Origin of the sequence: Pseudomonas sp. PGPPP4 (genome assembly GCF_002256045.1) — a bacterium.
Taxonomy (GTDB): domain Bacteria; phylum Pseudomonadota; class Gammaproteobacteria; order Pseudomonadales; family Pseudomonadaceae; genus Chryseomonas; species Chryseomonas oryzihabitans.
Genome location: NZ_NKID01000005.1, coordinates 55,867 through 110,230, shown reverse-complemented (window position 1 = coordinate 110,230; position 54,364 = coordinate 55,867). Strand labels below are relative to the sequence as shown.

The following is a 54,364-nucleotide window of genomic DNA, read 5'->3' as shown; positions in this document are numbered from 1 at the left end:
GCGAACAGCTGGGCAGTGGCGTTCTGCGCCTGGCCCTCCTGTAGCAGCATGTCCAGCTTGGACAGGCACAGATAGCGCCCCCGCCCCTTGGCCAGGGCGAAGCTGAAGGACAGGCCGCTGTTGCGCAGGATGTCCGGCAGATCCTTGTGCACGATCTGCTCCTGCAGCGCCACCGTCGCCGTGGCGATCACCAGGCGCTTGCCGGCCGCCTTGGCCGCGGGAATGGCGGCCAGGGCATAGGCCACGGTCTTGCCGGTCCCGGTGCCCGCCTCCACCGCCACCACGGCGGGCTCGCCTTCGCGATGCCCCTCCTCGTCCTGGGCGATGGCACCCAGGCCCTTGGCGGTCTCCGCGATCATCAGTCGCTGGCCATAGCGTGGCTTGAGCGACTTGGCTTCGAGGAAACGCGTGTAGGCGCCCTGGATCTGGGTCTTGAGTTCGGTGCTGAGCATGCCTGGTTCCGGGCGATGGCAAAGCAGCGCCACGTCCGGCGGACGAGCGCTGTATGCATCTACAGTAATGGATCTTGGGCGCTATGATAACGCGCCTGTCGTCAGGATGCGCCCGACGTTGAGGTCGCAGGCCGCTCAGGCCACCGGCAGCTGCGGCGGCAGCCGATGAAAGGCGCCAAAGATCAGCAGGCTCAGGCGGTCGAGCCAGGGATGGCGACGCAGGCGCAGGGCACGACGACTGGCGAAGACTTCACCCAGATGCAGGAGCAGCAGGGCCAGGGCCACCAGGGCGAGCAATTGGGGGAAAGGACGAGCGAGAGGCAGAGCGATGGCGGCGGCTGCGGCGAGCCAGAACAGCAGGAGAAGAACTTTGCCGGTAAGGGACAGGGTTTTCATGGATTCCAGCAGGAGGACGAGATGGATCGGACCATAACGCCTGGAGCCGGAAAAAGTAAAGGCGGCGGACCAGGGTCCGCCGCCGATGCATCACTCGCGGTCGATCTGGATTTCGACGCGGCGGTTGGTGGCGCGACCTTCAGCGGTCTCGTTGGTGGCGATCGGCTGACGCTCGCCCATGCCCTTCACGGAGACGATGCTGGCTGCCGGCACACCGGCCTGGATCAGGTAGTTGCTGACCGACTTGGCGCGACGCTCGGACAGACGCTGGTTGTAGGCGTCGGTACCCTTGCTGTCGGTGTGGCCGGTGATAGACAGACGGGTGCTGGCGGCTTCGCCACGCAGACGACCGGCGATGCCGTCCAGCTGAGCCCGGTCTTGAGCATCGATGGCGGCGGAGTCGAAGGCGAAGTGCAGATCACGGGCGGTGATCACTTCCTGCTTCGGCAGCGGGGCCGGTGCGGGAGCCGGTGCGGGCGCCGGAGCCGGGGCCGGAGCGGGCTCCATGCGGGCGACCTGTTCGTTGCCCTTGCCATGCACCCAGCAATAGGCGCCGGCGGTGGTACCTATGCCCAGGGCCGCCATGCCGGCGACGTTACCGCTCTGGGTAGCGCCGGCCGCACCGCCGACCAGCGCGCCGACCGCAGCGCAGACCGGCCAATCGGATTTCTGTACGCCGCCCGCACAACCAGCCAGCACGGTGCTTGCCAGGATGAGGGGTAAAGCTGTCCTTGCGATGCTCTTGCTCATGAAGGGGTCTCCTATAGACCAGGTACCGCGAGTTGTGCTCGTCTTTCGTTTTATGGCGCTGTCAGACTAATGGTGGCGTACACATCTTGACAACGCTGGTTGCTTAGTCAATCGCGATTTGATTAGGGTTCCCTTAATGGCAAACATATTCTCGTCCCGTACCCCGCAACAGGCTCTGGCAAGCCTGCTCGAGCATCATCAGCCCAGGCGTCTGCTCTGTGTGGCACGCGAACCGCTGCCAGCGCTCGCGGCCTATACCGAGGCCCATCCGCACTGCCAGCTGGTGCAAGCCTCGGTGCCTTTGAGCGACCCCAGCCTACTGGCCGAACGCTACGATCTGGTGATCGTCGCCGACTGCCTGGAACATCTGCCGCTGCGCCAGGGGCGCGAATTGCTCGGCGGCCTACGCAACCTCAATACCTCGCGCCTGGCGGTGCTGGTGGACCTGGCCGCCAGCGAATGGCAGCTGACGGATTTCTATGCCCTGGCCCTGCAGGCCAGCGAGCGCTTCGCCCGCGACGGTCAGGTGGTCACCCTGTTCAGCTATGATCTGCACGACTACAAGCAGGTCCCGGACTGGCTCAATGCCAAGTTCTGGGCCAACCCGCAGAATTTCGGCAAGTACTGGTGGTGAGATGCAACCCATGGCCCCCTGCCCCTGTGGCTCGGATCGTCCGCTCAGCGACTGTTGCGGCGTCTTTCATGCCGGCACCCCGGCGCCCGATGCCGAGCGCCTGATGCGTTCGCGCTACAGCGCCTATGTGCTGGGCTTGATCGACTATCTGGTGGCCACCACGGTGCCTGCGCAGCAGGGGCAGCTGGACAGGGAAGCCCTGACGGCCTGGAGTCTGGGCAGTCGCTGGCAGGGGTTGCAGGTGCTGGAGCATCGCCCCGAGCCAGGCGATCCTGACCATGCAAGGGTCAGCTTCGTGGCGCGCTGGGAGGATGGCCGCGGCGCCCATCGCCATGAAGAGCGCTCGGGCTTCGTCCAGCGCGAGGGGCGCTGGTACTTTCTCGATCCGACCGTACGCCCGCTGCCGGGTCGCAACGACGCCTGCCTGTGCGGCAGCGGCGCCAAGTTCAAGAAGTGCTGCGCCGGCTTCCTGTAACGCCGGCCGTGCTCACTCCCTGACCAGCGTCAGGTGATCGGTATCCGGGACCGCCACGGGTAGCGGCTCGGAGGCCGGGCCCAGGTCGCTGCCCACCGGCGCCAGACTCAGGTGCGACAGATCGACCCGCGGCGGCGCCACCGGTGCGGCCTCGTCCTGGAGATCGGCGCCCACCGGTGCCAGGCCGAAATCCGGTGCCTGGACATCGACGAAGGCCGCCATCACGGCATCGCGCGGCGCGACCGACAGGGATCCGCGCTCCGCGGACGGTGGCGTGGCGGTCGCCGTGGTGGCCGGGGTCGGTTCCCGCGGCTCGACGGGTGCGGCAGCCGGCTCGACCGTCTCGGCCATGGGCGCCACCTCGACCCGTGCCCCGGCCTGGGCCAGGGTGGCGCGATAGCGCTCGGCGGTGGCGGCGTCGAGGCGATTCTTGATGATCATGCGACGACCGGAAAAGAGCACGGCGATGCGCTGTTCATCCGCCTGAAACAGACGCATCAGATTCTGTCGGGTCTGCTGCGCATCGGCGCCAGCGACCAGCTCGCCCTGGAAGGCGATTTCATAGAGCACGGCGGACATGACGACCTCCTCGGTCACGGCAAGAGCTGCAGGATGCAACGTCGCGCCGGAGGGGTCCAGTCCGCATGGTCGCCTGGCCCAGGCGTTTTTTTGTTAGCCTGTGCCGAAGCGGCCCCGACTTGTGCAGCAATCGGTGCTTGTTAAACTGCGCAGAAAACGGGAGTGCCGCATGCTTCGCCAGGCCTTGTTCATCACCCTGCTCGGCGTTTTGCTGAGCAGCCTTGGCGGTTGTACCTACATCGGGCGCAACTATGAGGAGCCCCAGGTCGAACTGACCGGCGTGGAGCTGATCCGCGCCCGGCTGTGGAGCCAGGACTTCGTGCTGCACTTCCGCGTTCAGAATCCCAACGACAGCGCCTTGCCCGTGCGCAGCCTGGCCTATACCGTCTACCTGAACGATCTGCTGCTGTCCCAGGGGACCGCCAACCTGCATTCGTCGGTGCCGGCCAACGGTCAGCGCAGCTTCTCGGTGCCGGTGCAGACCAATCTGTGGCGCTACGTGAAGGACGTCGGTCGCATGCTGGAAGACCCCAACCAGCCGATCAACTATCGGCTGCGCGGTCGGGTGAAGACCGGCTGGCTGTTCGGGCGCAGCGTCCATTTTTCTCGCCAGGGGCAGTTCGTGCCTGGCGCCTACATCCCGGAGTTATGAGATGAACCAACATGTCCACGGTCCCGATTGCAATCACGACCATGACCACGATCACGGCCATGCCCACCATGTGCACGGCCCGCACTGCAACCATGGCCCGGCCCAGGAGCCGGTGCGCAATCCGCTGAAGGAAGTGGGTCGCAACGATCCCTGCCCATGCGGCAGCGAGAAGAAATTCAAGAAGTGCCACGGCGCCTGATCGCGCTTTGAGCGACGGGTGAGGCCCTGCCCTCACCCGCTCCGCGACCCTGGCGCGTTACCAGGGCTGTCCGCCGCGCTGCGACTCCAGCCGCCGAATGAATTCCTCCAGCACCAGGGCGTAGAGATCGTCCTTGAGCACCAGATCCTCCACCCCGCAATCGATGTTGGGGTTGTCGTTGACCTCGATCACCGCCAGCTTGTCGCCCGCCTGCTTCAGATCCACGCCATAGAGACCATCGCCGATCAGGTTGGCGGTGCGTACCGCCAGCTCGACCACCGCATGGGGCGCGTCCTGCACCGCCAGGGTGCGGAAATCGCCACTGACCTCGGTGGCGCTGGCGCTGTGGTCGTAGATCTGCCAGTGCCCCTTGGACATGAAGTACTGGCAGGCAAAGATCGGCTCCTGGTTGAGCACGCCGATGCGCCAGTCGTATTCGGTGTAGAAGAACTCCTGGGCCAAGAGCAGCACCGAACGCTCGAACAACTCGGCGCTGGCCTTGCGCAGTTGCGCGGCATCCTCGACCTTGATGACGCCACGGGAAAAGGAGCCATCGGGAATCTTCAGCACCAGCGGAAAGCCCAGGCGCTCGCCGAGGCCTTCGAGCTGGCCGGGATTGTCCTTGTAGAGGATCTCGGTCGCCGGCATGTCCAGCTTGTGGGCGCGCAGCAGGTCGGCCAGATAGACCTTGTTGGTGCATCTCAGGATCGAGCGTGGATCGTCCATCACCACTAGCCCCTCGCTTTCGGCCTTCTTGGCGAAACGATAGGTGTGGTGGTCGATGGCGGTGGTCTCGCGGATGAACAGGGCATCGAATTCGCCCAGCCGCGCGTAATCCTTCTTTTCGATCAGCTCCACGTCCAGCCCCAGGTGCTTGCCGACGCGCACGAAGTTCTTCAGTGCCCTGGCATCGGACGGCGGAAAGGCTTCCTTGGGGTCGTGCAGGATGGCCAGGTCGAAGCGGTACTTCTCGCGGCGCCCCGGCTTGAGCCAGACGCGGCGACTGAAGCCGTCGAGGGCGTTGGCGAAGAGGTCTTCCTGCTGCTCGTGCAGCTTGTGGATGCTGCCCAGCTTGAGGCCGCCGATGTGCCAGCCGGCGCGGTCGCGGCGGAATTCCACCAGCAGCAGCGGACAGGGAAAGGCTTCGAACACCTGACGCGCCAGGTCCTGCAGGGGTGCGATGTCGGTGTTGCCGAAGTAGAGCGTGAGGGTGAAGCCATCGGCGCTGCCATAGGGATGACCGGCCAGCGCCTTGGTCAGCAGCTTGTCCAGGTCCTCCAGCGCCAGGCCGTAGAGGGACTTGCGCGCCAGTTCGCTGATGGTGCGCACCGAGGGGATGACCTTGTGCCCGCGGGCTTCGGCGAGCAGCGAGCAGTAGTAGCCGTGGCCGAGGTACTTCTGGCTGCGGCACAGGTTGATCACCTGCACGCGCTTGCCATTGTCCTGTTCGTTGGATTGCTCCAGGTATTCCTGGGCGGTGATGACGTCTTCGCTGGGATAGTAGGACGACCAGTCTTCCTTGCGTTCCACGACGATATACAGCTTGCTCACTGGACCTCCTGGTTGCGGGGCGTGGTCCCGGCGGAAACCCGGATGCCGCCGGACCACTCCAACTGTTGTAACGCGGGTGCTATTAACCGTTGCTTAACCATGCCAGGCTGCCCGCTCTGCTCCAGGAGAATCCTTCGCGATGAGTTTCATGCTCAGGCCCGCCGGGCTGGACGATCTGGCGGCGCTGGTCGATCTGGAAGCCCGCTGCTTCAGCTATGACCGCCTTTCCCGGCGCAATTTCCACTACATGCTCACCCGTGCGAACGCGGTCCTGATCCTGGCGGAAAATGACCGCCAGGTGGCGGGCTACGCCCTGGTGCTGTTCCACCAGAACACCTCGCTGGCGCGGCTCTATTCCATCGCCGTCGATCCCAAGGCCCGCGGCCATCGCCTGGGCCAGCGCCTGCTGGACGCCGCCGAAGCCGAGGCGGTGGAGCGCGATTGCGCCTACCTGCGCCTGGAGGTCCGGCCGGACAACGCCGCCGCCATCGCCCTTTACGAGCGCAACGGCTATCTGCCCTTCGCCACGGTGGAGGACTACTACGAAGACCATAGCCAGGCGCTGCGCTTCGAGAAGCGTATCCGCCAGCCGCGCGAAGGCCAGGCCCGCCCGGTGCCCTTCTATCGCCAGACCACCGATTTCACCTGCGGTCCGGCCAGCCTGCTGATGGCCATGGGCGCCCTGCAGCCCGGTCGTCCGCTGGAACGGCGCGAGGAACTGCGGCTGTGGCGCGAGGCCACCACCATCTACATGACCGCGGGCCATGGCGGCTGCGGCCCCCACGGCCTGGCCCTGGCCGCGCTGCGCAGGGGCTTCAAGGTCACGTTGCAGGTCAATACCCGGGGGCCCCTGTTTCTCGACGGCGTACGCAGCGAGGAAAAGAAGGAGGTGATGCGCCTGGTGCACGAGGACTTCAGCGCCGAGGTCAAGCAATCGCCCATCGAGCGCCTCTACCGGACGCGCCTGGACATTGCCCACTGGGTCAACCAGGGCGCCTTTCCGCTGGTGCTGATCAGCTCCTTCCGCCTGACCAAGGCCAAGGGGCCGCACTGGGTGCTGGTCACCGACTGCGACGAGGACTTCGTCTACCTGCACGATCCCGATGTCGATCACAGCCAGCATCGCCGCGAACTGGATTGCCAGCACATCCCCGTGTCCCACGCCGAGTTCGACAAGATGAGTCGCTTCGGCCGCGGCAAGCTGCGCGCGGCGGTGATCCTGCGCACCGGCTGAACCCGGGGTTGCGACGGACGTCGAACAGGGCCAGGATCAGGGCCAACAAGAACGACGGGGCGGTCCATGAGTCAGTCCTTGCGCAAGCGCAATCCCTCCTACGAATTGATGGAGGACCTCAGCGGTCACTCGGTGATCTACCGGGAGCATGGTTTTCCCTGCCCGCTGGTGCGCTGGCATTTCCACAAGGAATACGAGCTGCACCTGATCGTGGCCAGCTCGGGGACCGCCTTCATCGGCGACTACATCGGCAACTTCTATCCCGGCAGCCTGTTCCTCACCGGTCCGCACCTGCCGCACAACTGGATCAGCCGCGTCGCCGAGGGTGAGGTGGTGGCCAAGCGCGACATGCTGGTCAACTTCACCAACGAGACGGTGGACAATGCCACGGCGGTGTTTCCCGAACTCAGCGGCCTGGCGCCGCTACTGGAGCGCGCCCGTTACGGCATCGAATTCCAGGATCCGCAGCTGATCGCCCGCGCCGAGGCCTTGCTGCAGCAGATTTCGGAAAGCGGTGGCGCCACCCGCCTCGGCCATTTCCTGGTGCTGATGGAGGCACTGGCCACCTCGGAGCGCTATCAGCTGCTGTCCGGCAGCGTCGAGCCGGCCACGGCCAGCGAGCAGGCGGTGGATCGCACCAACCGGGCGCTGAATTTCATCTTCGATCACTACCAGCGTGACTTCACCCAGGAGGAAGTGGCCGAGCACCTGGGCATGACGCCGACCTATTTCTCGCGCTTCTTCCGCCAGGCCACCGGTCGCACCTTCGTCGAATTCGTCAACAGCCTGCGCATCAGCAAGGCCTGCGAGATGCTCTCCCACAGCAGCATGCCGGTCACCGACATCTGCTTCGAGGCCGGCTTCAACAACATCTCCAACTTCAATCGACGCTTCCACCAACTCAAGGGCATGACCCCACGTCAGTACCGCACCCTGACGGTACAGCGGCTGACCGAGCAGAACGCCTGAACGACCTGTCGCGTCTCGGTCCTGCGGCGTCGAGCAGGTCTGTGATCAGCAGCCGCCCTTGAGCCCTGCTGTCGTGTGAATGCGAGACAGGGTTTATCGCCAGCTTGCGAGCCATTGAACAGACCGGACGCAAAGTTCGGTTATGATCGAACTACCACCCCTTGCCGACTGAGGCCAGTGCCACCATGACCGAATCCTATACCCCCCCACGCGTCTGGACCCCCACCACCTCCGGCGGCAACTTCGCCAGCATCAACCGTCCCATCGCCGGACCGACCCACGACAAGGAACTGCCGGTCGGCGAGCATCCCTTCCAGCTGTATTCCCTGGGCACGCCCAACGGCATGAAGGTGACCATCCTGCTGGAAGAGCTGCTGGCGGCTGGTCATGCCGACGCCGAATACGACGCCTGGCTGATCCGCATCAGCGAAGGCGAGCAATTTTCCAGCGGCTTCGTCGAGATCAACCCCAACTCCAAGATCCCGGCCCTGGTGGATCGCCGCGGCGCCGAGCCGCTGCGCGTCTTCGAGTCCGGTGCCATCCTGCTCTATCTCGCCGACAGCTTTGGCGCCTTCATCCCGAAGGATCACGCTGGTCGCACCGAGACGCTGAACTGGCTGTTCTGGCAGATGGGCTCGGCGCCCTTCCTGGGTGGCGGCTTCGGGCATTTCTATGCCTATGCGCCGGAAAAGCTCGAATACCCCATCAACCGCTATGCCATGGAAGCCAAGCGCCAACTCGATGTGCTCGATCGCCTGCTGGCCGAGCGCAGCTATGTGGCCGGCGAGGAGTACGGCATCGCCGACATCGCCATCTGGAGCTGGTACGGCAACCTGGTGCTGGGGCAGTTGTACAACGCCGCGGAATTCCTCTCCGTGCAGGACTACAGCCACGTGCAGCGCTGGGCCCAGGCCATCGCCGCCCGGCCGGCGGTGCAGCGCGGTCGGCGTGTCAATCGCACCTGGGGTGAGCCGGGCGAGCAACTGGCCGAGCGGCATTCGGCCAGCGATTTCACCTGATCCGGCAGAGCGGACGGCGGCGGCATGTCTCCGCCGCCGCTAGCGACTCCAGTCCGCGGTCGCGGAGCCGAGTCGTGTCGCGGGGCGTTGCCACTGCAACTCGACCTCGCCGATCCTCAGCGGCGCCCGCAAGCGCAGCGCCGGACCCCAGGCGGTCGGCTCTTGCGTCTCGCTATAGTCGCCCTCCTCCGGCCCTCCATACGCCGGACCACCACTCGCGCCCGGTCGCTCGGTCAGTAGTACGGCGGTACGGGCAAGGGACAGTCGCGCCGTCATAGCTCGCCGCTCCCGCTGACGCAGCGCCAGCCCGCGAAGGGCGGCGGCCGCCATGAGGTAGCCGGTAGCGTGGTCGAGCGCCTGCACCGGCAAGGGCACCGGCTGCTCACCGCCCTGCCAGTCGCGCCCGGCCGCGGCGATACCGCAGGACATCTGCACCAGGCTGTCGTAGCCCCGACGGAGCGCCCAGGGACCGCTCCAGCCATAGGCGCAGAGCGAAATATCGATCAGCCCGGAATTCAGCGCGCGACGTGCAGCGACGCCGTAGCCCAGTCGCTCCAGCGCATCGGCGCGATAGCCGTGGACCAGGATGTCTGCCGAGGTCAGCAGCGCCTCGAATCGCTGGCGATCGGCGGGGCGCCTGAGGTCCAGTCGCGCGCAGCGCTTGCCCAGGGTCACCTCGGGTGCCTGGGCCGGTTCGTCCCAGTCGGGCGGATCGATCCGCAGCACCTCGGCGCCCAGCCCGGCCAGCAGGCGGGTGGCAATCGGCCCGGCGAGGATGCGGGTCAGGTCGAGGACGCGGATGCCCTGCAACGGACGCTGTGGATCGGGCCGCCAATTGCTGGCGATATCCGCGACTGTCCATTCCTGGGCGATCAGCGGTTCGGCGCCAACGGCCTGCCCCTGGGGATGCGCCTGCCACTCCGCCTGGGTGCGCAGCTTCGCCGCGCAGCCGCCCGCCGCGACGATGGCCGTCTCCAGGTCTTCGCCCAAGCCGCCCGCCATGGCCTGCGCCACGGCGTCATGGGTATTGCCACAGCCCAGCACGGCCAGGGCGCGCTCCCGATGATGGGGCGCATTGGCGTGCAACCGTAGCCAGCCGTCGCGGGTACGGTAGTCGCCGGTAACCGCATCCCAGACGGCGGGCAATTCCCAGCCCAGGGGACACAGGGACGTCTTGAACCAGGCCGCGGCCAGGTGCCGGTCCACCTGCACCGGCAATCCGGGTGCCCCTTCGGCCAGCAGGTCGGCGGCGGCCAGGCCGGCGACCCCGATCGCCGCCGTGGCGAGGTCGCTGACCGGAAAGCAGGAGGCCAGGCTGTCGTTGCCCCGGACCTGCAGGGTTGCCGCCTGGGCGGCAGGCAGATCCAGAGCGGTGACGAGTTCGCCGAGCAGGGATTGAAAGACGGCAGGCGCATGGGACGGGTGGGTCAAGGCAAGGTCCTCCGCGGCAGCAGGCAGAGCTCTCACAGTAGCCCTGCTTGCGCGAACAGGACACCGGCGTTCGTCCGTCTACCGTCCAGCCCGACACGGGGACAAATCGCCCTCTGCCTGGGTCTCCCCTTCATCAGCCCACCTACGCTATCGGGAGACCCCATGACCGAACGACAGCTCCTCATCGCCGGCGCCAGCGGCATCATCGGCCAGGCCGTGCTGGAAGCCTTCGCCAACGCCGGCTGGTCCATCACCACCGTCGGCCGCTCGCGACAGGCACCTAGTCGCTTTCCGCACCTGACCGCCGACCTGCTGGACCCGGCCAGCCTGGCCGCGGCCAAGGCCGATCTCGCCGGTGTGACCCATCTCTTCTACAGCGCCCTCAAGCCCAACCCTGACCCTGGCGTCGAGGCGGACGAAAACGCCGCCATGCTGGAGAACCTGGTCGCCGCAGTGCGTAGCGCTGGCGCGCCTCTGGCCCGCATCACCTTCGTCCAGGGCGGCAAGATCTATGGCGCCCACCTGGGGGTGTACAAGACGCCGGCCCGTGAGGATGACAGCCGCCACTTCCCACCCAACCTCTATTTCCGCCATGAAGACTTCGTGCGCAGCCTGGAGGCCGACGGCATCCGGTGGACCGCCCTGCGCCCCGACATCGTTATCGGCCACTCGCTGGGCTCGGCCATGAACCTGGGCAACCTGATCGGTATCTACGGTGCCCTGTGCAAGGCGACCGGTACCGCCATGCAATTCCCCGGAACGGAGCAGGCCTATCGCGGCGCCCTGGTCAACGTCACGGCCGCGCCGCTGCTGGGTGAAGCCGCGGTCTGGGCCGCCGAAGAGCAGCGCGATGGCGCCTTCAATCTCACCAACGGCGATGTCTTTCGCTGGAGTCACGTCTGGCCACAGCTGGCCGACTGGTTCGGGCTGGACGTCGGCGAGCCGCAACCCATCTCCCTGGCTCAGCGCCTGACCGCCCTGAAGCCGGTCTGGCAGGCGCTGGCGCAGCGCGAAGGACTGGCCGAGGCCGATCCCGAGCGGATCGCGCCCGGGGCCTTCGGCGACTTCATCTTTCATGTCGAGAAGGATGCCATCTTCGATGTGACCAAGGCGCGGCAGGCCGGCTTCGGGCAGATGATGCTGAGATCGGACGAAGTTCTGCTCGCGCACCTGGAGGACATGCGTCGGCGGCGACTGATTCCCTAAGGCATCCCGCGCCGTCCCGATTGCGGGAAAACGCCCGGGACGACATGCGGTCTCAACCCCAACGTCTCGCCATTGGAGTTCTAACTTGTACGCCGACACCCTCACCTGGGGCCATGGCCCCCGCACCTTCGAAGTCTTTCTCGAGCCCACCTGCCCCTTTTCGGTCAAAGCCTTCAACAAGCTGGACGACCTGCTGGCCCAGGCCGGACCGGACCGCATCACCCTGAAGATCCGCCTGCAATCCCAGCCCTGGCACCTGTTCTCCGGCGTCGTGGTGCGCTGCGTGCTGGCCGCCGCCACCCTCGATGGCGGCAAGGAGAGCGCCAAGGCGGTGCTGGCAGCGGTCGCCGCCCATCGCGAGGAATTCGAGTTCAAGGATCACGCCACCGGACCCAATCGCGACGCCACGCCCAATGACATCATTGCGCGGCTGGAAGGCTACAGCGGCCTGGCCCTGGCCGATGCCTTCGCCAATCCGGACCTGCAGCACGCCATCAAGTGGCACTGCAAGTACGCCCGGCAGAACGGCATCCACGTCTCGCCGACCTTCATGATCGATGGCCTGGTGCAGCCCGACATCAGCAGCGGGGATTCGGTCGCGGACTGGCTCGCGCGGCTGGAGTGAGCGCCGGGGCTCAGGATCGCGAGGAGGCATAGTCCGGTCCCTCGCGCTATGCTCCGCAGCTTCCCCTCGACCCGAGACAGCCTCGTCATGGCCTGCCCTGCTGGAGCTCCATCCTGGAAGCCCTGAGCGTCTATCTGGGCCTGGCCGCCCTCGCCTTTGGCGCGGCCACCCTGTTGCCCCTGCAATCGGAAGCGGCCCTCGCCGGGCTGCTGCTCACCGGGCGCTATGCCACGCCCCTCCTGCTGCTGGCCGCGACGCTGGGCAATGTCGCCGGCTCGACGCTGAACTGGTGGCTGGGCACCCATCTCGAACGCTTTCGCCAACGCCGCTGGTTTCCGCTGTCGCCGGAGCGCCTGGAGCGCATCCAGGCGGCCTACCAGCGCTGGGGCTGGTGGTCACTGCTGCTCAGCTGGACACCCGTGATCGGCGATCCCCTGACCCTGGTGGCCGGGGTGATGCGCGAACCCCTGTGGCGCTTTCTAGTGGTGGTGAGCCTGGCCAAGGCCACGCGCTACGCCGTGGTCTGGGGTCTTACCCTGGGCTGGCAGTGATCGAGCGCAGCAGGCAAAGGTCCGGCGGTCCCTGCCATCCAGACCTCTCGATGCGCTACCGAAACATCGAGCGCGCTCAACTGGCCTGACGGGTCCGCTGGCCCAACCAGCCCGCCTCGACGGCGGCCAGGTCGGCGCGCGGGATGAGTTGCGCAGGAATACAGCTGCAGCGCGACAGATTGAAGACCTGACGACCCGCGGCGGTCATGACGTCCTGCATGACCTTGAGCCCCGGCAGGATACGGTTGTGCAGATGCTCGTCCAGACCGCAGGGCGATCTCGCGTCCGTGCCGCCTTCGTAGAAGCGTGGGGCCCTGGCATTGAGGTCGACGCCGGCCAGATAGATCTTGGTAAAGCCCAGGTGATAGGCCAGTTGCAGGGCGATGAAGGCAACAGTCCGGACATCGAAGATACCGTAGTCCATGTCCCGGCTGAAGCCGATGTCGCGCGCTCGGCGACTGAGCAGGGTGAGCGTGCGTTCGGCCTGGTCGCGCTCCAGCCCGAGGTAGTGTTCCAGCCGGGTACTGGGCGCTCGTCGCAACGCATGAGCCTTGACCTGCCGGCTTTCCGCGAGCCGTTCGATCGCCGCCGGCCACAGGGCCAGTCGTTGCGCCTGCTCGATCCCGCGCGCATAGAGCTCCGGTTGCTGCTCGGCAAAGCTCAGGTCGCTGCAGACATAGAAGAGCGGGCGGATGTCGGTTCCGCTCAGCTTGGCGATGGCGCCGTTCATGGTGATGATCGGCACGTCCTGCCAGGCGTCCAGGTTGAGTTCGGCAGCCGAAGGTCCCGAGGCCAGCAGCAGCACCGGACCCCGTTGACTGTTGCGCAGGGGCGCGAAGTCCTGGCTCACAGCGGCGAGCCACCTGGACGCGCGTCATCGAGGACCTTGGACAGGCGGTTTGAAAGCTGCTCGAGTGGCATACCACCAGCTCCCTGTACGGCAATAGCGAAGGTTATTAGTCATACATATTCAACGGCGCCGATAGAAAAGTAACCGGGCACCCTCGTGAATGACGCCACCAACGCTACGTTTTGCCGCTTAGGACTCACTTAAGGGGCGCGTACCGAATGAGGCACCCATAGCAATCAGAAGACTTGTCCGTGAGCCAGCAGGAGCCGAGGCGGCCCAGGGCCTGGAACGGTCCGGAGATCCGCCATTCGCGCAGGGCCTCGACCGCTCGCGAGTGGCCCTCACCACGCATGGCAGGTCACAGGGCTGGAATTTGCCGCCAGCCGCACTGTGCCTGCACGAGCGCGGTGGACAGGCGCGAGGACTGACGCCTCGCCGGCAAACTAGGAACCGCGGTAGGTGCTGAAGCCATAGGGGCTGAGCAACAGCGGGATATGGTAGTGCTGCTCCGGCTGGGTGACGTCGAACACCACCGGGATCTCGGGGAAGAAGGCGCTGCGGCCTTGCTGGCGATAGTAGTCGCCGGTCTTGAAGACCACGCGGTATTCACCCTTCTCGAAGGTCTTTTCCTTGGGAAACAGCGCCGGCACCCGGCCCTGCTCGTTGGTGACCTCTTCCGCCAGCAGCTGCCAGCCCTGCCCCACCTGGCGCTCCAGGGTCACGTGCACCCCCGCCGACGGCTTGCCGTCTTCCAGGTTGAGCACATGGACACTCAGGGGATTGGGTGCGGCGACCGCAAAGCCGGACAGGGCCAGACCCGATAACAGCACGAACGTCTTCATGAAAATCTCCTTCAAGGATGGGAGGTGAGGGTGAGGTGTTCAGCGGCCGCCAGCGCACAGCGCTCGTCCGCCCCGCCACCGCCGGCACCGGCGATGCCCAGGGCGCCGACCAGCTGGTCGCCTTCGTAGAGGGGGATGCCACCGCCCAGCAGCAGCAATTCGGGCAGGGTGACGAGATTGGCCGCATCCGGGTTCTGCCGGGCACGCTCGGCCAGCGCCTGCGAGGGGGTACGGGTGGACAGCGCGGTGAACGCCTTGCGCCGCGCCGCCTCGGCGTTGTGCGGTCCGATGCGGGTATCGCGTTGCAGGAGGATCAGTTGACCGCTGCGGTCGAGCACCGCCAGCGCGGCGCTGCAGGGCGCGGCCTGCGCCAGACGCTGCGCGGCAGCAAGGTCGAGATCGGGGTGCTGCGGCAGCGCCGCCTGCGCCTGAGCGAGCAAGGCAGCGCCCAGCAGCGTGAGGGTTAGGGAAGAAAGAAAGCGCGACATGATTCGAGGTCCGGGAAATGACCTCGCCAAATTATCCTGATCGTTCGGTCAGGAACGGGTACTGCAGGATGACAATTTTGTCAGAAGGATCAGCGGGATAGCTGGCCGGATTCGACAGGCATCACTCCTTACCCATGGCTTGAACATTCGCCCCTTCAGACGCGTGAAGGCGCAGCGCCGAGGCTGCCGTTACGTTTATCCGTCTCTATTGCCGAGCAATCCGATTCGACCGTTGCCTCGCGAATGGCCTATTGCTTTCCGGAAGTGCATGCGCTCATCGAACGCGCAAAATCGTCAGACCACTATTGATCGATTAGATCAAAACATGCTTTATTGTGATCAGAACAATCACAAGGTAGGCATGACCATGAAATTCCGCGGCATCGTTCCCGCCCTCGTTACCCCTTTTGACGCCCAGCAACGTGTCGATGAAAACGCTTTGCGCGGTTTGATCGAAAACCTAATCGGCGCTGGCGTCCACGGCCTGTTCGTACTGGGCACCAACGGCGAGTTCTTCGCCCTCTCCGAAGCCGAGAAGCTGCGTATCGCCGAGCTCACCGTGGACGCCGCGGGCGGTCGGGTCCCGGTCGTGGCCGGCACCGGCGCCTTCGCCACGCATGAAGTGATTGAACTGAACAAAAAGATGGCGGATCGCGGTGTCGATGCCCTGTCGGTGATCACGCCCTACTTCAATGCGGTCAGCCAGAAAGAGCTGATCACCCACTACGAAGCCATTGGCGACGCCTCCCCGCTGCCGCTCATGCTCTACAACATTCCGGCCAAGACCGGCATGTCGATCGGCATCGGCGCCGTGGCCGCCTTGAGCCAGCACCCGCAGATCAAGGGGATCAAGGACAGCGCCGGCAACTTCGACGCCCTGGTGCAGATGCTGAAGTACCGCAGCGATGACTTCGCCGTCTTTGCCGGCACCGACTCCCTCATCTACTGGAACCTGCTGGCCGGCGGCGATGGCGCGGTGGCCGCCACCGCCAATGCGGTACCCCAGGTTGTCATGACCATCTGGAACGCCTTCCAGGCCGGCGACCACACCACCGCCCGCGCCGCCCAGGAAAAGCTGCGGCCGCTGCGCGATGCCTTCGCCCTGGGCACCATGCCCTCGGTACTCAAGAAGGCCGCCGACCTGCTCAACGTGCCGGCCGGCCCCTGCCGGGCCCCGGTCGCGCCGCTGGACGAAGCCACGGTGCACAAGCTCGAAGGCCTGCTGGCCATCTACCGCGACTGATCCGGAGCGCCCATGTCCCTCTATCATTTCCAGACCGTCAAACACCTGGTCCACGGCGCTGGCGCCCTGGATCAGCTCGGCGACAAGCTCGCCCTTCTCGACGTCCCGCTGCGCCGCGTGGTGCTGGTCACCCAGAACGCCATGCACGGCCTGGGCGTGACCGAGCGCGTCAAGGCGCAACTGGCCGCCCGCGACATCGAGGTGGCCGTGATCGACAACGTCGAGATCGAGCCGACCCTTGAGAACATCGAGCGGGTCTTCCGCGAAGAAGTCGCGCCGCGTCAACCCGACGCCCTGCTCGCCATTGGCGGCGGCTCGGTACTGGATGCCGCCAAGCTGTTCGCGGTCATGCTCACTAACGAGCAGTCGCTCAAATCCATGCTCGGCATCGACCAGGTGGCCCGCGCCGGGCTGCCCACCGTGCTGGTGCCGACCACTGCGGGCACCGGCTCGGAAGTGACCCCCAATGCCATCGTCACCCTGCCCGACGAAGAGCTGAAAGTGGGCGTGGTCAGCCGCCACCTGCTGCCCGCCCTGGTGCTGCTCGATCCGCTGCTGACCCTGAGCCTGCCCAAGGCCATCACCGCGGCTACCGGGATGGACGCCTTCACCCACTCGCTGGAGTCCTTCATCTCCAACAAGGCCAACCCGGTCAGCGATACCTTCGCCTTGGAATCCATGCGGCTGATCGCCGGCAGCATCGTCGAGGCCTATCAGCAGCCGGATTCGGTACGCGCCCGCAGCGACATGCTGCTCGGCTCCACCTACGGCGGCGTGGCCCTGACGGCGGCCGGCACCGCGGCTGTCCATGCCCTCGCCTATCCCCTGGGCGGCAAGTTCCATGTCACCCACGGCGTGGCCAATGCCATGCTGCTGCCCCATGTCATGGCCTTCAACCTGGACAGCTGCGCGCCGCGCCTGAAGCGCGCCGCCGTGGTCTGCGGCCTGGCCCGCGAGGAAGACAGCAATGAGGCCGCAGCACACAAGCTGATCGAGCAGATCGCCGCCTGGACCGCTACTCTGGAAATTCCCCAGGACCTGGCCGCCTTTGGCGTGCGGGAGGAGTACCTGCCAGAGATGGCCGTGGCGGCGTCCAAGGTCACCCGGCTGATGGTCAACAATCCCAAGCCGCTGAGCCTGGACGACATCCAGGCGCTGTACCGGCGGTTGCTGCCATGACCCGCCTGCTGATCCTGGCCGACGACCTCAGCGGCGCCGCCGACTGCGCTCTGGGCTTTGCCAAGGCCCAGGCGACCCGGGTGCTGCTCGACGCCGAGGCCCTGGACGCCCAGGCACCGGTGACGGCGCTGGACCTGGACAGCCGTCGACTGGATGCGCGTGCGGCGGCCGCGCGGCATGCCGCACTGCTCGGGCACCCGGCGTTGGCGGGCGCCGCGCTCTACAAGAAGGTCGACTCCACCCTGCGTGGCAATGTCGCCGCCGAGGTGGCGGCCCTTACCCCGCGCGGCCTGGCCCTGGTCGCGCCCGCCTACCCGGCACTGGGCCGCACGACCCAGGGTGGCATCCAGTACCTGGACGGCGTACCGGTCGACCAGACCGATGTCTGGCGCAACGAGGACCTGACCGGCAATGCCGATCTGGTCGCTCAACTGGCCGATCACGGCATCAGCTGTGCCCGGCTCGACCTCGCCATCCTGCGTCAGCCGGTGGCCCTGGCCGCCGCCCTGCGCCGCGCGCTGGACAGTGGTCTGCCGGCGCTGGTCTGCGATGCCGAGCGCCAGTCCGACCTGGAAGCCCTGGCCCGTGCCTCGGCGCCGTTCGCGCAAAAAGTGTTCTGGGTCGGCTCGGCAGGTCTCGCCGAAGCGCTGCCGGTTGCCCTCGGCCTGGTGGGTACTGCCACACCTCATCCACGGGCCGAAGGTCCGGTGCTGACGGTGGTCGGCAGCATGTCGCGCCATTCCCAGACCCAGGCCGAGTACCTGGCGGCCGGTAGCCAGCAACAATGGCAACGCCTGGCACCCTCCTGGCTGCTGGAACCGCAGCGGGCGACCGAGCGCACGGCTTTGGCCGCGACCCTGGCGCAGCGTCTGGCCCGCGGCGAAGACGTCCTGGTCAGTCTCGATCAGCAGGCGCGTGATCCGCGTCAGGCCTTGGCCCTGAGCCAGGCCCTGGCCGAACTGCTGCAGCCCGCCCTGCAGGAGGCCGCTGCCCTCATGGCCACCGGCGGCGAAACCGCTCGCGCCCTGCTCGCCCAGGCCGGCATCACCGCGCTGGACCTGCACGGCGCCCTCGCCCCAGGCGTGGCCCTGGCCAGTACCCGCTGGCACGGTCGCGCCCTGCGGGTCGTGACCAAGGCCGGCGGCTTCGGCCAACCCGACACCCTCCTCGACGCCTGGCGCCACCTGCGCGCCAGCCTACCCGCACAGGCCGCCACGGCCTCCCTGCAGAAGGAAGCCCACCATGTCTAAACGTCCCGTCATCGGCATCACCATGGGTGACGCCACCGGCGTCGGTCCCGAGATCATCATGAAGTCCCTGGCCCACGCCTCGGTCTACGACAGCTGCCGGCCGCTGGTCATCGGCGACGCCGGTCGCCTGGAGGATGCCAATCGCATCGTCGGCGGTCGCCTGCAGATCAACGCCATCGAGCGGCCCGATCAGGCCCGCTTCCAACCCGGCGTGGTGGATTGCATCGACCTCGGGCTGATTCCCGCCGACCTGCCCTACGGCACGCTGTCCGCGCTGGCCGGCGACGCCGCCTATCGCTACATCGAACGCACCGTGCAGCTCACCTCGGCCGGTGAACTCGATGCCATCTGCACCGCCCCGCTGAACAAGGAAGCCCTGCACGCGGGCGGCCATATCTTCCCGGGCCATACCGAGCTGCTGGCGCACCTCACCGGTACCGAGGAGGTGTCGATGATGCTGATGACGCCGATCCTCAAGGTCATCCACGTCACCACCCATATCGGCATCATCGATGCCATCGCGCGCATCGAGCCGGGCCTGGTCAAGCGCACCATCGAACGCGCCCACGCCACCCTGCAGCGGGCCGGCATCCAGGATCCCCTGATCGCCGTCTGCGGCATCAACCCGCATGCCGGCGAGAACGGCCTGTTCGGCTACGGGGAAGAAGAAACCAAGATCCAGCCGGCCATCGACGAACTGCGTGCCCGTGGCTGGCGCGTGGAGGGCCCGCTGCCTGCGGACACCCTGTTCTTCCGCGCCGGTCGCGGCGATTTCGACTGCGTGGTGGCCATGTATCACGACCAGGGCCACGGGCCAGTCAAGGTCATGGGCCTGGAAGCGGGCGTCAATGTCACCGTCGGCCTGCCGGTGATCCGCACCTCGGTGGACCACGGCACCGCCTTCGACATCGCCGGCAAGGGCATCGCCGACGAGCGCAGCCTCATCGAGGCGCTGCGCCAGGCCACCGAACTTGCCAGCCGGCATCGCGCCAGCCAGGCCGCTATCGCCTGAGGAACGACTGCTTTTCCCGTAACGCCAGTGCTATCCAACAACAACAACAGGAACCACTCGCATGCAAACCTTCGACGTGCAAAGCACCGCCATCATCATCGGGATGGTGGTGGCCTACATCCTCTTCACCACCTGGCTCAGCATCCGCCTGCGCAGCCGCACCAGCGGCGAATTCATGGTGGCCGCGCGCAGCATGCCGGCCTTCGTGGTGGGCATCCTGATGATGTCGGAATTCATCGGCGCCAAGTCCACGGTGGGCACCGCCCAGGCCGCCTTCGAAAGCGGTTTCGCCGCCTCCTGGTCGGTGATCGCCGCGGCCATCGGCTTTCCGCTGTTCGGCCTGCTGATGGCGCGCAAGCTCTATGCCTCCGGCGAATTCACCATCTCCGGTTTCATCGCGCAGAAGTACGGCCTGTCCACCAAGCTGATGGTGTCGATCATCATGATCTACGCCCTGTTGCTGGTGAACGTGGGCAACTACGTCAGCGGCGCCGCGGCCATCGCCACGGTGCTCAAGATCAACCTGCCCACCGCCGCCTTCATCACCGCCATCGTCAGTACCCTGTACTACGTCTTCGGCGGGCTGAAGAGCGTAGCCTACGTCAGCATCTTGCACACCTCGGTCAAGTACGTGGGCGTGCTGATCGTCCTGGGCGTGGCCCTGCACATGACCGGCGGTTTCACCCCGGTCATGCAGAACATGCCGGAGCACTACTTCACCTGGGACGGCGCCATTGGCGGCAGCAAGATCTTCGCCTGGATCATCGGTACCGTCGGAGCGATCTTCTCCACCCAGTTCATCATCCAGGCGATCTCCTCGACCAAGGATGCGCGCGCCGCGCAACGCTCCACCTTCCACGCCTCGCTGCTGTGCATCCCTATCTCACTGGCGCTGGGCTTCATCGGGGTCGCGTCCAGGTACCTGCATCCGGAGATGAGCAGCCTCTATGCCCTGCCCGTCTTCCTGCAGTCGATGCACCCGGTGCTGGCCGGGGTGGTGACCATTTCCCTGGTCGCCTCCATCTTCGTCAGCGTCAGCACCGTGGCCCTGGCCATCGCCTCGCTGGTGGTGCGCGACTTCTACGTGCCGCTGCGCAAGCCCACGCCCGAGCGTGAGTTCAAGGCCACCCGGGTGATCTCGCTGATCATCGGCTTCGTGCCGCTGTTCTTCGTGTTCTTCGTGCCCGAGATCCTCAACCTGTCGTTCTTCACCCGGGCGCTGCGCCTGTCCATCGCGGTGATCGCCATGATCGCCATCTACCTGCCGCTGTTCGCCACTAACCGCGGTGCGACCTTGGGCCTGTTGGCCTCGACCATCACCACCAGCGTCTGGTATCTGCTGGGCAATCCCTATGGCATCGACAACATGTACGTTGCCCTGGCGACGCCTGCCATCGTCGTGGTCATCGAACGTCTCTTCCCCCAGCCCGTCGCCAAAGCCGCCCCTGCCGAGGTTCCCCATGTCCATCACTGAAATCGCCATCGCCGGCCGCCAGGACAGCTTCCTGCCGACGCCCTATCCGCAGAACCACGCCGCCAACCTGCTGGCCCAGCCGGACGGCACCCTGCTGTGCACCTGGTTCGCCGGCACCCAGGAAGGCAAGGCCGACATCTCGGTCCTGCTGAGCCGTCGCGATCCGAAGACCGGCACCTGGAGCGAGCCCGTGCAACTGTCGGACGACCCGACCCGCTCCGAGCAGAACCCCATCCTGTTCCAGGCGCCGAACGGCCCGCTATGGCTGCTGTGGACGGCCCAGGTGGCCGGCAACCAGGACACCGCCATCGTCCGGCGTCGGCTGTCCACGGATGGCGGCCACAGCTGGGGCCCGATCGAGACCCTGATCGACACCCCCGGAACCTTCGTTCGCCAGCCACCGGTGGTGCTCGCCAATGGCGACTGGCTGCTGCCGATCTTCCACTGCATCGCCCGCCCCGGCGAGAAATGGGTGGGCAGCCATGACACCAGCGCCGTGCTGATTTCAGGCGATCAGGGCCGCAGCTGGACCGAGCATGCGGTACCGAACAGCACCGGCTGCGTGCACATGAATATCCAGCGGCTGGGTGACGGCAGCCTGCTGGCGCTGTTCCGCAGTCGCTGGGCCGACTTCATTCACGCCAGCCGCTCCCAGGACGGCGGTCGCAGCTGGAGCGCGCCCACCCCGACGGCCCTGCCCAACAACAACTCCTCTATCCAGTTCGTTCGCCTCACCAGCGGCGAATTGGTGGTGGCCTACAACCCCACCAGCGCCGCCGACTACAGCGAACGCCGCGCCTCGCTCTATGACGAGATCGACGACGGCGACAGTCGGGTTGATCCGGTGGCGCGGGACGGCGAGCGCGCCGCTGTCTGGGGCGTTCCGCGCGGCCCGATGAGTCTGGCCGTGTCCACGGACGAGGGTCAGAGCTGGCGGCGCCTGGATGTCGAGGCCGGCGATGGCTATTGCCTGACCAACAACTCCACCGAGAAGCTCAATCGCGAGTACTCCTATCCCAGCCTGGTGCAGGCGGCCGATGGGGATGTGCACCTGGCCTTCACTTACTTCCGCCAGCGCATCAAGCACGTCCGGCTGCCACTGGCCGCGCTGCGTTAAAGGAGACTGTGATGACGACTCAGCCTCATGCCCTGGTGACCGGCGTCAGCTCCGGCATCGGCGCGGCGATCACCCAGCGGCTGCTCGCCGAAGGCTGGCAGGTGACCGGCCTCAGCCGCCGCCCGCCCGAGCATACCCATCCGGCGCTGACCTGGATCGGCGTCGACCTGGCCGATGCCCAGGCGCTGGATGCCGTACTGGCCGACATCGAACCACTGGACGCCCTTGTCCACGCCGCCGGCTTCATGCGTACGGCACCGCTGGGCGCTCTGGACCCGGCCGATGGCGCCGCCATGTGGCACCTGCACGTCGCCGTGGCCAGCCGCCTGGTGGACCGCTTGATCGAGCGCCTCGCCACAGGCGGGCGCATCGTACTGATCGGCAGCCGCACCATGCAGGGCGCGGCCGGACGCAGCCAGTACGCCGCCACCAAGGCGGCCCTGGTGGGCTTGGTGCGCTCCTGGGCACTGGAGTTGGCCGCGCGTGACATCACCGTGAACTTGGTGGCGCCCGGGGCGACCGAGACGCCCATGCTGCGCGATCCGGGTCGCGCCGGCACGCCGCCGCGGCTGCCCCCGCTGGGTCGCTACGTGCAGCCCGAAGAGGTGGCAGGCGTGACCGCCTTCCTGCTCGGTCCGGATGCCGGGGCACTGACCGGCCAGACGCTTACCGTCTGCGGTGGTGCATCGCTGTGAGGTGGGCGTGATTGCGTTAGAGTAGCGCCGTCTCTCCCGATGGATTCCCCATGAAGGTCGCCAAACGTCGCCAGGCCATCCTCGAACTGGTTCTCGCCGGTCACACCAACGTCGAAACCCTCTGCCGGCATCTGGGAGTGTCGGAAGCCACGGTCCGCCGCGACCTGACCGCCCTCGCGGAAGAAGGCCAGATCCTGCGGACCTACGGCGGCGCGACCCACATCGGCACCCGTGAGCCCGAACCGTCGCTGGAGCAACGCAGCAACCAGTCCGGCCCGGAAAAGGCCCTGCTCGCCCGCGCCGCCCTCGCCCATATCAACGACCACGACACCCTGGTGCTAGACGGCGGCACCACCACCGCCGCCCTGGCCAAGCTGCTCAACGAAAGACGTGGTCTGCACGTCATCACCAACAACCTGCTGGCGGTGCCACTGCTGCGCGATCTGCCGGAAGGCCACGTCACCCTGCTCGGCGGCGACCTCCGCCCCGGCAGCATGTCCACCTTCGGCCCGGCGGCCTTCACCATGCTGGAGCGGCTGTCGGCCGACAAGGTCTTCCTCAGCGCGGATGGCGTGGTGGCTGGGCGTGGCCTCTGCGAGGCCAGTACCGAGCAGGCCTATTTGAAGGAATTGATGATCCAGCAGGCCGCCGAGGTCTTCGTGCTTGCCGACTCGACCAAGCTGGGGCGTGATCGCCAGCAACACTGGACGCCGCTCAAGACGGACTGGACGTTGATTACCGATGCGACGGCGAGCGAGGTTCTGACGCCGTTCAGGCAGCAGGGATTGGTAAGGGTCGAGGTCGTATCCTGACGGCTCAAGCTTACAAAGTACGTAAGCTAAACCCCTATTTGAGCAGATCGCAAAAGAGTTTGCGATTCAGCTTGTTCGCACCCACCGACATCAAGGCAAAAGCTGCCAGATGGTGACCACGAGCTAAAGCCAGATACATCAGTGCGGACAGGATCAGGAACTAGCAGCGTGACTACGTTGAGATAGTCTGGTTGGACCTCAACATCAACGAGATCGCCAGCTGCTTTTTGCTTGGATTTTGATTCTGTTTTGATTGGAGCCCAGAAACGAAAAAGGCCCAAGCCACTAAGTGCTTGAGCCTTCTCGGTAATTTGGTCGGGACGGAGTGATTCGAACACTCGACCCCTTGCACCCCATGCAAGTGCGCTACCAGGCTGCGCTACGCCCCGACTGTGTTCCTCTAGGGAACGGCGTGCATCTTACTGCAACGCTTTGATTAATGGAAGCTTTTTTTCACTTCTTCAGTACGACGAGGACTTCTTCGAGTTCGCTGATCATCTGGCGGATGAGCTGGTGGTACTGCGAACCCTCGTCGCGGGTCTCGTCGCCCTGGGTGAGGCGCTGGCGCGCCCCGCCGATAGTGAAGCCTTCGTTGTACAGCAGGGAGCGGATCTGGCGGATCATCAGCACGTCGTGGCGCTGGTAGTAGCGCCGGTTGCCGCGGCGCTTCACCGGGTTCAGCTGGGGAAATTCCTGCTCCCAGTAGCGCAGCACGTGCGGCTTGACCAGGCACAGATCGCTCACCTCACCGATGGTGAAATAGCGTTTGCCCGGTATGACCGGCAGCTCGTCGTTATGACTTGGTTCCAGCATAGGCCTCGACCCTGGCTTTGAGTTTCTGCCCGGGGCGGAAGGTCACCACACGGCGCGCCGTGATGGGTATCTCCTCCCCTGTCTTGGGATTGCGTCCGGGGCGCTGGCGCTTGTCGCGCAGGTCGAAGTTGCCGAAACCGGACAACTTGACCTGCTCGTTGCTTTCGAGCGCATGACGAATTTCTTCGAAGAACAGTTCGACCAATTCCTTGGCTTCACGTTTGTTCAGACCGAGCTCTTCAAACAGACGTTCGGCCATCTCAGCTTTCGTCAGGGCCCCCATGCGCTATTTCCTTAAGGTGGCGTTGAACCTTCTTTCCAGAGAAACGAGGATTTTCTGCGTCGTTTCGTTGACTTCTTCATCGGTTAATGTGCGCGATGGATGTTGCAAGGTCAAGCCGATGGCGACGCTTTTTCTATGTGGATCAATGCCTTTGCCTTGGTAGACGTCGAACAGACGCAACTCCTTGAGGCCTTCTCCGGCGTTTTCGCGGATGTCGGCCAGGAGGTCGCCCGCGGCTACGGTTTCGTCCACCACCAGCGCCAGGTCACGCCGCACTTCGGGGAAGCGCGACAGCTCGCCAAAGCGCGGCAGGCTGCCGGTAGTCAGGGCATCGAGCGCCAGCTCGAAGAGGAACACCGGACGATCCACGTCCAGTTCGCGCGCCACTTCCGGATGCAGGGCGCCCAGGTAGCCCACCGGCTGCCCTGCCCTTTCGATCAGCGCGGTCTGCCCCGGGTGCAAGGCCGGATGCTCGCCTGCGACGAAGCGGAAGTCAGAACCCGCACCAGACTGCGCCAGCAGCGCCTCGACATCGGCCTTGACGTCGAAGAAGTCCACCGCCTCACGCCCGGACGACCAGCTCTCCGGCAGGCGCGAACCGCAGACGGCACCGGCGAGGACGTTTTCCTGCACCAGGCCTTCCAGCTGACCGACGAATCTCAACCCCGACTCGAACAGCCGGACGCGGTCCTGCTGACGGTTGAGGTTGTATTGCACGGCCTTGACCAGACCCGGCCACAGCGACGAGCGCATGGCGGCCATGTCCGTGGAGATCGGGTTGGCCAGCATCACCGGCTGAGCCTCAGGGGCGAACAGACGGAAGGTCTTTTCATCGATGAAGCTGTAGGTGATGGCTTCCTGGTAGCCGCGGGCCACCAGCAGGCGACGCAGCTGACTCAGCTCGCCCTTGCTCTCGGGTAGAGGCTGCGGGGCCAGGCGGGCCTGGGGGAAACGGATCGGCAGCTGGTTGTAGCCATAGAGGCGCGCCAGTTCTTCGATCAGGTCCACTTCGATGCTGATGTCGAAACGGTGGCTGGGTACGCCCACCTGCCAACGACCGGCTTCCAGGCGGGCCACGGCCAGACCCAGGCCGCTGAGCAGACGCTCGACCTGGGCATCGTCCAGGGTCAGACCCAGGACGCGCTCGATGCGCTCGGCGCGCAGCAGGATCGGCTCGACCTGCGGCAGGTGCTCGGCGCTGACCGCCTCGATCACCGGACCCGGCTCACCGCCGACGATGTCCAGCAGCAGGCGGGTCGCCCGCTCCATGGCCTTGCGTGCCAGCTCGAAGTCCACGCCCCGCTCGAAGCGGTGGGAGGAATCGGTGTGCAGGCCGTAGGAACGAGCCTTGCCGGCCACGGCGATGGTGTCGAAGAAGGCGCTTTCCAGGAACAGGTCACGGGTACCGGCGGCCACACCGCTGTGCTCGCCACCCATGACGCCGGCGATGGCCAGGGCGCGTTCGTGGTCGGCGATCACCAGGGTGTCGTTGCGCAGTTCGATGTCCTGGCCATCCAGCAGCACCAGGCGTTCGCCGGCATCGGCCAGGCGCACGCGGATGCCGCCCTTGATCTGGTCCAGATCGAAGGCATGCATGGGCTGACCCAGTTCGAGCATCACGTAGTTGGTGACGTCGACGGCGGCGTCGATGCTGCGCACGCCGCTGCGGCGCAGACGCTCGACCATCCAGTCCGGGGTTGGACGGGACAGGTCGACGTTCTTGACCACGCGACCCAGGTAGCGCGGGCAGGCCTGGGGAGCCAGCACCTCGACCTCACGGGTCTCCTGGTGCCCGGGCGCTACCGGCTCGACCTGCAGCGGCTCGACGGTGGCGTTGTACAGGGCACCCACTTCCCGCGCCAGACCGGCGATGGACAGGCAGTCGCCGCGGTTCGGGGTCAGGTCGACGTCGATGATGGCGTCGTCCAGTTGCAGGTAGCTGCGGATGCTCTCGCCCACCGGCGCGCCGGCCGGCAGCTCCAGCAGGCCGCTGTTGTCGTCGCTGATCTGCAGTTCGCTGGCCGAGCAGAGCATGCCGTGGGATTCCACGCCGCGCAGCTTGGCCTTCTTGATGGTGAAGTCGCCGGGCAGCGTGGCGCCGACGGTGGCGAAAGGCACCTTCAGGCCCGTACGTACATTGGGCGCGCCGCAGACCACCTGGAAGGATTCCGGACCGTTGCTCACCTGGCAGACATTGAGCTTGTCGGCGTCGGGATGGCGCTCGACGGAGACGACCTCGCCGACGATGACGCCCTGGAAGCTCCCGGCCGCCGCTTCGACGCCGTCCACTTCCAGGCCGGCCATGGACAGCCGGGCAACCAGATCCTCGTGCGTAGCCGCAGGGTTCACCCAGCTACGCAGCCATTGTTCACTGAATTTCATAGGACTCCCGTCTGGCAGCTAGCGGAATTGCGCCAGGAAGCGCAGATCGTTGTCGAAGAAGAGGCGCAGGTCGTTGACCCCATAGCGCAGCATGGCCAGGCGCTCGGCGCCCATGCCAAAGGCGAAGCCCTGGTACTTCTCCGGATCGATGCCGGCCATGCGCAGGACATTGGGATGGACCATGCCGCAGCCCAGCACCTCGAGCCAGCGCGAAGCCGGTTCGCCGTCACGGCTCGGGCGGCGGATGTCCACCTCGGCCGACGGCTCGGTGAAGGGGAAATAGGAGGGACGGAAGCGGACTTCCAGCTCTTCCTCGAAGAATTCGCGCAGGAAGGTCACCAGGGTGCTCTTGAGATCGGCGAAGCTGACTTCCTCGTCGATCACCAGGCCTTCGACCTGATGGAACATCGGCGAGTGGGTCTGATCGCTGTCGCAGCGATAGACGCGCCCCGGGCAGATGATGCGGATCGGCGGCTGCTGGCTCTCCATGGTACGTATCTGCACCGGCGAGGTGTGGGTGCGCAGCAGCATGTTGGCGTTGAAGTAGAAGGTGTCGTGCATCGCCCGCGCCGGGTGGTGGCCGGGGATGTTGAGCGCTTCGAAGTTATGGTAGTCGTCTTCGATCTCGGGACCGGTGGCGACGCCATAGCCGATGTTGGCGAACAGGCGCTCGATGCGCTCCAGGGTGCGGGTGACCGGGTGCAGGCCACCGGAGGCCTGACCGCGCCCGGGCAGGGTCACGTCGATGCGTTCCGCGGCGAGGCGAGCGGCCAGGGCGGCCTGCTCCAGCGTCGCCTTGCGGCTGTTGATTGCGTCCTGGACACGTTCCTTGGCGGCGTTGATCAGCGCGCCAGCCTGGGGACGCTCCTCCGCCGTGAGGTGGCCCAGGGTCTTCATGATCTGGGTCAGTTCACCCTTCTTGCCCAGGTAATTGACCCGGAGCTGTTCCAGGGCATTGGTGTCTTCGGTGAGCCGCACGGCCTCCAGGGCTTGGGAGACCAGCGCATCCAGGTTTTCCATCTAGGGACTCCAGATACAAAATAGGGGAAGAGCTATGAGGCTCTTCCCCTATTGATAACGTTGCTTCGCGCCAGGGGCGCGAGATTGCCGGGGGGCTTAAGCCAGCGAAGCTTTAGCTTTCTCGACAATCGCAGCAAACGCCGCTTTTTCGTTCACGGCCAGATCGGCCAGTACCTTGCGGTCGATCTCGATGGCCGCTTTCTTCAGGCCGGCGATCAGACGGCTGTAGGACAGACCGTTGATACGAGCACCAGCGTTGATACGAGCGATCCACAGAGCGCGGAACTGACGCTTCTTCTGACGGCGGTCACGGTAGGCGTATTGGCCTGCCTTGATTACCGCTTGCTTAGCGACGCGGAAGACGCGCGAACGGGCACCGTAGTAGCCTTTGGCGAGCTTCAGGATTTTCTTGTGACGGCGACGAGCGATGACGCCACGCTTAACACGAGCCATGAGTAACTTCCTCTAAATTCTTGACCAGGATTAACGAAGGCGCAGCATGCGCTCGACCTTTTGGACGTCGGATGCATGCATCAGCGACGTACCGCGCAGCTGACGCTTACGCTTGGTGGTCATCTTGGTCAGAATGTGGCTCTTGAAAGCGTGCTTGTGCTTGATGCCACCAGCAGTTTTCACGAAGCGCTTCGCAGCGCCGCTTTTGGTTTTCATCTTTGGCATGTTCGGATACTCCGCATTGAGTGATTACGCATAACAGCAAGGCCTGCCAGTGCCCTGGTAGTTACTTTTTCTTCTTGGGGGCGATGACCATGATGAGTTGGCGTCCTTCCATCTTAGGATGCTGCTCAACGGCGCCGTGTTCGACGAGGTCAGCTTCGACCCGCTTCAACAGCTCCATGCCCAGCTCCTGGTGGGCCATCTCCCGGCCGCGGAATCTCAACGAGACCTTGGCTTTGTCCCCCTCGGTTAGGAAACGTACCAGGTTGCGTAGTTTTACCTGGTAATCCCCTTCTTCCGTCCCTGGACGAAACTTGATTTCTTTGACCTGAGCCTGCTTCTGGTTCTTCTTCGCCGCCGCGACTTGCTTCTTCTTCTCGAAGACGTGCTTGCCGTAGTCCATGATCCGGCAGACCGGGGGTACGGCGTCGGCGGTGATTTCCACCAGATCCAGCTTGGCGTCTTCAGCAGCCTGCAGGGCCTCCTGGATGGAGACTATGCCTACTTGCTGACCATCGGCGCCAATAAGGCGAACTTCCCGGGCGGTGATATTTTCGTTGATCGGTGCCCGGGGGGCGGCTCGCTTGTCTTGTCTCATGTCACGCTGCTTGATAGTGATTACTCCGAATCTTGCCGGCCACGCCGGGAAACCGCTTGCGTGAGCAGCTCGCGGAAACGCTCGACGGGCATGGAGCCCAGGTCTACGCCTTCACGGGTACGCACGGCAACGGATCGTGTCTCAACCTCCCGGTCTCCAATAACCAGGAGATAGGGAACCTTGAGCAAAGTATGCTCGCGGATTTTAAAGCCGATCTTCTCGTTTCTCAAGTCGGCTTTGGCCCGGAAGCCCTCAGCGTTCAATTCGCCGACGACCTGCTGGGCAAAATCGGCCTGCTTGTCGGTGATATTGAGCACCACCGCCTGGGTCGGGGCGAGCCACGCCGGGAACAGACCGGCATAGTGCTCGATGAGCATGCCGATGAAGCGCTCGAAGGAACCGAGGATGGCACGGTGCAGCATCACCGGACGCTGACGACTGTTGTCCTCGGAGATGTAGCTGGCGTCGAGGCGCTCCGGCAGGTTCGGATCGTACTGCAGGGTACCGCACTGCCAGTTACGGCCCAGGCAGTCCTTGAGGGTGAATTCGATCTTGGGCCCGTAGAAGGCGCCCTCGCCCGGCTGGTATTCCCAGTCCAGACCCGAGGCATCCAGCGCATCCGCCAGGGCCTTCTCGGCGCGATCCCACAGCTCTTCGGAACCGACGCGCTTGGCCGGGCGCGTGGAGAGCTTCATGATCACGTCGGTGAAACCGAAGTCGGCATAGACCTGCAGGGTCAGCTTGATGAAATCGGCCGCTTCCTTCTCCACCTGCTCTTCGGTGCAGAAGATGTGGGCATCGTCCTGGGTGAAGCCACGCACGCGCATGATGCCGTGCAGGGCACCGGACGGCTCGTTACGGTGGCAGGCACCGAACTCGGCCAGGCGCAGCGGCAGGTCGCGGTAGGACTTCAGCCCCTGGTTGAACACCTGCACGTGGCAGGGGCAGTTCATGGGCTTGACCGCGAAGTCGCGGTTTTCCGAGGCCGTGGTGAACATGTTCTCGGCATAGTTGGACCAGTGACCCGAGCGCTCCCAGAGGATGCGATCGACCACCTGGGGCGTCTTGATCTCCTGGTAGCCGTGCTCGCGCTGGACCTTGCGCATGTACTGCTCGAGCACCTGGTAGACGGTCCAGCCGTTGGCGTGCCAGAACACCATGCCGGGCGCTTCTTCCTGCAGGTGGAAGAGATCGAGCTGCTTGCCGATGCGGCGGTGGTCGCGTTTCTCGGCTTCCTCGATGCGTTGGATATAGGCCGCCAGCTGCTTCTTGTCCGCCCAGGCGGTGCCATAGATGCGTTGCAGCTGCTCGTTCTTGGCGTCGCCACGCCAGTAGGCGCCGGACAGCTTGGTCAGCTTGAACGCCTTGAGGAAGCGGGTGTTGGGCACGTGCGGGCCCCGGCACATGTCGACGTATTCCTCGTGGTAGTACAGGCCCATGGCCTGCTCCTCGGGCATGTCGTCGATCAGGCGCAGCTTGTACTCCTCACCCCGGGCCTTGAACACCTCGATGACTTCGGCGCGCGGCGTCATCTTCTTGATGACGTCGTAGTCCTTGTCGATCAGCTCGCGCATCCGCGTCTCGATGGCCGAGAGGTCATCCAGGGTAAAGGGACGCTCGAAGGAGATGTCGTAGTAGAAGCCTTCGTCGATCACCGGGCCAATGACCATTTTGGCGGTCGGGAACAGCTGCTTGACCGCATGACCCACCAGGTGGGCGCAGGAGTGGCGGATGATCTCCAGGCCGTCCTCGTCCTTGGCGGTGATGATCTGCAGGTTGGCATCCTGCTCGATGAGATCGCTGGCATCGCGCAGCTGACCATCGACGCGACCGGCGATGGTGGCCTTGGCGAGACCGGCACCAATGGACTGGGCGACTTCGGCTACGGTGACGGGCTTGTCGAATGGACGTTGGCTACCGTCGGGGAGAGTAATGACAGGCATGGCGCCTCCTCAACTCAGTGGTGACCCATACCAAGGGCCACATGGTGGGATTGGCCAGTAAGCAGCCGCACCGCTGGAAATCCCGCCGCACAGTGGCAGGGCCGCAAGGCATTCCGGGCGACGCGAAAGGATCACTGGAAAGTTTGGGACGGAAATCCTTTCAGAAACTGAGACCTGGCGCAACCTCGAGAGGGCCGGTCGCCGACTCAATGGGCCGCGTCGGGGTACTTCTTGAGGAACTGCTTCTGCATTTCCTGGCAGTTTTCCATGAGCGCCTGGCGATCGGCCGGCGAGGCCTCCGGGGCATTGGCCCGCGCCAGGCACTGATCGATGGCCTGCTGCTCGTTGGCCCGGTTGGCCGGTGTCGCATTGTGGCGATAGACATAGATGATGGAGCCGAAGACCACGACCGCGAACAGGATCGATAGCAGGATCAATCCCAGGCAGCCGCCCTTGCCGATCTGCCGCCCTTCACCACCCTGCGTCATCACTCTCTCCTCGCGGTAACGGGCCGTGGTCGCGCGCTGGCGAAGCAACGAAGCCCCAAGAAAAATCGTCCGCCAGTCTACGTGAAAAGCCTGGGCATCACGACCGAGGCACGCGGTCACACCTGCCCGAGCAACCGGCAGAACCTTTTATTCGGACTTCCGAAAAGTTCTACCGCTCAAACCAGCCTCACGCCGCCCAGATCAATTCCGCACTTCAATCAAGGCGCGGCAAGATCACGCGTATTAGGTACGCCAACTCGTTCAGCGGCTATTCAAGAAAAGCCCCGCTCCTATTAATCCAGTGTTAAGCGATACGGCAGAGTATCGATTCCAGGCACTGCAGAACTTGGTTCTGGTACCTGAGCGATAGCCTTACTTCAATTGCATATCCGCTGGAGGCAGCAAATGAACGTCAAGAATAAACTGGCAAAGAGCATGCTGGTCGTTGCCATCGTAGCCGCCTGCTCGTCTGCGGCCATCGCCGCGAACCAAGCCCCCTCGGCAAACGAACTGGGTAGTTTCCAGGCCCTGTCCACCCAGGGACAACGGGCCTTTACCGACATCTCCGCCGCACGCCTGGAACTCTTCCAGGGGCAAACGAAGCAGGCGGTGTCACATGTCAAGGACGCCCAGCAGGCACTCAAACTTGCGCAATCGGACAATACCGCGCTGAAAAAAGCCGCGAGCGAATTGCAGGTCAAAGATAATCAGGGCAAGGCCGATACCAGCACTACCGTAACGTCCTGGTTACCGATCTGGGGCGACACCGTAGTACAGGACAGTTACATGGCCAGCCCGCAGAAAGTTAAGGCGGTGGCCGATGCCAATAACAAACTCAAGCATGGCGACGCCAAGGGTGCTGCAGAAACCTTGCGCCTGGCCGATGTGGATATCGACACGGCCATCGCGCTGGCACCGCTCAAGCAGACCATGACGGACGTCGACCAGGCGGCCAAGCAATTGGCCAGCGACAAGTTCTATGAGGCCAACCTGACGCTCAAGCAGGTTCAGGATGGCGTGCGCTACGCCTCGACGGCCCTGGACTTCACGGCGAACAAGCATGGGCTGCAGCCAGCAGGCTCCTTTACCGAAACCGTCACCCCGAGCAGCTGATGGCTTGGCAGGGGCAAAAGGGCGATCGCAGGATCGCCCTGTTAAACGACCCGATACCCGGCAAGTCCGCCTCGATCCCAGCGCGCGGAACCGCCAGACACGAAAGGGGCGATCTCTCGGATCGCCCCTTTCCATTACCTGCCACCGATGCGGATGTCATTACCAGGTCCAACTGACCCAAACCCTACCCCTCCCGCATAAGCCTCAGCGAGACCCGTCCACAACCGCCGGCGCCTGAACTTCAAGGTGCCGGACATGGACTGCCTCTGAAGGAGGCTGCCGGCGTGCGACTGCACCTGAGCCTGTCGCCAGGCTGAAACTCCGCCCGCCCACGGATTCGCACAGGCCTCCACCCCTCCCCGCAGGCAGAGCTACCTGGTCCTGCCGATACCTCGATGCCAGCCAGTTTCTAACCCACCCGGATCAGGCACGGCCTTCGCACGCCGCAGTTACAGCCATGCCATGCACGATTGTGCGCATTATTGCTTAATCATGCATGATCAGCTAACACTGGTATGAGGTGTGATCACCCCTACCGTCACCTTTTTCCGGAGCCTCTCCAATGCAACACGTGCAACTCGCCGCCCAGCAGCCCTCGGGAGCGATCGAGCAATGGGCGACCCGCGCTGGCTTCCTCATTGCGGGTTCTGCCATGGCCGCCTGGGCACCCCTGGTGCCCGTCGCCAAGGCGAGGATCGGCGCCGATGATTCGACGCTTGGCCTTCTCCTGCTTTGCCTGGGCCTGGGATCCATTGTCGCGATGCCCATCGTCGGCATCCTCGCCAGCCGCTTCGGCTGCCGCGCGGTGATCGCGACCAGCTCGGTGGCACTCGCCCTGGTGCTGCCGCTGCTTGCCGTCGCCGATTCGATCTTCGGCACGGCCATAGCCCTGGCCCTGTTCGGGGCAAGCGTTGGCGCGCTGGATGTCGCGATCAACATTCAGGCCGTGATGGTCGAAAAGGACAGCGGTCGCAACATGATGTCCGGCTTCCACGGCCTGTTCAGTGTCGGCGGGATCCTCGGCGCCGGCGGCATGAGCGTTCTGCTGGGGGCTGGAATCCAACCGCTAGTGGCGGCCCTGGTGTTCAGCGCCCTGCTGATCGTCCTACTCGCGGCCTCAATCAAGGGTCTGCTGCCCTACGGCAATCATGACGCCAGGCATACCCCGCTGTTCACGCTGCCGCGCGGGATCGTCGCCTTCATCGGCTTGCTCTGCTTTCTGATCTTTCTTGGCGAAGGCGCGATCCTGGACTGGAGCGCCCTGTTCCTGATCGATGCGCATGGCGTCGACCCGGCGCAGGCCGGCTTCGGTTACACGGTATTTGCCTTGGCGATGACCATTGGCCGCCTGACCGGCGACTGGATCGTGAAGACGCTGGGCGGCCTGAAAGTGGTCGTAGGCGGCGGCCTGCTCGCCGCGGCAGGCTTCCTGATGGCGGTCCTGGCACCCACCCAGCCCTTTGCCTTTGCAGGCTTTCTGCTGGTTGGCCTCGGAGCTTCCAACATCGTCCCCGTGCTCTTCAGTGCCGCCGGACGGCAGACCCGGATGCCTGCAAGTCATGCCATTGCAGCGATCACCACCATCGGCTACGCCGGCATTCTCATCGGTCCGGCCGCGATCGGCTTCGTCGCGCAGCATTGGAGCCTGAGTGCAGCGCTGCTGCTGGTGGGTGGCGGGATGGCGTTCGTTGCGCTCACGTGGCCGATGACCGCCCGACAGCGAGACGCCTAGCGCCTCGCCTGCGCCGAGGCAAAGGCCAGGGTCGGGCAGTAGGTCGCCGGGACCCATCTGAAGTCCTCACCACTGCCACCCCCAAGCAAACCCCAAACGAAAAAAGGCGACCCTTTCGGATCGCCTTTTTTCTTACCCGCCAGCAGTGCGGGTTTTGTTTGGTAGGCACGATTGGATTCGAACCAACGACCCCCACCATGTCAAGGTGGTGCTCTAACCAACTGAGCTACGTGCCTGCTGTGGGTGCGCATTCTACAGCGCGGGACTTTAGCGTCAAGCCCTTTTTTCAGCTAAACGCCTGAAAACGTGAAATTTTTTTTGAAGGCTAGGAAACCCGCCGGGCCGGACGCCGCGGATAGAGCAGGATCGAAAGCCAGAGCGCGAGGGTTTCCACCGTTATCGCCAGGGCCAATCCCAGCCCTATCCCCCAGCCGATGGCTTCGGGAGTCAGCACCACCTGGTAGCGATACTGCTGCAGGGTCTCGTCGCGCAGTTCGCTGTTGGGCCGTACCAGGATGTGCCAGGCCCGCTGGTACCAGGGACCCTGCAGCGCCTGCCACTCTTCGTTGAACAGCGCATTACGGCGCAGCAGTACGCCGAGGCTGTCGGCGTCGCTGCGAAAGACCGGATCCTCGCTGGCCCGGTAATGCGCCAGCAAGCCGTCGAGATTGCCTTCGAAGTACTGCTGCGCGGTCCGTCTGAAGCCGCTCAGGGCCTGATCGGATTCCAGGCGATGGGCATCCACGCGCTGCTCGTAGTCGAGCATGAAGCCGGGGATCTGCACCCCTACCAGCAAGGCCAGGGTGAACAACAGCAGACGAATATAACTGCGCAGCATCGTGAAATGGCTTCCTGTCTAGACGCGGCCCTGGGAGACGATCTCGCCGTCCCACCAGAGATGCCATTCCCCGGGCTGGTGCAGGGTCCAGACCTCGTCGGAGGTCAGCGGCTCGGTGGCGATGATGGTGACGACGTCGTTGGGCGTGGTCTCGGCCTTGAAATCGATGTGGACTTCCGCATCGCGCAACTGGGCCGGACCGAAAGGGGCGCGACGGGTGATATGGGCCAGCTTGGTGGTGCAGAAGCTGAACAGCCAGTCGCCGTCGCTGAGCAGGCAGTTGAAGACGCCCTTCTTGCGAAAGCCGTCGCAGGCATTCACCAGCTGTGGCAACAGCATCTCCACCGGGACGGGTTCGGGAAAGCGCTCGCGGACCTGGTCCAGCAGGCTGCAAAAGGCCGTCTCGCTGTCGGTATCGCCCACCGGCCGGTAGAAACGCGGCTCGGGATGGAAATCCTGCAATTGGCCGTTATGGGCAAAGCTCCAATAGCGCCCGCCCAGTTCCCGCACGAAGGGGTGGGTATTGGCCAGATTGACCGACCCGACGTTGGCGTGACGGATATGGCCGATCACCGTATGGCTCTTGATCGGGTAGCCCTGGACCAGCTTGGCCACCTCGGAATCGGCGCCTGGCAGGGCATCCCTGAACAGGTGCAGGCCCCTGCCCTCGTAGAAGGCCACGCCCCAACCGTCCCGATGCGGACCGGTACGACCGCCCCGCTGCATGAGGCCCTGGAGACTGAAGACCAGATCCGTGGGCACGTTGGCACTCATGCCCAGCAATTCGCACATGTCCGTCCCTCCGGGGTGGCTGCCTGGTTCAACGGCGGCTGCAGCCGCTGCCCTTCGCAATCATGCTGAAGGGGTCAGGTCCTGGGCGCAAGCCTGGATTACAGACGGGGTTCGACGCGCTCGCCGCGACCCCGGGGTTCGCGGCGCTCGACCGGGGCTGCCGGGATCCGTGCGGCCACCGGCGATTCCGGTTGCGGATCATCCGTCGGCCCTTCGGCAACGACCGGCGCGGGACGCGGATGGGAGCGGCGGTACAGCCAGCGACAGAGGACGAAGATCAGGTAGAGCACCACGCCGATGGTGCCGGCGGCCGCCAGGTTGGCCACCGCCGACCAGGCACTGTTGCCCACCTTGAACACCAGGTCCAGCACCGTCACGGCGATGGCCGGGGCATAGAGGCCATGCTCGGCATCCACCAGGGCCGGCGTCACCAGCAGCACGGCCACCACCAGCCGGATGGGTTCGCGCAGCCAGCGCCAGAGCCAGCCGGTGGCCTTGAAAGACACCACCAACAGTAGCAGCGCGGCGATGGCGTAGACGGCCCAGGCGATCAGGTACTCTTGCTCGGTCATTGCGATCCATGGCGATAGCGGAAAGGAGAAGCCTATGATAGCGGTTTTGCCCCGCCCGCGTGTCTTTGCGCGGCGCCCAAGGAGCCCGCATGACCCAAGCCCCCATTGCCCGCCGCGCCCCTGGCGACGATCCCTACGTCTGGCTGGAAAACCGTGACGCCCCCGAGGTGCTGGCGCACCTAGAGGCCGAGAACGCCTACCTGGAAGCTCAACTGGCACCCGAGGCCGCTCTTCGCGAGCAGCTGTTCGAGGAGATCCGCGCGCGCATTCGCGAGACGGACCTGTCCCTGCCCGTCCCCCGCGGCGACTACCTCTACTATCAGCGCACCCAGGCCGGTGACGAATACGGCCGCAATTACCGCTGCCGCCGCCCGGCCAATGGCGACCTGACACCCGATCCGGCGACCGAGGAATTGCTGTTCGACGGCAATGCCATCGCCGACGGCGGCTTTCTCTCCGTGGGCCGCTTCACCATCAGCCCGGACCAAACCCGCCTCGCCTACAGCCTCGACCAGGTGGGCGATGAAACCTACCGGCTCTATGTGAAGGAGCTGGTCACCGGCCTGGTAACCGAACTGCCCTTCGAGGAATGCGACGGCAGCCTGACCTGGGCCAACGACAGCCGCACCCTGTTCTTTGGCGAGCGCGACGAATCCCATCGTCCGCACAAGCTCTATCGCTATCACCTGGGCGAGGCCGAGCCGCAACTGGTCTTTCACGAGACCGATGGACGCTTCTTCCTCGGCTGCTATCGTTCGAGCTCCGAGCGCAAGCTGCTGCTGCTGTCCCACAGCAAGACCACCAGCGAAGCCTGGGTGCTGGACGCGGATCGGCCGGACGAGGCCTTCGTCTGCCTGGCGCCCCGCGAAGAAGACCATGAGTATGTCCCCGATCATGGCGTCGATGGCTGGTACATCCGCAGCAACCAGGACGGCATCAATTTCGCCCTCTACCAGGCCGCCGAGAGCAGTCCCACCCGCGCGCACTGGCAACTGCTGGTGCCCCATGACCCGGAGGTGATGCTGGAGGATGCCAGCCTCGGCGCCCACGCCCTGGTGCTCAGCCTGCGTACCGCCGGACTGCCGATCCTGGAGGTCCGCCCCTACGGTCAGGCGCCCTATCGCGTCGACCTGCCGGACGAGGTCTACAGCCTGGATGCCATGGACGTGCTGGAATTCGCCAGTCCGGTCATGCGCCTGCGCTACGAAGCGCTCAATCGCCCCGCCGAGATCCGCGAACTGGAGCTGGCCAGCGGCACCCAGCGGGTGCTCAAGCAGGTCCCGGTGGAAGGTCCGTTCGATGCCGACGCCTACGAGAGCCGCCGCCTGTGGGCCACCGCCGCCGATGGCACGCGCATCCCCATCAGCCTGGTCGGTCGTCGCGACCTGCCGCAGAGCGCGCCGCTGTACCTCTATGGCTACGGCGCCTATGGCCATAGCCTCGACCCCTGGTTCTCCCACGCCCGGCTGAGTCTGCTGGATCGCGGCGTGCGCTTCGCCATCGCACATGTGCGCGGCGGCGGCGAACTGGGTGAAGCCTGGTATCGCAGCGGCAAGCTGGAACACAAGCAGAACACCTTCGACGACTTCATCGCCTGCACCGAGCATCTGCTGGAACAGGGCCTGACGACGCCGCAACAGGTGGTCATCAGCGGTGGCAGCGCCGGGGGCCTGCTGATCGGCGCGGTCGTCAACCAGCGGCCCGAACTCTATGCCGCCGCCATCGCCGAGGTGCCTTTCGTCGATGTGCTCAACACCATGCTCAAGCCGGATCTGCCGCTGACCGTGACCGAGTACGACGAATGGGGCGATCCGAACGAGCCGGAGGTGCGCGCGCGCATCGCCGGCTACGCGCCCTATGAAAACGTGAAGGCCCAGGCCTATCCGGCCATCCTGGCGGTGGCGGGCTATCACGACACCCGGGTGCAGTACTGGGAAGCCGCCAAGTGGGTGGCGCGGTTGCGCGAGCGGCGGACCGATCAGGCGCCGCTGCTCCTGCTCAAGACCGAATTCGGCGCCGGCCACGGCGGCATGAGCGGGCGTTACCAGGCCTTGCGCGACGTGGCCCTGGAATACGCCTTCGTCTTCCGGGTACTGGGCCTGACCGGCTAGGGAACGGCGGGGGCTCTGGGCAGGTCTTTTCCACAGCTAAAGGAGAATCTGCCATGCACCTAGATGCCCCCACTCCCCCTCTCGCTCCTCCGCCTCGCGACGCCGCCGCCATCAAGGGCGTCGAACGCCTGGCCTCCGTGGCCGGCGGTGGTCTGCTGATCAGCCGCGGCCTGGCGCGTGGCGGTCTGCTCGGCCTGCTGACCGGCGCCACCGGTGCTTGGCTGCTGAAACGTGGCCTGCGTGGACACTGCTCGATCAAGCGCACCCTGACCAAGGTACGTTTCGAACGCGACGTCCGTCGCTCGCTGGCCTGGCATTCGGCGGCCTCCCAGACCCGTCGGGTCGTCATCGCCCGCCCCCGCGATGAGCTCTATCGCTTCTGGCGCGACTTCTCCAACCTGCCGATCTTCATGCGCCATATCGAACGCGTGGACGTGCTCAACGACCGCTATTCCCACTGGGTGGTCAAGGCGCCCATGGGGCGTTTCGAGTGGGACGCCGAAGTCACCGACGACATCCCCGGCCAGTTGATCGGCTGGCGCTCGTGCGGGTACGCCGGCCTGAACAACCTGGGCTGGGTCAGCTTCGCCGACGTGCCCGGCGGCACCGAGGTGACGGCGGTCATGGCCTATGAGCCGCCAGCCGGTCGCCTCGGCCATCTGTTTGCCCGACTGCTGCGCCGCGACCCTGGCACCCGCATCGCCCAGGACCTGGCCGAACTGAAGATCCTGCTGGAACGCGCCCATGCGGTGGGCGATCGCTACGGCGCCGTCGAACGCACCTCGCACATGGAATCGCCGCTGGGCTAGCCCGCGCGAAAGATCAGATAGTCTTCCCAGTCGTCTTCGGCGACCTGGGTCTCGCTGAGCATGCGGCCGGATTGGGAGATACCGGCCTTGTGCACTGCCTCGGGGTCGTCGCAGATCAGCGGGTGCCATTCCGGCAGGTCCTTGCCTTCGGCCACCAGACGATAGCCGCAGGTGGGCGGCAGCCAGGCGAACTGGTCGGCCTGGGCGGGGGTGAGCTGGATGCAGTCGGGGACGAAACGGGTGCGCTCGGCGTAGCGGCTGCACTGGCAGGTCTTGAGATCCAGCAGCTTGCAGGCGATGCGCGTGTAGTAGACGGCGCCGTCGTCCTCGTCTTCGAGTTTTTGCAGGCAGCACAGGCCACAGCCGTCGCACAGCGACTCCCATTCCTGGGCATCGAGCTGGTCGAGGGTCTTGCGCTTCCAGAACGGCTGGGTGATGGCGGCCATGGCGGGGATCGTGGCAAAGAGAGGGGGCGCGCAGTCTAGTGCCGCACGCCGCGAGCGCCAAGCACCGTTCGCGCCCTTGTCGACTCCGCCCGGCCGGATTACCGTGCCGGATTCCCTTTCCTCCTTGGTGAAGCCATGACCAGCACCAGCCGTACTCCGCAATACCCCGTCGACGCGCAATTCGTGCAGCGCTGGTCGCCGCGCGCCTTCGAACCGGTCGCCATCGAGGAAGAGACGCTGCTCGGCTTCATCGAGGCCGCACGCTGGGCGCCCTCCGCCTTCAATGCCCAGCCCTGGCGCTTTCTCTATGCACGGCGCGGCGATGCCCACTGGGAGCTGTTCCTGAGTCTGCTGGCCGAATTCAATCGTGGCTGGGCGCAACACGCCTCGGCCCTGGTGATCATCCTGTCGAAGACCACCCTGCTGCGCGCCAGCAGCGGTGAGGAAGTCCCCTTCCCCAGTCACAGCTTCGATGCGGGCGCCGCCTGGGCCTATCTGGCGCTGCAGGCAACCAACGCCGGCTGGCATGCCCACGGCATGGCCGGGATCGACCGCGAAGGCATCCAGCGCGAACTCAAGGTGCCGGCGGCGTTCAAGGTCGAGTTGGCGGTGGCCATCGGCAAGCTGGGCGACAAGGCCAGCCTGCCGGAGTCCCTGCAAGGACGCGAGCTGCCCAGCCCGCGCCTGACCGTCGAGGAGCTGGCGGTGGCCGGCCCCTATACCTTCGGCTGAGCGGCGAGCTCGACGGCGCCGCGCAGGGGCTGCCCCTGTCGCAGGCGCTGGAGGTTGTCGAGGAACAACCGGACCGCCGCCGCCGGTGGCGTGGGTCCGGCGACATGGGCGGTGAGGTGCAGGTTGGGTGTCTGCCAGAAGGGATGCCCGGCCGGCAGCGGCTCCTGACGGAACACGTCCAGCACCGCCCCGGCCAGTTGGCCGCTTTCCAGCGCGGCGATCAGATCGGCATCCACCACGCTGGTGCCGCGTCCGGCATTGATGAACAAGGCACCCGCAGGCAAGGCAGCAAAGAAGGCCGCGTCGTAGAGATCACGGGTGGTGGCGCTGTCCGGCAGCAGATTGACCACGAAGTCGGCCGCCCGCGCCGCCTGGTGCAGCTCGGAGAGCGGTACCACTCGGGCAAAGCCGGGCAGGGTCCGCGCACTGCGGGCGACGCCGGTGAGGCTCATGCCGAACGGCGCGAACAGGCGGGCGATGTCCTGACCGATGTCCCCTGCCCCGACCAGCAACAGGCGACGCCCGGCGAGGGTGCCTGGCGCCCGGGTATCCCAGCGTCCTTCCTGCTGACTGAACTGACGCGCCGCCACCTGGCGCTCATGCTGCAACAGATAGGTCAGGACGTATTCGCCGATGCTCTGGCCGAACAGACCCACTGCCCGGCTGAAGCGATAGTCGCACGGCAACTCCGCCGCCAGCAGCGGCGCATAACCGGCCCAGGTGGATTGCAGCCAGAGCGGCGTGACGCCCTGGCGCAAGAGGGCCGCGGCGCGATCGGGTTGGCCGAGCCAGTAGCACGGCTGCTGCGCCAGACGCACGGCCGCAGCCGGGTCCGCCGGCACCTGCAGGTCCAGCTCCGGCGCCAGCTGGCGCCAGGCATCGACATAGCCGGCCGGCGCGTCTTCGAGCAGCAGCACGGCGGTCATAGCGGATCGTTGAGACGCAGCAATTCTTCGGGCAGGTGCTCGATATAGTCATCGCGCTCCAGTTCCGGCGGCGGCATCTGCAGGTGGTAGCCCTGCTTGGCGATGTTCTCGAGGACCTTGGCGACGTCTTCTCGCGCCAGTTTGCGCTCGGGGGTCAGTACGAATTCGAAGGCCAGAGCCGGCGGGCCGAAGGCCGTGAGCAGGCCCTCGGGGACAGGTGTCAGGCCCTTGAGCTTGTCGACGTACAGGTACATTTCCGGTTTGCGCGGGCTTCGGTAAATGGAGCACAGCAATTTCATGGGGTGTCTTCCAGGGGCGCCGGCGGGATGCGCTGCGCCTGCAGGTGATCGAGAAGGGCCTGGCCGAAGCGCTCGCGACGCCAGCCGCGCAGGTTCGCCGGCAGCTGGTAGTCGCCATCGGGCCAGCCGGTGAGCAGCAGGGCTTCGAGCACCTTCTTGCGCAGCATCAGCTCCGGCGCCATGCCCAGGGCCTCGGCATCCCGTTCGCCGATGGCGCGTAGGGCCTTGAGCAGCGGCGACGCCTCGTGGGGCAAGGGCTCTGACTGCAGCGCCGGCCACTGCTCGGCCGGGGTGGCCGCGCCTTCGGCGATCAGCGCCAACAGGGTATCGCCATCCTGGCGCACGGTGCGCGGGTGCATGTCGTCGACGCGTGCCAGGGCCTGCTTGTCGGTGGGCTGAAAACGCGCCAGCGGCCACAGCGAGCGTTCACGCAGGACATGGTTGCGCGGCTGGTTGCGCTCGCGGGCCTGGACCTCGCGCCAGTGGCAGAGCACCCGCAGCACCGCCAGTTGCTGACGCGACAGGCGCCAGGCCAGCTTGACGTCGCGATAGGCTTCCCAGGGATCGCTGACGCGGCGCAGATTGGCCACCAGTTCGGCGCCATCCTCCAGCAGCCAGGCCCGCCGCTGGTCATCCAGCCGCGCATCGAGATAGCGGTAGACGTCGACCAGATAGGTCACGTCGGCCGCCGCATAACGCTCCTGCAGGGGCGTCAGGGGGCGTTGCAACCAGTCGGAGCGGGTCTCGTCCTTGGGGATGTCGATCTTGAGCACTTCGGCGACCAGCCGCGAATAGCCCATGGAATGCGCCAGACCCAAGTAGGCCGCCGCCAGTTGGGTGTCGTACAGCGGCTGGGGCAGGCTGCCGGTCAGGCGCAGCAGCACTTCCAGGTCTTCGCTGCAGGCGTGCAGCACCTTGACCACGGCCGGGTCCTCCAGCAGCGCGGCGAAGGGCGTCCAGTCACCGATGCACAGGGGATCGACCAGGTAGGCCTGTTCGCCGTCACCGATCTGGATCAGGCCGGCCTTGGGATAGAAGGTGTCGACCCGCATGAATTCGGTGTCGAGGGCGATGAAGGGCAAGGTCTGGCAGCGCGCGCAGAGGGCGGCCAGCGCCGCGTCGTCGCGGATCCAGTGAGGGGCAGAAGTCAAGGGCGCACTCCGAACAGATGAGCCGACAGTATAAGCCACCCTGGCACGATCTTCGGTGCCGCTCGACCCACCTTTCCGGTGCCGTAACCCATGGCATTCAGCGGCTTTCCAGGCGGGTTCGTCGGATGAACGCCGGCTGACCGCCCCGAACCAAACGTGACCGAATAGTTTTTTTTGTATTCGCAAGCAGGGCCTGCTAAAAGCTGAGTGTGCGCAAGTACTCACTCGGACTTGGGAATCCGCGGAGGTAAGCGCTTCTCGCCTTTCAATGGAGCTGCAAGAGCATGAAAACAATAAAACTGACCCTACTTGCATTGGCCGTTTCGAGCGCTTCCGGCTATGCCCTGGCGAACGGTCTGGCTATCAACGAACAGAGTGTCAGCGGGATGGGTACTTCCTTCGCCGGACGCTCTTCCTCCGCGCAGGACGCCTCCACCATCTATGGCAACCCGGCCGGCATGTCGCGCCTGGGTCGCGAGGTGTCCCTGGGTGGCGCCTACATCCATGCCAAGATCGACATCAAGGACGCCAGCGGTCGCTATGCCAACGGCCAGGCCGTTCAGGGCAGCAACGACGGCGACATGGTGCCCAACTCGGTGGTGCCCTTCGGCTACTTCGTGACCCCGGTGGATGACCGCCTGCACTTCGGCCTGGGTGTGTATGTCCCCTATGCGCTGATCAGCAACTACGAGCACGCCTTCCAGGGTCGCTACCAGGGTCAGGCGAGCAAGGTGGAAGTCATCACCATCCAGCCCACCGTCAGCTACAAGATCACCGACAAGGTCTCCATCGGCTTCGGTCCGACCATCAACCGCATCGAAGGCAAGCTCAACAGCAACGTCAACTTCGGCAGCACCCAGGATGGCCAGGTCAAGATCGACGGCGACGACACCGCCTACGGCTTCAACGTCGGCCTGCTCGCGGACCTGACCGATGACCTGACCTTCGGCCTGACCTACCACTCCAAGGTTACCTACAAGCTCAAGGGCAATACCGAGGTCACCGGCGCCAACAGCCAGGCCAGCCCGATCACCAACGCCCTGGTCAGCCGGCTCAACGGCAAGTATGACGCCAGCCTCAACATCACTCTGCCGGAAAGCAGTGACGCCTCCTTCACCTACCGTCTGAACAACGACTGGACGATGTACGCCGGTGCCACCTGGACCCGCTGGAGTCGCCTGAAGTCGATCGACGTGGAGAACGAGGGCACCCCCACCCTGCCGGTGCTGGGTTCGCCTCTGGCGACCGTGTCGGAAGAGCTGAACTGGAAGGACACCTGGTCCTACGCCATCGGCGCGGCCTATCAGCTGAATCCCCAGTGGGTGCTGCGCGCGGGCATGGCCATCGACCCCTCGCCGGCCGACAACGGCGACCGCAACGTGCGCATCCCGGTAGGCGATCGCAAGACCTTCTCGGTGGGCGCAGGCTGGTCCCCGACCAAGGACATGACCATCGATGTGGCCTATGCCTACCTCTGGGAAGACGACGTGTCGGTCAATTGGCCCGCCACCTCCACCAAGGCCGGCTACAGCGCCAAGTACGACAACAGCGCCCACGGTCTGGGCGCCCAGCTGACCTACCGCTTCTAAGCGCCAGGGTCCGCTAACGAAGCCGCCGCCAGGCGGCTTCGTGCTGTCCGGGCCCTCAATTCATGCGCACCACCACCTTGCCGAAGGCGCCCCGCTCCAGATGGGCCAGCGCTGCCGGCAACTCGGCCCGCGCGTATTCGGCCGCCAGCGTCGGCGTGATGCCGGCCTGGTCGATCCAGCGCACCAGGTCTTCCAGCGCCCTACGACTGCCGACAGCGACGCCCTGGATGCGCGCCCGTTTCGCGAACAGCATGGCGCAAGGAATCTGCAACTGGAATCCTTCCAGAACGCCAACCACGGTGATCACACCGCCTGGGGCCAGGGCCTCCAGGGTCCGTCCCAGGTCGCCACCCGCCACCTCCACGGCAAGGTCCACGCCCCGTCCGCCCGTCGCCTGCCACGCCTGCTCTGCCCAATCCGGCTGGGTGCGATCTATCACCCGCTGAATGCCCAGGGCCCGCGCCCGCTCACGCTTGTCGGCACTGGCGCTGGTGAGGATCACCTGGGCGCCCAGGCTGAGCGCCAGCTGCGCGGCAAACAGCGAGACGCCCCCGCTGCCCTGTACCAGCACCCATTGGCCGGCCTGTAGCCGACCTACCTCGACCAGGCTGTGCCAGGCCGTCAGGCCGGCGCACACCAGGGTACTGGCAGCACCATCGTCCAGGGTCCGCGGTGCGGCGACGAGATTGTCCTCGTGCACCTCGACATACTGGCTGAGCACACCAGGCAGGTCGGCGCTGCCGAATGCCGCGTCGGCTGCCTGAGCGGGCATGGGCTGGTCGAGCCAGTCACGCCAGAAGGTATTGATCACCCGTTGGCCGACGCCGACCCGGCTCACCCCTTCACCCACGGCCACGACCTGGCCGGCCAGATCCGATCCCGGTACCAGGGGAAACCGCAACGGGCTGCCCATGCCGTTCTCCAGGATCAGGCGGTCGCGGTAATTGAGGGACACGGCCCCTACCCGCACCACGACCCGATGGGGACCAGGTCGGGAGAGGGGCGCTTCGGCCAGCCGCAGGTTGGATGAGCCGTAGTCGTGCAGTTGCCATTGCCGGGTGGTGGACGGAAGCATGGAAGGTCCTCGATGAATGATGTCTCCCAGCTTATTGAATAGCCAACCACTCCGGTAGCGCGATAAATTCTCTACATTGCATAGTCAGACGCGACAATCGACATGATCAGAGCAGACTCCCTGGGCAGCATCGCGGCCTTTGTCCAGGCCGTGCAGTCCGGCAACTTCAGCAGCGCGGCTCAGCGCCTGCACCTGTCGCGCTCGGCCGTCGGCAAGGCAGTCGCCCGCCTGGAAGAACAGCTGGGCGTGCCGCTGTTCCAGCGGACCACGCGCAGCCAGAAACTCACCCTGGAAGGCGAGCTGTTCTATCAGCGCTGCCTGCGCATTCTGGCGGAACTGGAAGGCGCCGAGGACGACCTCGCCCCTGGGCGCCCCACCCCACGCGGCCGACTGCGGCTGAGCATGCCGGTCCTGCTCGGTCGCCGCTGCCTCGCGCCCATCCTGTTCGAGCTGGCCGAACGCTGGCCGGACCTGCACTTCGAGTTGTCCTTCAACGATCGCAAGGTGGACCTGCTGGAAGAAGGCATCGACCTGGCGATCCGCAGCGGTCCGCTGGACGATACACCCGGCCTGCGCAGCCGACGGCTGGGCGAGGATCTCATGGTGGTCTGTGCGGCTCCCGCGTGGCTGGCCCGCCATGGAACGCCGCGCACCCTGGATGAACTCGCCCGGCAGCCGGCCGTGCTCTACAGTCGTGGTGTCGAGGGCGCGGGCTGGGTGTTCGAGGATCCGGCGGGCCGGATGCTGGAGGTGCGACCGCCCGCCCGGATTCTGCTGGACGATCTGGACGCCATGCTGCTGGCGACCTGCCGTGGCCTCGGCGTCACGCGCCTGCCGAACTGGCTGGTGGCCCCGGCCTTGCGCGAGGGTCAGCTGGTAGCGCTGAGCTTTGCCGAACGCGCCCGGCCCATCGCCCTGCAGGCGGTCTGGGCCGACACGCGACAGCTGCCCGTTCGGGTACGCCTGGTGCTGGACGCCTTGATCGAGCGGCTGCCGCCACTGCTCGCTGCACCGGGAATGGCGTGGCCTGCGCCCTCGCCTACGCCCTGAGCGCCCAGAGGCCCTGTTCCTGCTCGGCGTACCAGCGCTGGAAGTCGTCCAGCGACAGGGCGCCGGCCACCAGTTGGCCCTGGATCTGGTCGCAGCCCAGGTCGGTGAGCACCTCCAGGGCCTGGCGGGTTTCCACGCCTTCGGCCACCACCCGCAGGCCACGCAACTGACCGAGCTGGACCAGCAGCCTGATCACCTCCTGATCCCCGGGTAGCTGGCAGTGCTCGATGAACTGGCGGTCGATCTTCAGCTCGTCGATGGGAAAGCTGCTCAGGCAGGCCAGCGAGGAATGCCCGGCGCCGAAGTCGTCCAGCGACAATTCGAAACCCATGGCCTTGAGCTGGCGCAGGCAGTCGAGCACCTGCACCGGATTGCTCATGGCGCGGGATTCGGTGATTTCCAGGCAGAAGCCGGCGGCCATGGCGCCGGTCTCGTCCAGCAGCCGGCCGATGCGGGCGATGAAGGCCGGGTGCTCCAGGTCCAGCAGCGACAGATTGACGTTGAGCTTGAGGGCGCCCAACTGCCGCTCCCGTTGCAGGAGCATGCAGCGCTCCAGCACCCAGAGGGTGATGTCGCAGATCTTGCGACTCTGCTCGGCGATGCCGACGAAAGCGTCCGGCTTGAGCAGCCCCAGTTCCGGATGCTGCCAGCGGATCAGCACCTCGGCGCCCTCGACGCGGCCGTCGGGCAGCGCGATCTTGGGTTGCAGATAGAGCCGCAGCTGATCGTGGTCCACGGCCAGGTCCAGGGCGTCGAGCATGGCGATGCCCAGCTGCCGCTGACGCTCCTGATCCGGATCATGGAAGGCGAAGGGCAGCTGGCGCCGGCGCGCATCCTGTAGCGCGGTCTCGGCGTTGGCCAGCAGGGCTTCGGCGCTGGCGCCATGCTCGGGGTAGCAGGCGATGCCAAAGGTGATGCGCAGGGACACCCGCTGGTTGCCGCTGACGAAGGGTTTCTCCACCAGGTTGCGCAGCGACAGTAGCGCCGCCTCCGCCGAGGCGTCGTCGAACCAGGGCAGCAAGAGGACGAAGGTGTCGGCGCCGATCCGCGCCACGCCATTCTCTTCCGGCGCCGCGACCCTAAGCCGACGCGCCAAGTGGCGCAGGATCTTGTCGCCGCCTTCCTGGCCGAGCAATTCGTTGATGTTGCGGAAATTGGCCACGTCCAGCAGCAGCACGGCGAAGCGTCCGGCCGCGGCGCGCTCGATGCGCTGGCGGATTTCCAGCACCAGCCGCACCTGATTGGGCAGCCGGGTGAGCATGTCGCGAAAGGCCAGCTGGCTGATGCGCCGTTCGCGCGCGGCCAGGGCGGCGCCCATCTGGTTCATGGCGCGACCCAGCCGGCCGACCGGATCGCGGCCTTCCTTGAGACCTAGTTGATAGTCACCGTCGGCGATGCGTTCGGTGGCCTGCCCGAGACGGGCCAGATAGCGATTGAGCGCGCCAGCCAGAATCCGGCTGACCAGGGCGCCCATCGCGAAGATGATCACCCCTATGAGCAGCGAATCCAGCAGAGCCGACTGCTCCGCCGCTGCTATTCCTTCCATGAACATGTCCGCCCCTATGACGACTGCTTGCCCGTCCTGTCCTGGAATGGCCAGGAACAGGGAACGGAAACTGCCAAAGTTATCCTGGTACTCCGCGAAACGCGGTTGATGATCGGCAAACACCGCACCGAGCTCCGGGGGTGCCTGATCGTAGAGCTGGCGATAGTCGCCGAAGTAGCCGACGCGGATTTCCTCCTCGTTGGCCGAATCCATGATGAAGCGAAAGTCTGACCCTTCCTTGACGAAGGCATAGAGCGAGGCCAGTCCGGCCTTGCGGGCATAGCGATCCAGGGTGACAAGCGTCCGCTGATAGCGCTCCGGGTCCGCCTTGGCGGGGTCCTGCAACTGGGCGAGATAGTCTTCGCCGAGGATCTCCGGCAGCGCCAGGGCCGCGCTCATCAGGCGATAGTCGATGCTCTGGCTGCTGGCGTCGCGCGCCTGGCGATAGCTGTGCAGGGTGAACAGCAGGGTACCCAGGGCGTCCACCAGGATGAACGCCAGAAAGAACTTGGCGAACAGGCTGCGGGGCTTGAGACGGAGCCGCGACGCGGGGGCGACTTCCCGGGGCGAGGCGGCGCGGTGAGGCGCATCGGTCATTGGGGCTCCTTGTCCAGCTGACGACGATTCCCTCTGGATCCGCACGTGCCGAGGTGGCTTCGCTGGGCGCGCAACCAGGCGCCTTATTAACCCGTTAACCCGGGTCGTTCAAGGACGGAGATCGCAAAATCCCGGGTATCTCACGCTTGGGCCGATTTTTCAGCCCAGCGTCAGGGCCAGCGCGACCAGCACCCCGGCTTCGACGATCTCCAGCAGGGCGCCCGCGGTATCGCCCGTGGTACCGCCAAGCCGCTGGCGCAGCGCGCGACGCAGCAGCAGCGCGATCCCGGCGGTCACCAGCAGCGCGGTCAGGCCCTGGGCTAGCAGGACCATGCCCAGGGCCCCCAGCAACAGGACCTGGACCAGGGCCTTTCGCGGCAGGTGACGACTGAGCAGCTCGCCCAGACCGCCAGGGCGCACATAGGCGGTGGTCAGCAACAGCCAGGGCAATGCCAGGCGACCGGCCAGCGGCGCCAGCCACAGCGCGGCCGGCGCGTGGGGCAGCAGCACCACCAGCGCGCTCCACTTGAGCAGCAGGGTCAGCAGCAGCGCCAGCACGCCCATGGGGCCGCAGGCCGGATCCTTCATGATGGCCAGGGTCCGCTCGCGGTCACCGTAGCCGCCGATCCAGGCATCCGCCGTGTCGGCCAGGCCGTCCAGATGCAGGCCGCCGGTGAGGACAACCCAGCCGGCCAGCACCAGGGCCGCCTGCAGCAAGACGCCACCCGACGCCCCCAGCCAGGCGATCAGACTGAGCAGCGCCCCCAGCAGCAGGCCCACCGCCGGATACCAGAGCACCGAGCGGCCGACGGCCGCGGCTGGCGGCATGCCGGGCAGGCGCACCGGCAGACGGGTGAGAAACTGCACGGCGATCAGCAGCGGCAGCGGCATCAGCCCTCCTCCAGCGCCAGCGGCTGCAGGGTCGCGTAGGGCGCCTCGACCTGCAGCAGGTCCTTGGGTGGCAGCCCCCGCTGGCGGGCCAGCAGCAGGCGGATGACGCCGCCGTGGGTGACGATCAGACTGCGCCGGTCCTGCAGCCGTGGCCGCCAGCGGGCCACCGCGCCCAGGACCCGCTCAGCGAAGGCCGCCACGGGCTCGCCCCCGGGCGGCGTATAGGCATAGGGATCGGCCCAGAAGCGGCCCAGGGCCTCTGCCTGGTCCTGCATGAGTTCGGCGGCGGTACGGCCTTCCCAGGCGCCGAAATCCAGTTCGCGCAGATCGGCTTCCACCGCCAGCTCGGCGCCCTGCTCCGCCGCCAACCACTCGGCGAAGCGCGCGCAGCGCTGCTGTGGCGACGTCAGGATCAGCTCGAAAGGCGGCTGCGGGGCGACGGCGGCACGCAACTGCGCCCAGCCCTGTTCCGCCAGCGGCGGATCGAGGCGTCCGCGAAAGCCTTCGGGGCCTTCGGTGACGCCATGGCGCAGCAGCAGGCAATCAGTCATGGGCGCGACTGGAGACGCTGGCTTCGGTGAAGGTCGCCATCTCGCTGTGCAGGCGGCAGGACAGCTGCAGCAGCGGCACGGCCAGGGCCGCACCGCTGCCTTCGCCCAGGCGCAGGCCGAGATCCAGCAGGGGCTCGCCACCCAGCGCCAGCAGCACCGCGGCGTGGCCGGGCTCGGCGCCACAGTGGGCGAACAGCAGCCAGTCGCGGGTATCGGGTTGCAGGTGCTGGGCGCAGAGGGCTGCCACCGAGCAGATGAAGCCGTCGACCAGGGTCGGCAGGCCCTGCTGGGCGCAGGCCATATAGGCACCGGTCAGGGCGGCCAGCTCGAAGCCGCCCAGGCGGCGCAGCAATTCGTAGGGATCTTCCAGGGCGTCGCCATGGCGCAACAGGGCGCGCTGGATGACCGCCACCTTGCGCGCCACGCCATCGGCGTCCAGCCCGGTCCCGGGGCCGGCCAGGGCCAGCGGCGAGGTGTCCAGCAGCACGCTGGCAATGGCACTGGCGGCGGTGGTGTTGCCGATGCCCATCTCGCCACCGATGAACAGATCGGCGCCGCCGGCACAGGCGCGCAGGACGGCGTCGCGGCCGGCCTGCAGCGCCGCCTGGCACTGGTCATGGGTCATGGCCGGGGTCAGGGTGAAGTTGGCGGTGCCGCGCCCCAGCGGCAGGTCGATGATCCCGGGCAGGGGTTCCAGGGGCGTGACGGTGCCCAGATTGATGACTTCCAAGGCGGCGTCCAGTTGCCGGGCGAGCACGCTGATGGCTGCCCCGCCGCAGACGAAGTTGCGCACCATCTCGGCGGTCACCGACTGCGGATAGGCCGAGACGCCCTCTTCCACCACGCCGTGATCACCCGCGAAGACCGCGATGGCGGTGCGCTGCAGCAGCGGCCGCGGCGTGCCCTGCAGGGCCGCCAGCTGGATGGCCAGCACTTCCAGATCGCCGAGCGAACCGCTCGGCTTGGTCAATACCGTCTGCCGCTGGCGCGCGGCTTCGGCCGCAGCGGTATCGGGTTGGCGGCAGGGTCCTTGCCACCAGGGCATGCTCATAGCGGGGTTCCTTTGAGGGTCAGGGGGAGACCGGCGACGGTCAGCACCACGCGCTCGCAGCGCGCGGCCAGGGCCTGGTGCAATTCGCCGGCGGCATCGACATAACGGCGAGTCAGCTCGCCCAGCGGGACAACACCCAGGCCGGTCTCGTTGCTGACGAAGATGAGGTGACCGGGCAATTGCGGCACGACCTCGAGCAGCTCCGCGCAGGCACGATCGAGGCGCTGGGGATCGTCGAGCAGGAGCAGATTGGTCAGCCAGAGGGTCAGGCAGTCCACCAGCAGGCAGCGCTCCGGCGCCCCCAGGGCCGCCAGGCGTTCGGCCAGCGCCAGGGGTTCTTCCACCAGCGCCCAGTGCGCCGGCCGGCGGGCGGCATGGCGCTCGATGCGCCGCGCCAGCTCGGCGTCGCTGCCACCGGCGGTGGCGATATAGGTGACGGCAAGGCCGGACTCGGCGGCCAGGCGCTCGGCCAGGGCGCTCTTGCCGGAGCGCGCGCCACCGAGGATGAATTCGCGCATCTAGAGCTCGCAGAGGGCGCGCAGGCGCCCGGTGTCCAAATGATGCTCCACCAGATCGGCCAGGCGCTCCAGATCCCGTTCGCGCAGGGCGTGGTAGTCCAGCTGCCGTGGCTCGGCCAGGCCGGCCCAGCGCAGCAGGGCGACGCTGGCGGCTGGCGACTCGAACAGGCCGTGCAGGTAGGTGCCCAGCACCTGGCCGTCGGCGCTGAGGCTGCCGTCGACACGGCCATCGGCGAAGCGCAGTACCGGGCGCTCCAGGGCCGGGCCCTGGCTGACGCCGGCATGGATCTCGTAGCCGGCCACCTCGGCGTCGCCGTCGCAGAGCCAGCCGTGCACGTTGCGCAGCTGCTTTTCCGCCGCCAGCTCGGTGGTCATGGCCAACAGGCCCAGACCGGCGCTGTCACCCGGCGCACCTTCCAGCCCGAGAGGGTCGGCGATCCGCTCGCCAAGCATCTGGAAGCCGCCGCAGATCCCCAGCACCCGCCCCCCGTATCTCAGGTGACGGGCGATGGCCGTGTCCCAGCCCTGGGCGCGCAGGAAAGCCAGGTCGCTGCGCACGCTCTTGGAGCCGCCAAGGATGATCAGGTCGGCGGCGGGCAGTTCCTCGCCCTGGCGGACGAACAGCAATTCCACCTGGGGGTGCAGGCGCAGGGGATCGAAATCGGTGTGGTTGCTCAGCCGCGGCATCACCGGCACCGCCACCCGCAGGCGCGGTCCCTGCTTGGCGACCTGGCCGGTGGCCAGGCGATCCTCGGCTTCCAGGTGCAGGTCGTGCAGATAGGGCAGCACGCCGAGCACCGGCTTGCCGGTACGGGCTTCGAGCCAGTCCAGCCCGGGTTGCAGCAGGGCCAGGTCGCCACGGAAGCGATTGATGATGAAGCCGGCGACGCGCGCCTGCTCGCTGGGTTCGAGCAGGTCCAGGGTGCCGACCAGATGGGCGAAGACGCCGCCACGGTCGATGTCGGCCACCAGCAGCACCGGGCAGTCCACCGCCTCGGCGAAGCCCATGTTGGCGATGTCGCCCTGGCGCAGGTTGATCTCGGCCGGCGAACCGGCGCCTTCCACCAGCACCACCTGATAGCGCTCGGCCAACCGCGCATGGGAGGCCAGCACCGCTTCCCGGGCCACCGGTTTGTAGGCGTGATAGGCCTTGGCATCCATGCTGGTGACGGCCCGGCCGTGGATGATCACCTGGGCACCGACATCGGTATTGGGTTTCAGCAGCACCGGATTCATGTCGGTATGGGGCGCCAGGCCACAGGCCTGGGCCTGCACCGCCTGGGCCCGGCCGATCTCGCCGCCATCGGCGGTCACGGCGCTGTTGAGCGCCATATTCTGCGGCTTGAAGGGCACCACGGCCACGCCCTGGCGATGGAGCCAGCGGCACAGGGCGGCCACCAGGGTGCTCTTGCCGGCGTCGGAGGTGGTGCCCTGCACCATCAGCGTACTCATAGGGGACTCCGGTAGCTGGCGAGGCCCTGGCCCAGGCGCTGCCAGCCGGCCTCGTCGCCGGGCAGACCGAATCTCAGGGCGCCAAGCGCGGGAAACAGACGGGTCAGGATGGCCTGGCGGGCCAGGTGTTCGTGCAGATCCGCGGCATCCGGGCGCTGCAGCAATTGAAACAGGGCGCAACCACCTATGGGCATAAGATCATGGCGGGCGAGCATGGCGGCCAGACGTTCGCCGGCCTCGAGCAGCGCCTCGCGCTGACGCTGCTGGCCCGGCTGATCGGCCAGCAGTTGCCGGGCGAGATAACGACTGGGGCCGTTCACCGTCCAGGGACCGAGGTGCTCGTCCAGCCGCGCCAGCAGGCTCGGCGCCGCCAGCACGAAGCCCAGGCGCATCCCGGCCAGTCCGAAGAACTTGCCAAAGGAGCGCAGCACGATCAGGCCGGGCAGATCGCTGAAGGGTGCAAGGCTTGCCCCCGGGGTGGGATCCATGAAGGCCTCGTCCACCACCAGCCAGCCGCCGCGGCGTTCGAGCCGGGCGTGCCAGTCCAGCAGTCGGGCGGGCGACAGGCGCTCGCCCGTGGGGTTGTTGGGATTGACCACCACCACCACGTCCAGCTGGTCGAGATGGGTGGCGATG

58 protein-coding genes and 2 tRNA genes (2 of these 60 running past the window's edge) are annotated in these 54,364 nt (G+C 66.0%); 25 read left to right on the top strand and 35 right to left on the bottom strand.

Annotation, left to right across the window (positions count from 1 at the left end; genetic code table 11):
• The 3 genes from dinG to CFE50_RS11195 form a co-directional block, all read right to left on the bottom strand.
• A protein-coding gene (gene dinG, locus CFE50_RS11205; protein WP_286733534.1) for an ATP-dependent DNA helicase DinG crosses the window boundary here: on the bottom strand, positions 1–452 show its 5' end (the start). It extends 1,693 nt beyond the left edge of the window; 452 of the gene's 2,145 nt are visible here — the first part of the coding sequence; it begins with the start codon at positions 450–452; the stop codon falls past the left edge of the window.
• Positions 453–587: 135 nt separating this feature from the next.
• Positions 588–848, bottom strand: a complete 261-nt coding sequence (locus CFE50_RS11200) for a DUF1145 domain-containing protein (protein ID WP_007159119.1) — start codon at positions 846–848, stop codon at positions 588–590.
• Between the two features lie 90 nt (positions 849–938).
• Positions 939–1,598 carry a PA1041 family peptidoglycan-binding anchor lipoprotein gene (locus CFE50_RS11195; protein ID WP_007159120.1) on the bottom strand — a complete coding sequence of 220 codons (660 nt, stop codon included), beginning with the start codon at positions 1,596–1,598 and terminating at the stop codon, positions 939–941.
• Positions 1,599–1,734: 136 nt separating this feature from the next.
• On the opposite strand from CFE50_RS11195, the gene CFE50_RS11190 reads away from it, so the two are divergent.
• Both CFE50_RS11190 and CFE50_RS11185 read left to right on the top strand, forming a co-directional pair.
• Positions 1,735–2,232, top strand: a complete 498-nt coding sequence (locus CFE50_RS11190; protein ID WP_115946106.1) for a DUF6231 family protein — start codon at positions 1,735–1,737, stop codon at positions 2,230–2,232.
• Positions 2,233–2,242: 10 nt separating this feature from the next.
• The gene (locus CFE50_RS11185) at positions 2,243–2,707 is read left to right on the top strand and encodes a YchJ family protein (protein WP_286733530.1); all 465 of its coding nucleotides are present in this window, start codon (positions 2,243–2,245) and stop codon (positions 2,705–2,707) included.
• Positions 2,708–2,719: 12 nt separating this feature from the next.
• On the opposite strand, the gene CFE50_RS11180 is transcribed toward CFE50_RS11185, so the two are convergent.
• Positions 2,720–3,286, bottom strand: coding sequence for a hypothetical protein (locus tag CFE50_RS11180; protein ID WP_108581410.1), 567 nt, complete (start codon positions 3,284–3,286; stop codon positions 2,720–2,722).
• A 169-nt stretch (positions 3,287–3,455) separates the two neighbouring features.
• On the opposite strand from CFE50_RS11180, the gene CFE50_RS11175 reads away from it, so the two are divergent.
• Both CFE50_RS11175 and CFE50_RS11170 read left to right on the top strand, forming a co-directional pair.
• Positions 3,456–3,938 (top strand): LEA/WHy family protein, encoded by a 483-nt coding sequence (locus CFE50_RS11175; RefSeq protein WP_027596881.1) that lies wholly within the window; start codon positions 3,456–3,458, stop codon positions 3,936–3,938.
• Position 3,939: 1 nt separating this feature from the next.
• Complete coding sequence (locus tag CFE50_RS11170) at positions 3,940–4,137, top strand: SEC-C metal-binding domain-containing protein (protein WP_007159125.1); 198 nt, start codon at positions 3,940–3,942, stop codon at positions 4,135–4,137.
• 57 nt (positions 4,138–4,194) lie between these two features.
• Here the strand turns inward: CFE50_RS11170 and CFE50_RS11165 are convergent, their stop codons facing one another.
• Entirely contained in the window at positions 4,195–5,688 is a 1,494-nt protein-coding gene (locus tag CFE50_RS11165) for a RimK family ATP-grasp domain-containing protein (RefSeq protein ID WP_286733527.1), read from the bottom strand.
• A 139-nt stretch (positions 5,689–5,827) separates the two neighbouring features.
• Between CFE50_RS11165 and CFE50_RS11160 the strand changes: the two genes are divergently transcribed.
• The 3 genes from CFE50_RS11160 (at position 5,828) to yghU (ending at position 8,910) form a co-directional block, all read left to right on the top strand.
• Complete coding sequence (locus CFE50_RS11160) at positions 5,828–6,922, top strand: GNAT family N-acetyltransferase/peptidase C39 family protein (RefSeq protein ID WP_286733526.1); 1,095 nt, start codon at positions 5,828–5,830, stop codon at positions 6,920–6,922.
• A 66-nt stretch (positions 6,923–6,988) separates the two neighbouring features.
• Positions 6,989–7,891 carry an AraC family transcriptional regulator gene (locus tag CFE50_RS11155; protein WP_027596884.1) on the top strand — a complete coding sequence of 301 codons (903 nt, stop codon included), beginning with the start codon at positions 6,989–6,991 and terminating at the stop codon, positions 7,889–7,891.
• Positions 7,892–8,076: 185 nt separating this feature from the next.
• Entirely contained in the window at positions 8,077–8,910 is an 834-nt protein-coding gene (gene yghU / locus CFE50_RS11150) for a glutathione-dependent disulfide-bond oxidoreductase (protein ID WP_108581409.1), read from the top strand.
• Positions 8,911–8,949: 39 nt separating this feature from the next.
• Here the strand turns inward: yghU and CFE50_RS11145 are convergent, their stop codons facing one another.
• Positions 8,950–10,341, bottom strand: coding sequence for a CoA transferase (locus CFE50_RS11145; RefSeq protein ID WP_286733523.1), 1,392 nt, complete (start codon positions 10,339–10,341; stop codon positions 8,950–8,952).
• Positions 10,342–10,503: 162 nt separating this feature from the next.
• Between CFE50_RS11145 and CFE50_RS11140 the strand changes: the two genes are divergently transcribed.
• The 3 genes from CFE50_RS11140 (at position 10,504) to CFE50_RS11130 (ending at position 12,723) form a co-directional block, all read left to right on the top strand.
• Positions 10,504–11,547, top strand: coding sequence for an SDR family oxidoreductase (locus CFE50_RS11140; RefSeq protein WP_286733521.1), 1,044 nt, complete (start codon positions 10,504–10,506; stop codon positions 11,545–11,547).
• An 85-nt stretch (positions 11,548–11,632) separates the two neighbouring features.
• Entirely contained in the window at positions 11,633–12,172 is a 540-nt protein-coding gene (locus CFE50_RS11135) for a DsbA family protein (RefSeq protein ID WP_042135727.1), read from the top strand.
• Positions 12,173–12,285: 113 nt separating this feature from the next.
• On the top strand, positions 12,286–12,723 hold the full coding sequence (locus CFE50_RS11130; protein ID WP_286733874.1) for a YqaA family protein: 438 nt from the start codon (positions 12,286–12,288) through the stop codon (positions 12,721–12,723).
• Between the two features lie 76 nt (positions 12,724–12,799).
• On the opposite strand, the gene CFE50_RS11125 is transcribed toward CFE50_RS11130, so the two are convergent.
• From CFE50_RS11125 to CFE50_RS11115, 3 genes are all read right to left on the bottom strand, one after another.
• Positions 12,800–13,573 carry a WaaZ-like lipopolysaccharide core biosynthesis protein gene (locus tag CFE50_RS11125; RefSeq protein WP_286733517.1) on the bottom strand — a complete coding sequence of 258 codons (774 nt, stop codon included), beginning with the start codon at positions 13,571–13,573 and terminating at the stop codon, positions 12,800–12,802.
• A 443-nt stretch (positions 13,574–14,016) separates the two neighbouring features.
• Positions 14,017–14,415 (bottom strand): hydroxyisourate hydrolase, encoded by a 399-nt coding sequence (gene uraH / locus CFE50_RS11120; protein ID WP_286733514.1) that lies wholly within the window; start codon positions 14,413–14,415, stop codon positions 14,017–14,019.
• Between the two features lie 11 nt (positions 14,416–14,426).
• Entirely contained in the window at positions 14,427–14,903 is a 477-nt protein-coding gene (locus CFE50_RS11115; RefSeq protein WP_286733512.1) for a GlcG/HbpS family heme-binding protein, read from the bottom strand.
• 367 nt (positions 14,904–15,270) lie between these two features.
• On the opposite strand from CFE50_RS11115, the gene dapA reads away from it, so the two are divergent.
• The 8 genes from dapA (at position 15,271) to CFE50_RS11075 (ending at position 23,685) form a co-directional block, all read left to right on the top strand.
• On the top strand, positions 15,271–16,146 hold the full coding sequence (dapA, locus tag CFE50_RS11110) for a 4-hydroxy-tetrahydrodipicolinate synthase (protein ID WP_353744000.1): 876 nt from the start codon (positions 15,271–15,273) through the stop codon (positions 16,144–16,146).
• Positions 16,147–16,158: 12 nt separating this feature from the next.
• Positions 16,159–17,325 (top strand): iron-containing alcohol dehydrogenase, encoded by a 1,167-nt coding sequence (locus tag CFE50_RS11105; protein WP_286733508.1) that lies wholly within the window; start codon positions 16,159–16,161, stop codon positions 17,323–17,325.
• Positions 17,322–18,575, top strand: a complete 1,254-nt coding sequence (locus tag CFE50_RS11100; protein ID WP_286733506.1) for a four-carbon acid sugar kinase family protein — start codon at positions 17,322–17,324, stop codon at positions 18,573–18,575. Before CFE50_RS11105 ends, CFE50_RS11100 begins: the two co-directional genes overlap by 4 nt.
• The gene (gene pdxA, locus CFE50_RS11095) at positions 18,568–19,587 is read left to right on the top strand and encodes a 4-hydroxythreonine-4-phosphate dehydrogenase PdxA (protein WP_241808825.1); all 1,020 of its coding nucleotides are present in this window, start codon (positions 18,568–18,570) and stop codon (positions 19,585–19,587) included. The genes CFE50_RS11100 and pdxA overlap by 8 nt, the downstream gene beginning before the upstream one ends.
• A gap of 61 nt (positions 19,588–19,648) precedes the next feature.
• A complete protein-coding gene (locus tag CFE50_RS11090) occupies positions 19,649–21,061 on the top strand; it encodes a sodium:solute symporter family protein (RefSeq protein ID WP_241808824.1) in 1,413 nt (470 codons plus the stop codon).
• Complete coding sequence (locus CFE50_RS11085) at positions 21,048–22,178, top strand: sialidase family protein (protein WP_241808823.1); 1,131 nt, start codon at positions 21,048–21,050, stop codon at positions 22,176–22,178. Before CFE50_RS11090 ends, CFE50_RS11085 begins: the two co-directional genes overlap by 14 nt.
• An 11-nt stretch (positions 22,179–22,189) precedes the next feature.
• The gene (locus tag CFE50_RS11080; RefSeq protein ID WP_241808822.1) at positions 22,190–22,873 is read left to right on the top strand and encodes an SDR family NAD(P)-dependent oxidoreductase; all 684 of its coding nucleotides are present in this window, start codon (positions 22,190–22,192) and stop codon (positions 22,871–22,873) included.
• A gap of 50 nt (positions 22,874–22,923) precedes the next feature.
• On the top strand, positions 22,924–23,685 hold the full coding sequence (locus tag CFE50_RS11075) for a DeoR/GlpR family DNA-binding transcription regulator (RefSeq protein WP_208694625.1): 762 nt from the start codon (positions 22,924–22,926) through the stop codon (positions 23,683–23,685).
• A gap of 312 nt (positions 23,686–23,997) precedes the next feature.
• On the opposite strand, the gene CFE50_RS11070 is transcribed toward CFE50_RS11075, so the two are convergent.
• The 10 genes from CFE50_RS11070 to CFE50_RS11025 form a co-directional block, all read right to left on the bottom strand.
• Positions 23,998–24,074, bottom strand: a tRNA-Pro gene (locus tag CFE50_RS11070).
• Between the two features lie 64 nt (positions 24,075–24,138).
• Entirely contained in the window at positions 24,139–24,498 is a 360-nt protein-coding gene (locus CFE50_RS11065; RefSeq protein WP_007159195.1) for a MerR family transcriptional regulator, read from the bottom strand.
• Complete coding sequence (gene ihfA / locus CFE50_RS11060; protein ID WP_007159196.1) at positions 24,479–24,781, bottom strand: integration host factor subunit alpha; 303 nt, start codon at positions 24,779–24,781, stop codon at positions 24,479–24,481. The genes CFE50_RS11065 and ihfA overlap by 20 nt, the downstream gene beginning before the upstream one ends.
• Before the next feature lie 3 nt (positions 24,782–24,784).
• A complete protein-coding gene (gene pheT, locus CFE50_RS11055; RefSeq protein ID WP_286733497.1) occupies positions 24,785–27,163 on the bottom strand; it encodes a phenylalanine--tRNA ligase subunit beta in 2,379 nt (792 codons plus the stop codon).
• Between the two features lie 18 nt (positions 27,164–27,181).
• Positions 27,182–28,183, bottom strand: coding sequence for a phenylalanine--tRNA ligase subunit alpha (pheS, locus tag CFE50_RS11050; RefSeq protein WP_007159198.1), 1,002 nt, complete (start codon positions 28,181–28,183; stop codon positions 27,182–27,184).
• Positions 28,184–28,279: 96 nt separating this feature from the next.
• Positions 28,280–28,636 carry a 50S ribosomal protein L20 gene (gene rplT / locus CFE50_RS11045; protein ID WP_007159199.1) on the bottom strand — a complete coding sequence of 119 codons (357 nt, stop codon included), beginning with the start codon at positions 28,634–28,636 and terminating at the stop codon, positions 28,280–28,282.
• A gap of 30 nt (positions 28,637–28,666) precedes the next feature.
• Positions 28,667–28,861, bottom strand: coding sequence for a 50S ribosomal protein L35 (gene rpmI / locus CFE50_RS11040; protein ID WP_007159200.1), 195 nt, complete (start codon positions 28,859–28,861; stop codon positions 28,667–28,669).
• A gap of 61 nt (positions 28,862–28,922) precedes the next feature.
• Complete coding sequence (infC, locus tag CFE50_RS11035; RefSeq protein ID WP_017638835.1) at positions 28,923–29,456, bottom strand: translation initiation factor IF-3; 534 nt, start codon at positions 29,454–29,456, stop codon at positions 28,923–28,925.
• 20 nt (positions 29,457–29,476) lie between these two features.
• Positions 29,477–31,399 carry a threonine--tRNA ligase gene (thrS, locus tag CFE50_RS11030; RefSeq protein WP_241808820.1) on the bottom strand — a complete coding sequence of 641 codons (1,923 nt, stop codon included), beginning with the start codon at positions 31,397–31,399 and terminating at the stop codon, positions 29,477–29,479.
• A 206-nt stretch (positions 31,400–31,605) separates the two neighbouring features.
• Positions 31,606–31,887 carry a hypothetical protein gene (locus tag CFE50_RS11025; protein ID WP_286733490.1) on the bottom strand — a complete coding sequence of 94 codons (282 nt, stop codon included), beginning with the start codon at positions 31,885–31,887 and terminating at the stop codon, positions 31,606–31,608.
• 405 nt (positions 31,888–32,292) lie between these two features.
• Here CFE50_RS11025 and CFE50_RS11020 point away from each other — a divergent pair, with 405 nt between their 5' ends.
• The gene (locus CFE50_RS11020) at positions 32,293–33,000 is read left to right on the top strand and encodes a YfdX family protein (RefSeq protein WP_042135821.1); all 708 of its coding nucleotides are present in this window, start codon (positions 32,293–32,295) and stop codon (positions 32,998–33,000) included.
• Positions 33,001–33,562: 562 nt separating this feature from the next.
• A complete protein-coding gene (locus CFE50_RS11015) occupies positions 33,563–34,732 on the top strand; it encodes an MFS transporter (RefSeq protein WP_286733488.1) in 1,170 nt (389 codons plus the stop codon).
• A 159-nt stretch (positions 34,733–34,891) separates the two neighbouring features.
• On the opposite strand, the gene CFE50_RS11010 is transcribed toward CFE50_RS11015, so the two are convergent.
• The 4 genes from CFE50_RS11010 to CFE50_RS10995 all read right to left on the bottom strand — a co-directional run bounded on the left by CFE50_RS11010 (position 34,892) and on the right by CFE50_RS10995 (position 36,934).
• Positions 34,892–34,968: transfer RNA gene (locus CFE50_RS11010), tRNA-Val, on the bottom strand.
• Positions 34,969–35,057: 89 nt separating this feature from the next.
• A complete protein-coding gene (locus tag CFE50_RS11005) occupies positions 35,058–35,570 on the bottom strand; it encodes a DUF2937 family protein (protein ID WP_027596904.1) in 513 nt (170 codons plus the stop codon).
• An 18-nt stretch (positions 35,571–35,588) separates the two neighbouring features.
• Positions 35,589–36,362: a class II glutamine amidotransferase gene (locus CFE50_RS11000; RefSeq protein WP_286733485.1), complete on the bottom strand. Its 774-nt coding sequence runs from the start codon at positions 36,360–36,362 to the stop codon at positions 35,589–35,591.
• A 98-nt stretch (positions 36,363–36,460) separates the two neighbouring features.
• Positions 36,461–36,934 (bottom strand): MFS transporter, encoded by a 474-nt coding sequence (locus CFE50_RS10995; RefSeq protein WP_286733484.1) that lies wholly within the window; start codon positions 36,932–36,934, stop codon positions 36,461–36,463.
• 89 nt (positions 36,935–37,023) lie between these two features.
• Between CFE50_RS10995 and CFE50_RS10990 the strand changes: the two genes are divergently transcribed.
• Both CFE50_RS10990 and CFE50_RS10985 read left to right on the top strand, forming a co-directional pair.
• Positions 37,024–39,045, top strand: coding sequence for a S9 family peptidase (locus tag CFE50_RS10990; RefSeq protein WP_286733482.1), 2,022 nt, complete (start codon positions 37,024–37,026; stop codon positions 39,043–39,045).
• Between the two features lie 53 nt (positions 39,046–39,098).
• A complete protein-coding gene (locus CFE50_RS10985; protein ID WP_241808813.1) occupies positions 39,099–39,854 on the top strand; it encodes an SRPBCC family protein in 756 nt (251 codons plus the stop codon).
• Here CFE50_RS10985 and CFE50_RS10980 read toward each other — a convergent pair.
• On the bottom strand, positions 39,851–40,300 hold the full coding sequence (locus CFE50_RS10980; RefSeq protein WP_007159211.1) for a YcgN family cysteine cluster protein: 450 nt from the start codon (positions 40,298–40,300) through the stop codon (positions 39,851–39,853). The two genes, CFE50_RS10985 and CFE50_RS10980, sit on opposite strands and share 4 nt — an antisense overlap.
• 135 nt (positions 40,301–40,435) lie before the next feature.
• On the opposite strand from CFE50_RS10980, the gene CFE50_RS10975 reads away from it, so the two are divergent.
• The gene (locus tag CFE50_RS10975; protein WP_027596916.1) at positions 40,436–41,032 is read left to right on the top strand and encodes a nitroreductase family protein; all 597 of its coding nucleotides are present in this window, start codon (positions 40,436–40,438) and stop codon (positions 41,030–41,032) included.
• Here the strand turns inward: CFE50_RS10975 and CFE50_RS10970 are convergent.
• The 3 genes from CFE50_RS10970 to rnd are packed head-to-tail and all read right to left on the bottom strand — an operon-like array spanning position 41,017 to position 43,408.
• On the bottom strand, positions 41,017–41,958 hold the full coding sequence (locus CFE50_RS10970) for a D-2-hydroxyacid dehydrogenase (RefSeq protein WP_286733474.1): 942 nt from the start codon (positions 41,956–41,958) through the stop codon (positions 41,017–41,019). The genes CFE50_RS10975 and CFE50_RS10970 overlap by 16 nt on opposite strands.
• On the bottom strand, positions 41,955–42,257 hold the full coding sequence (locus CFE50_RS10965; protein WP_027596918.1) for a YcgL domain-containing protein: 303 nt from the start codon (positions 42,255–42,257) through the stop codon (positions 41,955–41,957). Before CFE50_RS10965 ends, CFE50_RS10970 begins: the two co-directional genes overlap by 4 nt.
• Positions 42,254–43,408 (bottom strand): ribonuclease D, encoded by a 1,155-nt coding sequence (gene rnd, locus CFE50_RS10960; RefSeq protein ID WP_286733470.1) that lies wholly within the window; start codon positions 43,406–43,408, stop codon positions 42,254–42,256. The genes CFE50_RS10965 and rnd overlap by 4 nt, the downstream gene beginning before the upstream one ends.
• Before the next feature lie 284 nt (positions 43,409–43,692).
• Here rnd and CFE50_RS10955 point away from each other — a divergent pair, with 284 nt between their 5' ends.
• Positions 43,693–44,997 (top strand): OmpP1/FadL family transporter, encoded by a 1,305-nt coding sequence (locus CFE50_RS10955; RefSeq protein ID WP_286733467.1) that lies wholly within the window; start codon positions 43,693–43,695, stop codon positions 44,995–44,997.
• Between the two features lie 55 nt (positions 44,998–45,052).
• Here CFE50_RS10955 and CFE50_RS10950 read toward each other — a convergent pair whose 3' ends face one another.
• A complete protein-coding gene (locus CFE50_RS10950; RefSeq protein WP_286733464.1) occupies positions 45,053–46,072 on the bottom strand; it encodes a zinc-dependent alcohol dehydrogenase family protein in 1,020 nt (339 codons plus the stop codon).
• Between the two features lie 102 nt (positions 46,073–46,174).
• Between CFE50_RS10950 and CFE50_RS10945 the strand changes: the two genes are divergently transcribed.
• On the top strand, positions 46,175–47,122 hold the full coding sequence (locus CFE50_RS10945; RefSeq protein WP_286733462.1) for a LysR family transcriptional regulator: 948 nt from the start codon (positions 46,175–46,177) through the stop codon (positions 47,120–47,122).
• Here CFE50_RS10945 and CFE50_RS10940 read toward each other — a convergent pair.
• The 7 genes from CFE50_RS10940 to cobD all read right to left on the bottom strand — a co-directional run.
• Positions 47,112–49,265: a putative bifunctional diguanylate cyclase/phosphodiesterase gene (locus CFE50_RS10940; protein WP_286733461.1), complete on the bottom strand. Its 2,154-nt coding sequence runs from the start codon at positions 49,263–49,265 to the stop codon at positions 47,112–47,114. The two genes, CFE50_RS10945 and CFE50_RS10940, sit on opposite strands and share 11 nt — an antisense overlap.
• 159 nt (positions 49,266–49,424) lie before the next feature.
• On the bottom strand, positions 49,425–50,156 hold the full coding sequence (locus tag CFE50_RS10935; RefSeq protein WP_286733458.1) for an adenosylcobinamide-GDP ribazoletransferase: 732 nt from the start codon (positions 50,154–50,156) through the stop codon (positions 49,425–49,427).
• A complete protein-coding gene (locus CFE50_RS10930; RefSeq protein ID WP_286733455.1) occupies positions 50,156–50,707 on the bottom strand; it encodes a histidine phosphatase family protein in 552 nt (183 codons plus the stop codon). The genes CFE50_RS10935 and CFE50_RS10930 overlap by 1 nt, the downstream gene beginning before the upstream one ends.
• Positions 50,700–51,758 (bottom strand): nicotinate-nucleotide--dimethylbenzimidazole phosphoribosyltransferase, encoded by a 1,059-nt coding sequence (gene cobT, locus CFE50_RS10925; protein ID WP_286733453.1) that lies wholly within the window; start codon positions 51,756–51,758, stop codon positions 50,700–50,702. Before cobT ends, CFE50_RS10930 begins: the two co-directional genes overlap by 8 nt.
• A complete protein-coding gene (gene cobU / locus CFE50_RS10920) occupies positions 51,755–52,276 on the bottom strand; it encodes a bifunctional adenosylcobinamide kinase/adenosylcobinamide-phosphate guanylyltransferase (protein WP_286733450.1) in 522 nt (173 codons plus the stop codon). The genes cobT and cobU overlap by 4 nt, the downstream gene beginning before the upstream one ends.
• The gene (locus CFE50_RS10915) at positions 52,277–53,728 is read right to left on the bottom strand and encodes a cobyric acid synthase (RefSeq protein WP_286733448.1); all 1,452 of its coding nucleotides are present in this window, start codon (positions 53,726–53,728) and stop codon (positions 52,277–52,279) included.
• Positions 53,725–54,364 carry the 3' portion of a threonine-phosphate decarboxylase CobD gene (gene cobD / locus CFE50_RS10910; protein ID WP_286733446.1) on the bottom strand. The gene runs 350 nt beyond the window's last position, so 640 of the gene's 990 nt are visible here — the last part of the coding sequence; its start codon lies beyond the right edge, outside the window; it ends in the stop codon at positions 53,725–53,727. The genes CFE50_RS10915 and cobD overlap by 4 nt, the downstream gene beginning before the upstream one ends.

Bases quoted from the DNA above. Each gene is read 5' to 3' on its own strand.
- CFE50_RS11090 (WP_241808824.1), top strand. From the start codon at position 19,649: ATGCAAACCTTCGACGTGCAAAGCACCGCCATCATCATCGGGATGGTG.
- CFE50_RS11080 (WP_241808822.1), top strand. From the start codon at position 22,190: ATGACGACTCAGCCTCATGCCCTGGTGACCGGCGTCAGCTCCGGCATC.
- CFE50_RS10990 (WP_286733482.1), top strand. From the start codon at position 37,024: ATGACCCAAGCCCCCATTGCCCGCCGCGCCCCTGGCGACGATCCCTAC.
- CFE50_RS10995 (WP_286733484.1), bottom strand. From the start codon at position 36,934: ATGACCGAGCAAGAGTACCTGATCGCCTGGGCCGTCTACGCCATCGCC.
- CFE50_RS11160 (WP_286733526.1), top strand. From the start codon at position 5,828: ATGAGTTTCATGCTCAGGCCCGCCGGGCTGGACGATCTGGCGGCGCTG.
- CFE50_RS10975 (WP_027596916.1), top strand. From the start codon at position 40,436: ATGACCAGCACCAGCCGTACTCCGCAATACCCCGTCGACGCGCAATTC.
- pheS (WP_007159198.1), bottom strand. From the start codon at position 28,183: ATGGAAAACCTGGATGCGCTGGTCTCCCAAGCCCTGGAGGCCGTGCGG.
- CFE50_RS10915 (WP_286733448.1), bottom strand. From the start codon at position 53,728: ATGAGTACGCTGATGGTGCAGGGCACCACCTCCGACGCCGGCAAGAGC.
- CFE50_RS11190 (WP_115946106.1), top strand. From the start codon at position 1,735: ATGGCAAACATATTCTCGTCCCGTACCCCGCAACAGGCTCTGGCAAGC.
- cobU (WP_286733450.1), bottom strand. From the start codon at position 52,276: ATGCGCGAATTCATCCTCGGTGGCGCGCGCTCCGGCAAGAGCGCCCTG.
- pheT (WP_286733497.1), bottom strand. From the start codon at position 27,163: ATGAAATTCAGTGAACAATGGCTGCGTAGCTGGGTGAACCCTGCGGCT.
- rplT (WP_007159199.1), bottom strand. From the start codon at position 28,636: ATGGCTCGTGTTAAGCGTGGCGTCATCGCTCGTCGCCGTCACAAGAAA.
- CFE50_RS11195 (WP_007159120.1), bottom strand. From the start codon at position 1,598: ATGAGCAAGAGCATCGCAAGGACAGCTTTACCCCTCATCCTGGCAAGC.
- CFE50_RS11200 (WP_007159119.1), bottom strand. From the start codon at position 848: ATGAAAACCCTGTCCCTTACCGGCAAAGTTCTTCTCCTGCTGTTCTGG.
- CFE50_RS11000 (WP_286733485.1), bottom strand. From the start codon at position 36,362: ATGTGCGAATTGCTGGGCATGAGTGCCAACGTGCCCACGGATCTGGTC.
- CFE50_RS10935 (WP_286733458.1), bottom strand. From the start codon at position 50,156: ATGCCGCTGCCGCTGCTGATCGCCGTGCAGTTTCTCACCCGTCTGCCG.
- CFE50_RS11115 (WP_286733512.1), bottom strand. From the start codon at position 14,903: ATGTCGCGCTTTCTTTCTTCCCTAACCCTCACGCTGCTGGGCGCTGCC.
- pdxA (WP_241808825.1), top strand. From the start codon at position 18,568: ATGTCTAAACGTCCCGTCATCGGCATCACCATGGGTGACGCCACCGGC.
- uraH (WP_286733514.1), bottom strand. From the start codon at position 14,415: ATGAAGACGTTCGTGCTGTTATCGGGTCTGGCCCTGTCCGGCTTTGCG.
- CFE50_RS10955 (WP_286733467.1), top strand. From the start codon at position 43,693: ATGAAAACAATAAAACTGACCCTACTTGCATTGGCCGTTTCGAGCGCT.
- CFE50_RS10945 (WP_286733462.1), top strand. From the start codon at position 46,175: ATGATCAGAGCAGACTCCCTGGGCAGCATCGCGGCCTTTGTCCAGGCC.
- CFE50_RS10980 (WP_007159211.1), bottom strand. From the start codon at position 40,300: ATGGCCGCCATCACCCAGCCGTTCTGGAAGCGCAAGACCCTCGACCAG.
- CFE50_RS11015 (WP_286733488.1), top strand. From the start codon at position 33,563: ATGCAACACGTGCAACTCGCCGCCCAGCAGCCCTCGGGAGCGATCGAG.
- CFE50_RS10940 (WP_286733461.1), bottom strand. From the start codon at position 49,265: ATGACCGATGCGCCTCACCGCGCCGCCTCGCCCCGGGAAGTCGCCCCC.
- thrS (WP_241808820.1), bottom strand. From the start codon at position 31,399: ATGCCTGTCATTACTCTCCCCGACGGTAGCCAACGTCCATTCGACAAG.
- CFE50_RS10930 (WP_286733455.1), bottom strand. From the start codon at position 50,707: ATGACTGATTGCCTGCTGCTGCGCCATGGCGTCACCGAAGGCCCCGAA.
- CFE50_RS11020 (WP_042135821.1), top strand. From the start codon at position 32,293: ATGAACGTCAAGAATAAACTGGCAAAGAGCATGCTGGTCGTTGCCATC.
- dapA (WP_353744000.1), top strand. From the start codon at position 15,271: ATGAAATTCCGCGGCATCGTTCCCGCCCTCGTTACCCCTTTTGACGCC.
- CFE50_RS11140 (WP_286733521.1), top strand. From the start codon at position 10,504: ATGACCGAACGACAGCTCCTCATCGCCGGCGCCAGCGGCATCATCGGC.
- rpmI (WP_007159200.1), bottom strand. From the start codon at position 28,861: ATGCCAAAGATGAAAACCAAAAGCGGCGCTGCGAAGCGCTTCGTGAAA.
- CFE50_RS11065 (WP_007159195.1), bottom strand. From the start codon at position 24,498: ATGCTGGAACCAAGTCATAACGACGAGCTGCCGGTCATACCGGGCAAA.
- CFE50_RS10970 (WP_286733474.1), bottom strand. From the start codon at position 41,958: ATGACCGCCGTGCTGCTGCTCGAAGACGCGCCGGCCGGCTATGTCGAT.
- CFE50_RS11170 (WP_007159125.1), top strand. From the start codon at position 3,940: ATGAACCAACATGTCCACGGTCCCGATTGCAATCACGACCATGACCAC.
- CFE50_RS11175 (WP_027596881.1), top strand. From the start codon at position 3,456: ATGCTTCGCCAGGCCTTGTTCATCACCCTGCTCGGCGTTTTGCTGAGC.
- CFE50_RS11075 (WP_208694625.1), top strand. From the start codon at position 22,924: ATGAAGGTCGCCAAACGTCGCCAGGCCATCCTCGAACTGGTTCTCGCC.
- CFE50_RS11100 (WP_286733506.1), top strand. From the start codon at position 17,322: ATGACCCGCCTGCTGATCCTGGCCGACGACCTCAGCGGCGCCGCCGAC.
- CFE50_RS11025 (WP_286733490.1), bottom strand. From the start codon at position 31,887: ATGACGCAGGGTGGTGAAGGGCGGCAGATCGGCAAGGGCGGCTGCCTG.
- ihfA (WP_007159196.1), bottom strand. From the start codon at position 24,781: ATGGGGGCCCTGACGAAAGCTGAGATGGCCGAACGTCTGTTTGAAGAG.
- CFE50_RS11185 (WP_286733530.1), top strand. From the start codon at position 2,243: ATGGCCCCCTGCCCCTGTGGCTCGGATCGTCCGCTCAGCGACTGTTGC.
- CFE50_RS11155 (WP_027596884.1), top strand. From the start codon at position 6,989: ATGAGTCAGTCCTTGCGCAAGCGCAATCCCTCCTACGAATTGATGGAG.
- cobT (WP_286733453.1), bottom strand. From the start codon at position 51,758: ATGAGCATGCCCTGGTGGCAAGGACCCTGCCGCCAACCCGATACCGCT.
- CFE50_RS10950 (WP_286733464.1), bottom strand. From the start codon at position 46,072: ATGCTTCCGTCCACCACCCGGCAATGGCAACTGCACGACTACGGCTCA.
- CFE50_RS11180 (WP_108581410.1), bottom strand. From the start codon at position 3,286: ATGTCCGCCGTGCTCTATGAAATCGCCTTCCAGGGCGAGCTGGTCGCT.
- CFE50_RS11005 (WP_027596904.1), bottom strand. From the start codon at position 35,570: ATGCTGCGCAGTTATATTCGTCTGCTGTTGTTCACCCTGGCCTTGCTG.
- CFE50_RS10965 (WP_027596918.1), bottom strand. From the start codon at position 42,257: ATGAAATTGCTGTGCTCCATTTACCGAAGCCCGCGCAAACCGGAAATG.
- yghU (WP_108581409.1), top strand. From the start codon at position 8,077: ATGACCGAATCCTATACCCCCCCACGCGTCTGGACCCCCACCACCTCC.
- CFE50_RS11085 (WP_241808823.1), top strand. From the start codon at position 21,048: ATGTCCATCACTGAAATCGCCATCGCCGGCCGCCAGGACAGCTTCCTG.
- infC (WP_017638835.1), bottom strand. From the start codon at position 29,456: ATGAGACAAGACAAGCGAGCCGCCCCCCGGGCACCGATCAACGAAAAT.
- CFE50_RS11105 (WP_286733508.1), top strand. From the start codon at position 16,159: ATGTCCCTCTATCATTTCCAGACCGTCAAACACCTGGTCCACGGCGCT.
- CFE50_RS10985 (WP_241808813.1), top strand. From the start codon at position 39,099: ATGCACCTAGATGCCCCCACTCCCCCTCTCGCTCCTCCGCCTCGCGAC.